We start from the raw sequence: 53185 nt of genomic DNA, 5'->3' as shown, positions 1-53185 counted from the left end.
GCAGCATGATCGTGCCGTGCATGGTGAACAGCTGGTTGTACTGCTCCTTCGTCTCGATGATCTGCATCCCGGGCTCGAACAGCTCGAGCCGGATGAGCAGCGCCATGACGCCGCCGATGCAGAAGAAGATGAAGGAGGCGATCAGGTACATGTACCCGATGGTCTTGTGGTCGGTGGAGGTGATCCAGTCGACGACGATCCGACCCTTGCTCCTGGGGAGCGGATCCCGGGTCACCGCGGTCGTGGACCGGTTCTCAGCGACGGCTGTCATTGTTCAGCCCCCTCTTCCTGCTCATAGGGATTCTGGTACCACTCGGTGCGGTCGTAATCCGGGCCGAGGATGCCGGTGTTGCCCTGCTCGCGCAGGCTGTCCGTGTATTCGATGAACTCGTTCTCCGGAACGACCTCGACGTTGAAGAGCATCTCTGCGTGGAACTCACCGCAGAGCTCGGCGCACTTGCCCACGTAGGTGCCCTCCTTGAGGGGACGAAGGTGGATCGACGACTCGCGTCCCGGGATCATGTCGCGCTTCTCGAGGAAGGCGGGGACCCAGAAGGAGTGGATGACGTCGCGCGAGCGCATGACGAGTTCGATGTCGGTGTCGGCCGGCAGGTAGAGCGTCGGTGCGTCGTAGCCCGGCTGCTCGGTGCCGTCGAGGTTGACCTGGACGCCGGCGTAGTGGACGTCCTCGGTCACATAGTTGAAGTCCCAGGCCCACTGCTTGCCGACGACCTCGATGACCTGCTCTCCCGGCGTCTCGTCGTCGATGGTCTTCTCGAGGGCGCTGACGTTGTGGAAGAAGAAGCCCACGACGAGGATGATCGGGATGACCGTGTAGAGGATCTCGATCGGCATGTTGTAGGCCAGCTGCACTGGCAGGCCCCGGTCCGACTTCTTGCGCCGGAAGGCGATGACGCACCAGAGGATGAGTCCCCAGGTGACGAGGCCGACGAGCAGGGCGGCGATCCAGCCGCCGTTCCACAGCGCGGTGTAGGCGTCCGTGTGGGAGGTCGCTCCCTTGGACTCCACCGGGAAGAACCCGACCTCCCAGACCTCGCGGGAGCACCCGGCGAGGAGGGCTGTCATGGCAACTGCGCCGACGGCCACGAGCCGTCTGGGCCAGATCCGTCGCTTGCCGCGCACTGGCTGATTCGGAGAATCCACGTGCAGCCTTTCACAACTTCCGTCGATGACCGTCCGCCCTGGTGGGCCCGCCCGCGCGCACTCCTGCGCGCCGTGCTGGCCGCCGCCGGCGGGGCGGATCACCGAATTCTGATTCTGTCTCCACATACCTTACCGCTACGCACGGTAGAAAATCACACTCAACTGCTCAATCGGTGAGAAAAGCCTGCGAATGATTCCGCTCGAGCGCGCTTCGCAGGGCGGACAGGTACTCGAAGGCGCTGATCTCCGACACGCCGAGGCGCGCGAGGTGCGGAGTCCGCCATTGCGTGTCGATGAGCCAGGGGGCGGGATCGTCTGCGCCGTCGAGGATCCCGACGAGGTGCGCGAGTGCCGCCTTCGAGGCGTCGGTGCGGGTGTGGAACATCGATTCCCCGGCGAACACTCCCCCGAGTGCGACCCCGTAGAGGCCGCCGACGAGCTCTTCGTCGGCCCGGACCTCGACCGAATGCGCATACCCCGCCCGGTGGAGCACGAGGTAGAGCTCGATGAACTCCTCGGTGATCCAGGCCCCGGGCCGGGCCGGGTCGGCGCACGCCCGTACGACCGCGGCGAAATCCGTGTCGACCGTCACGGAGAACCTTCGCATGGACCGCCGCAGGCTGGTGGAGACGTGCAGCTCACCGGGCCGCAGCACGCCACGGCGGCGCGGTGCCCACCAGCCGATCGGCCCGGAGCCGCCCTCCCCCAGCCCCATGGGGAACAGTCCGGCTCGATACGCAGAGAGGACCTGGGTGATGCTGCGCAGCTCGCCGACGGCGCGCAGATCACCCAGGTCCATGTCGTCTCCGGACTCCGGCGGAGGCGGTTCGCGGTGCGGATCGGGATCCGCCGCCGCGGCCTCAGTGGAAGGAGTCACCGCAGGCGCACGAACCGCCCGCATTCGGGTTGTCGATCGTGAAGCCCTGCTTCTCGATGGTGTCCGAGAAGTCGATGGTCGAGCCGTTGAGATACGGCACGCTCATCCGGTCGACGATGACTTCGACGCCGCCGAAGTTCCGCACGGCATCGCCGTCGAGGAACCGCTCGTCGAAGTAGAGCTGGTAGATCAGGCCCGAGCAGCCGCCCGGCTGCACCGCCACCCGGAGCCGGAGATCGTCCCGGCCCTCCTGCTGGAGGAGGCTGCGGACCTTGTCCGCGGCCGCGGTGGAGAGATCGATCTCGTGCACCGGGGCTTCGTTCGTGACTGTCATCGGGGACTCCTTCGCAGACATGTGGTTCGGACACAGGCTACATGAACGAACGCCCGTCCCGGGTGCATTATTCCGCCGACTCCGCGCCGTGTGCGAGGCGGTCGAGCAGCAGCGCCTCGGACACGATCGCGGAGGCGAAGTCGGGCAGATAGAGCGATTCGTTCGCGCTGTGCGCCCGGGCGTCGGGATCCTCCACCCCGGTGACGAGGATCGAGGCCGCCGGGAACACCGCGGTGAGATCGGCGATGAAGGGGATCGAGCCCCCGAGCCCCATGCGCACGCACTCGACACCGAAGCCATCGCTGAGCGCCTGCTGGGCGAGCGCGGTGACCGGGTCGTCCGCATCGGCCTGCCACGGGCTGCCGCTCTCCTCGGGGCCGAACTCGATCTGCGCGCCGAACGGGACCGCCTCGGCCAGGTGCTGCTTGACCGCGGCGAGTGCCGATTCCGGCGAGTCGCCCGGCGCGAGCCGGATCGAGAGCTTGGCCCGGAGCGAGGCCTGCAGGGTGTTCGAGGAGTCGTCGACGTGCGGGTTGTCGAGACCGATCACGGTGATCGACGGCTGCGCCCACAGGCGGGAGGCCAGCGAGCCGGAGCCGATGAGCGCAGTGTCCGGCAGCACCCCCGAATCGCGGCGCAGCTCCCCCTCCTCATACTCGACGTCGGCGGTCTCCCGCCGCACGAGGCCGGGCACTGCGACCGCTCCGGCGTCGTCGTGGAGCGTGGCGAGCAGCCGGGTCATGGCGAGCATCGCATCCGGCACGAGGCCGCCGTACATCCCGGAGTGGACGGCGTGATCCAGGGTGCGCACGGTGAACTCGAGTGCGGCCATCCCCCGCAGGCTCGAGGTCAGCGCGGGGACGCCGGCCGCCCAGTTTCCGGAGTCGGCGACGACGATGACGTCCCCGGTGAGCCGTTCCCGGTAGCGCTCGAGGAAATCCCGGAAGCTCGGCGAGCCGGCCTCCTCCTCGCCCTCGACGAACAGCGTCACGCCCACCCCGAGCCGCTCGCCCAGGAGTTCGAGCGCGGTGAGGTGGACCATGATCCCGGCCTTGTCGTCGGCGGCGCCCCGGCCGAACAGCCGGTCCCCCACCCGGGTCGCGGTGAATGGCGGGGTGTCCCACAGCGATTCGTCACCGGTGGGCTGGACGTCGTGGTGGGCGTAGAGCACGACCGTGGGCCGACCGGGGGGCGCCGGGATCGAGGCGACGACCGCAGGGTAGCCCGGGGTGCCGTCGGGGGTATGCGCGGTGAGGATGTCGACGCGGTCGAACCCGGCGGCCCGCGCGAGATCGGCCACCGCCTCGGCACTGGCGCGAACCGGAGCGGGGTCCAGCGTCGGCCAGGCGATCGACGGGATCGCGACGAGCGAGCCGAGCGAGTCGAGCACGCGGGGCATGATCGCCTCGAGCTCGGTGCGGAGGGCGGCGGCGGTGAGGGGTGCGGTGGATGCTGGATTCGAATCGGTCATGCGTCCGATACTATTGAATGCGTGTTTGGACGGAACAAGAACCCCGAGACCCCGAGTGCGAGCGGCTCCTCCGCCGCCGACCCTGCGACGACGCCCGACGGCGGGGCCGGCTCGCCTGCACCCGGGCACCCCGAGGCACCCGCGGCGGTGAATCCGGCAGAGGCGAAGAAGAACCGTCCGACCCCCAAGCGGAGCGCGCAGCAGGCCGCCCGCAAGCAGCCGCTCGTGCCGCAGGACCGCAAGGTGGCCAACCGGCGCGCCCGCGACGAGATGCGCAAGCAGCGCGACCAGGCGCGGATCGGCGTCATGCAGGGGGACGAGAAGTACCTCACCGCGCGTGACCGCGGACCGCAGCGCCGCTACGTCCGCGATTTCGTCGACGCGCGCTGGTCGATCAGCGAGTTCTTCATCCCGCTCGCGCTCATCGTGCTCGTCGTCGGCATGTTCGGCGGCCCGGACTTCCAAGTCATCGCGAACATCATCGTCTACGGCATCCTCGCGCTCGTCATCCTCGACAGCGTGGTCCTCAACTACCGCGTCAAGGCCCGGATGGCCGACAAGTTCGGCGGCCGCGACCGGCTCGAGAAGGGCCTGACGTTCTACCTCGTCATGCGCTCGATCCAGATGCGCCCGCTGCGCATCCCGAAGCCGCAGGTCAAGCGCGGCGAGTTCCCCGCCTGATCGCGCGCAGCAGGCGGCCGGGCCAGAACGGCCCGCCGTAGATCATCCCCGAGTACACCTGCACGAGGTCGGCGCCGGCGGCGAGCCGCGCCCGCACATCGCGGGCGTCGGACACCCCGCCCACGGAGATCACCGCGAGCCGGTCGCCGACGTGCGCCTTGACGAGACGGAGCACGTCGAAGGCCCTGCCGGCGAGCGGCCGGCCCGAGATCCCGCCGGCCTCGGCGAGGGCGAATCTCCGGTCCGACCCGTCGAGCACCGTCCGGTCGATCGTCGTGTTCGTCGTGATGAGCCCGTCCACCCCGGTGCGCAGGGCGAGCTCGGCCACCGCGATGACATCGGCGTCGGCGAGATCGGGAGCGATCTTGACGAGCAGCGGCACGTGGCCCAGGCGCGAACGGGGCGCCGGCACGGCGGACGCGGCGGCCTCCTGGACGGCACGGATGATCGGCTCGAGGGCGGCGGTGGACTGGAGGTCGCGCAGCCCCGGTGTGTTCGGCGAGCTCACATTGATGACCAGGTAGTCCGCGAACGGGGCGAGGATGCGCGCGGACTCGCGGTAGTCCTCGGCCGCCCGCACGGCGTCGACGACCTTGGTCTTGCCGAGGTTGACGCCGATGATCGGCTGCCTTCCCAGGGGCATCCGCGCGACCCGGGTGCGGGCGGTGCGGAGGTTGAAGGACGCGGCGCGCGCACCGTCGTTGTTGAAACCCATCCGATTGAGGATCGCGTCGTGGTCGAGGAGCCGGAACAGACGGGGTCGCGCGTTACCCGGCTGGCTGTGCGCGGTGATCGTCCCGACCTCGATGTGCCCGAAGCCCAGCAGTGCGAGCGCACGGACGCCGGCGGCGTTCTTGTCGAACCCGGCCGCCAGCCCGACCCGATTGGGGAAGGGCAGGCCCAGCACCTCGGCGGGATCGCCGGTGCCGGCGCTGAACAGGGCGCCGAGTGCGGCGCGCACACCGGGGACCCGGTCGAGCGCCCGCAGGCCGCCGAAGCTGATCCGATGAGCGCGCTCGGCGTCCATCGGCACGAACACGGTGCGCAGTATCAATCGGTACACGCCTCCATCCTAACGGCGGGCGACCGGGCCCGGCGCGCCTCGCGCCCCGGCGCTCACCGCGATGCCAGGACGACGGACTACGATCAGTGAGCAGGACAGCAGCCCCGACGAAAGGACATCCATGACCTCCCCCACGATCGACATCACCGCTGACGGCACCGCCCCGGCGAAGGCCCGGGCGGACGTGCTCGTCCTCGGCATGCGGTCCCAGGACGGCACCGCCGCCCTCCCGGCCGGCATCGATCTGCCCAAGGGTGCGCAGTCGGAGCTCGGCGCGGCGGCCGCCGCGGTCGGCTTCTCCGGCGCGGTCGACTCGCACGCGCGCATCCCGGCCCCCAAGGGCGTCGCCGCCCGCTCCGTGCTGCTCGTCGGCCTCGGTGAGTTCGATGAGCTCGACATCGTCGGCGAGGCAGGCGCCGACGAGGCGCATGAAGTCCTCCGCCGGGCGGCCGGCACCGCGGTGCGGGCGCTGTCGAAGGGCGAGTCCGTCGCCCTCGCCCTGCCCGCGGACACCGCTTCCGCCGCCGAGGCGATCGCCACCGGTGCCGGGCTCGGCGCCTACCAGTACACCGAGTACCGCAGCACTCCGGAGGCCAAGCGCCGCCCGACGGCGATCTCCGTGCTCACGACCGACAAGGACGGCTCGCACGGCGTAACCCGGGCCGCTCCGGTGGTCGCCGCGACGAACCGGGCCCGCGATCTCGTCAACCAGCCCCCGCTCGACCTCTATCCGGAGACCTTCGCGGACACCGTCGCCGCGCAGGCGAAGGGACGCAAGGTCAAGGTCACCGTGCTCGACCCCGCGCAGCTCGCCGCGCAGGGCTACGGCGGGCTCACCGGCGTGGGCCAGGGCTCGCCGCGCGGCCCCCGCCTCGTCAAGCTCGAGTACAGCCCCCGCAAAGCCGCCCGTCATCTGGCTCTCGTCGGCAAAGGCATCACCTTCGACTCCGGTGGGCTGTCGCTCAAGCCGGCGGCCTCGATGGAGGACATGAAGTCCGACATGGCCGGTGCCGCGGCCGCGGCCCAGGCGCTGTTCGCGATCGCGGGCCTCGGCCTGCCGGTGCGCGCCACCGCCTGGCTCGCGCTCGCCGAGAACATGCCCAGCGGTGAGGCCCAGCGCCCCAGTGACGTGATCCGGATCTACGGCGGGAAGACCGTGGAGGTGACGAACACCGACGCCGAGGGGCGCCTCGTCCTCGCCGATGCACTCGTCGCCGCCCAGGAGGAGGATCCCGACCTCGTCATCGACATCGCCACGCTCACCGGCGCGCAGATCGTCGCTCTCGGCACCCGGGTGTCCGGCGTCATGGGCACCAACGGTGCGCGCAACCGGGTGGTGCTCGCCGCCGGTGCGACCGGCGAGCAGATGTGGCCGATGCCCTTCCCCGAGGAGATCCGCCGCCAGTTCGATTCGACGGTCGCCGATCTCAAGAACTCCGGCAAGCGCCACGGCGGCATGCTCGCCGCCGGCATCTTCCTCGCGGAGTTCGTCGCCCCCGGTGTGCAGTGGGCGCACCTCGACATCGCCGGACCGTCGTACAACACGGAATCCCCGTGGGGCTACACCCCGGCAGGCGGCACCGGGGTCCCGGTGCGCACCCTCGTCGAGGTCGCCGCGCAGCTCTCCGGACGCTGAGCGCAGGTCCGGCCCCGCGCGTGCACCCGAGTCCGGCTCGCCCTCTGGCGGGCGGGCCTCCGGGCTTCGGGCGTGAGGCGGCTTACAGCAATTCCGGCACCTCTCATCACGACATTTCCGTCGATTAGTGGAAAGATGAATGGAAACGTGCCGTCACCCTCGGCACACCCCTTCAGTACTGCAAGGAGCGATCCGTGAGCGATCCGGACAACACGTACGATCTCGTCGTCCTCGGCGGTGGCACCGGAGGATACGCCGCCGCCCTGCGCGCCGCCCAACTCGACATGAAGGTCGCGCTCATCGAGCGCGACAAGGTCGGCGGCACGTGCCTGCACCGGGGCTGCGTCCCCACGAAGGCCCTCCTCCACGCGGCCGAGGTCGCCGACTCCGCGCGCGAGGCCGGCGGCTTCGGCATCGAGGTCGAGTTCCAGGGCGTCGACATGCCCAAGGTCCTCGACTTCAAGCAGGGCATCATCGACCGGAACTACAAGGGCCTGCAGGGCCTCATCAAGGCCCGCGGCATCGACTACATCGCCGGCGAGGGCAAGCTCGTCTCCGAGGACACCGTCGAGGTCACCAACGACGAGGGGACCATGGAGGTCACCGGCACCCACATGGTGCTCGCCACCGGGTCGACCTCGAAGACCATCGGCATCGACATCCGTGATCGCGTGATGACGAGCGAGCAGGCGCTGACGTACGACGAGGTGCCGGAATCGGCCGTCGTGCTCGGCGGCGGCGTGATCGGCGTCGAGTTCGCCAGCGTCTGGGCCTCGTTCGGCTCGCAGGTGACCATCGTCGAAGGCCTGCCCCACCTCGTCGCGAACGAGGACGAGTCGATCTCCAAGGCCCTGGAGAAGGCGTTCAAGAAGCGCAAGATCGGCTTCCAGGTGGGCGTGAAGTTCGACAGCGTCGAGCAGGACGACTCCGGGGTCCACGTGAAGCTCGAGGACGGCTCCGTCATCGACGCCCAGGTGCTCCTCGTCGCCGTCGGCCGCGGTCCGGTGACCGAGGGATTCGGTTTCGAGGACCAGGGCATCACGCTCGATCGCGGATTCGTCATCGTCGATGAGCGCCAGCGCACCGGGGTCGGGAACATCTACGCCGTGGGCGACATCGTGCCCGGGCTGCAGCTGGCCCACCGCTCTTTCGCGCAGGGCATCTTCGTCGCCGAGGAGATCGCCGGGCTGTCCCCGGCCCCGATCATCGAGTCCGGGATCCCGCGGGTGACCTACAGCGAGCCGGAGATCTTCTCCGTCGGCCTGACCGAGAAGAAGGCCGCCGAGGAGTACGGCGAGGACAGCATCGAGAAGGTCGAGTACCCGCTCGGTGGCAACGCCAAGTCGGCGATCCTCAAGACCAACGGGTTCATCAAGGTCGTGCGCGAGAAGGATGGCCCGGTGCTCGGCATCCACGGCATCGGCGCGCGCCTGAGCGAGCAGGCCGGCGAGGCGCAGCTCATCGTCAACTGGGAGGCGTTCCCCGAAGAGGTCGCCCAGCTCATCCACGCGCACCCCACGCAGAACGACGCGATCGGCGAAGCGCACCTGGCGCTCGCCGGCAAGCCTCTCCACTTCCACAACTGATCCCGAGGGAGACACACCATTATGTCCAACTCCGTGCAGATGCCGGCTCTCGGCGAGTCGGTCACTGAAGGCACCGTCACCCGCTGGCTCAAGGAAGTCGGTGACGAGATCGAGGTCGACGAACCCCTGCTCGAGGTGTCGACCGACAAGGTCGACACCGAGATCCCCAGCCCCTACGCGGGCGTGCTCGAGCAGATCCTCGCCGACGAGGACGATGTCGTCGAGGTCGGCGGTGACCTCGCGGTCATCGGCGACGGCTCCGACGACTCCGACTCCGCCGACGCGGACGAGTCCGAGGATTCCGCCGATGCCGAGGCGGATTCCGATGCTGAAGATTCCTCCGACGACGCCCCGGCCGACGACGAGTCCGCAGCCGACGAGGATGAGGACGACGCCGTTGACGAGGACGACGACTCTGCTGATGACTCAGCGGACGAGGATTCCGCCCCGAAGTCGGATTCGTCCGGCTCCGGCGAGGCCACCGAGGTCACCATGCCGGCGCTCGGCGAGTCGGTGACCGAGGGCACCGTCACCCGCTGGCTCAAGGAGGTCGGCGACGAGATCGAGGTCGACGAGCCGCTGCTCGAGGTCTCCACCGACAAGGTCGACACCGAGGTCCCCTCGCCTGTCGCCGGCGTCGTGCAGAAGCTCCTCGCCGAGGAGGACGACACCGTCGAGGTCGGCGAGCCGCTCGCGCTCATCGGCTCCGGAGCTCCCACCGAGGACAGCTCGGATGGCGAGTCCGGCGCGGACGACACCGCCGACGACTCTTCGGACGACTCCTCCGACGACGAGGTCGCCGATGCCGAGGACCAGGCCGACGCCGAACCCGAGGACAAGGCGGACGAGGCCGCGGAGACCGACGCCGAGGGCGAGAAGGCCGCGGAGAAGGTCGATGCGGAGACCGATGTGGACCCCGAGCCGGACACGGATTCCGGGCAGGAGTCCACGAAGTCCGGGCCCGCCGAGAAGTCCGCGGAATCCGCTCCTGCGGAGAAGTCCGCGGCCGGCGCCGGGCGCGACATCTCCGCCACGGTGAGCGCCGAGAACGCCGCCTACGTCACCCCGCTGGTCCGCAAGCTCGCGAAGGCCAAGGGCGTGGACCTGTCGACGGTGTCCGGCACCGGAGTGGGCGGCCGGATCCGCAAGCAGGACGTGCTCTCCGCGGCGCAGAACGCCGCGGCCTCGCAGGCGGCGGCCCCCGTCGCCGGCGGTGCGGGCGAGCAGCGCGAGGCGTACACGCACGAGATCCCGGAGGAGGCGCAGAAGCTCCGCGGCACCACCGAGAAGGCCTCGCGCATCCGCCAGACGATCGCGTCGCGCATGCACGAGTCCCTGCAGACGACCGCGCAGCTCACACAGGTCATCGAGGTCGACATGACCCGGGTGGCCAAGCTGCGGGCCGCGCACAAGGACGCCTTCGCGCAGAAGCACGGGGTGAAGCTCAGCTTCCTGCCGTTCTTCGCCAAGGCGATCGTCGAGGCTCTGCAGGTCCACCCGAAGGTCAACGCGGTGTACGACGTCGAGGCCAAGGAGATCACGTACTTCGATCACGAGAACCTCGCGGTCGCCGTCGACACCGAGCGCGGTCTGCTCGTCCCGGTGATCAAGGACGCCGGCGAGCTCAGCATCGCCGGCCTCGCGAAGGCCGTCGACGACCTCGCCGCACGGACCCGTGAGAAGAAGATCGGGCCCGATGAGCTCACCGGCGGCACCTTCACGGTGACGAACATCGGCAGCGTCGGAGCGCTCTTCGACACCCCGATCATCAACACCCCGCAGGTCGGGATCATCGGCACCGGTGTCATCACCAAGCGTCCGGTCGTCGTCAAGACGGCCGACGGGGAGGACAGCATCGCGATCCGCGACATGGTCTACCTGCCGCTGACCTACAACCACCAGCTCGTCGACGGTGCGGATGCGGGACGCTTCCTGCAGACCATCAAGGCGCGCCTGGAGGACGGCAACTTCGAGGCGGACCTCGACCTCTGATCCACGGGTCTCCTCGCTGCAGGGGCGGGATGAGCACTGTGCTCATCCCGCCCCTGCGGCGTGTCCGTCCGTGATCCGGTAGACGCGCCAGCCGTCCGCGCCGTAGCGCAGCTCCACCCGGATGCTCACCCGGCCGTGGTCCTCGGCTGTGCCGTCGGGCGCGCTGGTCGTCGTGTGCATGCGCACCGCGAGCCATGCCGAATCCCCGTCGGCCTCGGGCTCCCCGAGCAGCTCGAGCATGATGGTCACCCTCGTACCGCTGTTCTCCTCGACGGGCGCACGGGCGTCCGCCCGGGCCGCCGGCGAACCGGGCACCGTGAGGGTGGACAGGGCTTCGGCGTCACCGGCTTCATAGGCTGCGGCCCGGGCCTCGGTGAGGACCCGGAACGCCGTGAACGGGTCGTCCCGGTCGAACAGCTCCGGAGCGGCCGTCGTCGCGGGCCCGGGCGGGGCGGAGGCCGCCGGCGGAGAGGACTCCGGCGTCGCTGCCTCCGCACCGGCGCTGCCGGACGGTCCGGATGCGGTCGGCCCGGGCACAGCGCTCGGCCCCGCGGTCGTCCGCTGCTCGGTCTGGAGAGCGGGCAGGAGAACGAGGACCCCGATGACGACGGCGAGCATCGCACCGACCGCCGCGAGCGGGCGCAGTCCGAGCCGACCCAACCGGGCCGCGACCCGCGCGAGGCGCTCCCCCGGGGCGAGGGCACCGAAGTGCCCCGGCCACCGGCGAGGCCTCCCGCTCCTCCGGTTCCCCGCCGTGCTCCGGTGCCGAGCCCTCCTCCGACGTGTGCTCCCGTCTCGCCCCGCATTCCCGTCTCGACCCGTTGCTCCGCGCCGACCGGCCGCCCGACGGAGTCGACCCACCCCGGACGGGGCCGGTGCCTGCACGGTCCCCGCACTGCCGACTCCCCCGCTTCCCGCGGCGCTGCGCGCTCTCCTTGCGCTCCCGGCACCTCCGCGGGTCGGCTCCGCGGTCCCGGTGTCCTCAGCGGCTCCGGGGTCATCAGCGACGCCGCCGTCTGCGGGACCGGTGCGGCCGCGTGCGCCCCGTCCGTTCGCCGCAGCCGCGAGCCGCTCCGCGTACCCGGCATCGATCCGGATCTGAGCGGTCACCGCATCGGCGACCGGAACTGCGGCCTCCGCGGGGAGGAACGGGAACGGCTCAGCGTCGCCGGCGGCGGCGAGTCGAGCGGAGAGCGATCTCGGCAGCCCGTGGATGTCGAGGTCGAGCTCCGCGGCGGCTTCGAGCAGTTCGATGACGATGACCGCGAGCGGCTCCGCCGGCGCGTGGCGCAGCGATCGCACCGGGATCGCTGCCTCGGTCCAGGTCCGTCCGGTCAGGCACAGGTACCCGATCTCCCCGAGCTCGACCTGCGGCTCCACCGCACCGGCCGCCGCCGTGTGGCACGGGACGGTCCGGATCGCCCCCTCGGCATCGAGGGCGAACACGTGCCGGTGCAGGCGGGTCCGGCCCGGCGGCGCTGCAGGGGTCTCCGCCAGGGCGGTCAAGCACTCCTGCAGGACACCGATCGTCTGTGCGCTCGACAATCCCCCACACGAGCGCAGGACATCGACGAGCAGCCCGCCGGCGAACCGCGGGACCCGGACCCCGGTGGCCTCGTCGCCGCCCGGCCCGAGGACCGTGATGTGCCGGATCCCGGTGGCGCCCCCTCGTGCTTCCTGCAGAATCGCCTCGGCTGCCGCCGGTTCGCCTGGGAGGAACCACGCGGTGTCCTCCCCCGCACGGATCCGGGCGATCCCCGGTGCCACCTCGGCCTCGACGTGCCATTGCCGGTCCACGCTCGGCTCCTTCGCTCGCGGTGATGGTGGAGCACCGGTCCGGCGCCCGTCGGAATCACTCTGTTGATCTCGCTCAGTGTCGTTTGATGTCCTGTGCGGTCGTTCGCATCATTTCACCAGGTGTCGACGCGGAGCACAAGAGCGTTGCCGGCCCTGTGGACGACGGCGTCCCACGGCGCCGCGCGGGAGAGGGTAAACTTGCTGAGCGAGGAATCATCCGCCATCGATCGAGCGAGAGAATGTCAACAGACTCAGAGAAGCGCCGCGGGCTGTTCAAGCGCAGGCCCAAGGATCCCAACAAGACCGGCCGCCTGGCCCAGATGAAGCAGGTCGTGCAGCTCGCCCGACGCCACAACCCGGCGTCCGTGTGGCTCATGGCTGCGGCGATCGTCGGCTGCATCGGCCTCGGCGTCATCGCCGGGTTCGTGTTCGGTGCGATGTGGCTGTGGGTGATCTTCGGTCTGCTCCTCGGCGTGTTCCTCGCCCTGTTCATGCTCGGTCGCTTCGCGGAGACCGCCGCGTTCGAGGAGATGCGCGGCCAGCCGGGTTCGATCGGCGCGGTCCTCAACACCGCCCGGCGCGGCTGGCTCATGGACGAGCAGCCGATCGCTGTCGACCCGCGGACCCGGGACCTCGTCTACCGCTCGACCGGCAAGGGCGGAGTGATCCTGTTCAGCGAGGGCCCGAAGAACCGCTCGGCCAAGATGCTCGCCAAGGAGAAGAAGCGCCACGAGCGCGTGCTGCCCAATGTGCCGATCCATACCTTCCAGGGCGGCGAGGGCGATGAGCAGATCCCGATGAGCCGCATCGTCAAGACCGTCCACCAGGTGCCGCGGCCGCTCAACAAGGCCGAGGTGCTCGCCGTGCGCAAGCGGCTCACCGCACTCGGCTCGATGACCACGCGCCCGCCGATCCCCAAGGGCATCGACCCGATGCGGGCCCGGCCGGACCGCAAGGCGCTGCGCGGCCGCTGAGGCCGGGCCGCAGGCGCCCACCCGCGCAACGGAGGCCGGGGTACGACGGGGACGTCGGCCCCGGCCTCCGGCGTGGATGACCTCCGGCGCGAATGCTGCAGGTGAGGGTGGGCCGCGGGGCCACGGATCAGCACCCGGATCGATCGCACCGGCCGCCGGTGGTCCCCGGCGCCACGGCTCAGCGGCGGACGATCACCGTGCGCGCCGCGACGTCGTGGAAGCCGCGGTTGTCGACGTTGCTGATGAGTGCGGGGACGACGGGCAGCAGCAGCGCGGTCCGGATGAGACCGGCGAGCAGTCCCGGTGCGCGGCCGGCGAGATTCATCACGCGCACGCCGAACGCCCAGTGCCCCACCGTCATGCCGAGGGTGGAGACGAGGACGAGGTTCTCGACCGCGAAGATCGAGAGGATCGCCAGCGGGTGCGCGTCGAAGAGGAACGCGGCGATCGCGTAGCACATCGCCCAGTCGAGGAGGACTCCGAGGAGGCGTCGGCCGAGCGGCGCGATGGAGCCGGGGCCCGCTTCCGGCAGGCCGAGATTCTTCCCCGGCCAGTAGTCGGCGGGTGCGCTGAACTGGGGGCCGTCGAGCCAGGAGCCGAGGTCGTCGCGATCGATCACGCCTACCAGGGTACCGGCCCGCGGCGTGTAACACGCCCGAAACACGGGCGATACCGCGGATTCACGCCGCCCACTAGACTGAGGGTATGACGTCGCGGCAATCCTGCCGCAGCGTCCTCCCAGCCCGACACCAGGAGTGAGCTTGTTCTCCACATCTTCCGAACTCGTGTCCTATCTCAGGGACAACGACGTCCAGTTCGTCGACATCCGGTTCTGCGATCTCCCCGGAGTGGTCCAGCACTTCAACCTCCCGGCCTCCGCCTACGGCGAGGACGAGATCAACGACGGCCTGCTGTTCGACGGTTCGTCGATCACCGGATTCCAGGGGATCCACGAGTCGGACATGAAGCTCCTCGCCGACGTCTCCTCGGCCTTCATCGATCCGTACCGCGATGCGAAGACCCTCGTAGTCAACCACTCCATCGTCGACCCGTTCACCGATGAGCCGTACTCGCGCGATCCGCGCCAGGTCGCCGCCAAGGCCGAGGCCTACCTCAAGAGCACCGGCATCGCCGACACCGTCAACGTCGGCGCCGAAGCGGAGTTCTACCTCTTCGACAGCATCCAGTACCAGAACGACCCGGGTCACGGCTTCTTCAAGATCGACTCCGAGGAGGCGGCCTGGAACACCGGTCGCGAGGAGCTCGGGGGCAACCTCGGCTACAAGACCCCCTACAAGGGCGGCTACTTCCCGGTGTCCCCCTCCGACCACTTCGCCGATGTGCGCGACGCCATCTCGCTCACCCTGCAGGAGCTCGGCTTCGAGGTCGAGCGCGCCCACCATGAGGTCGGCACCGCGGGCCAGCAGGAGATCAACTACAAGTTCGACTCCCTCAAGAAGGCCGGCGACCAGCTGCTCGACTTCAAGTACGTCGTGAAGAACACCGCCTGGGAGTTCGGCAAGTCGGCGACCTTCATGCCGAAGCCCCTGTTCGGCGACAACGGCTCGGGCATGCACTGCCACCAGTCGCTGTGGAAGGACGGCGAGCCGCTGTTCTACGACGAGAACGGCTACGCGGGTCTGTCCGACCTCGCCCGCTGGTACATCGGCGGTCTGATCGAGCACGCCGGTGCGGTCCTCGCGTTCACCAACCCGACGATCAACTCCTACCGCCGCCTGGTCCCCGGGTACGAGGCGCCCGTCAACCTCGTGTACTCGGCCCGCAACCGCTCGGCCGCGATCCGCATCCCGGTCACCGGCTCCTCGCCCAAGGCCAAGCGCCTCGAGTTCCGCGTGCCGGACCCGTCGTGCAACCCGTACCTCGCCTTCTCCGCCCAGCTCATGGCCGGACTCGACGGGATCAAGAACCGGATCGAGCCGCCGGAGCCGATCGACAAGGACCTCTACGAGCTTCCGCCGGAGGAGCTCGGCGACATCAAGCTCGTGCCGAACTCGCTCGACGAGGCGCTCGACGAGCTCGAGGCCGATCACGACTTCCTCACCGCCGGGGACGTCTTCACCGATGACCTCATCGAGACCTGGATCCGGATCAAGCGCGAGGAGGAGATCGAGGTCGCCCGCCTCCGTCCGACCCCGACCGAGTTCGAGCTCTACTACTCGATCTGATCGACCGGAACGGTCACCGGCACCCTGCCGATGACCGTCCGCACCGAGGGGGAGCATCCGTGCGGATGCTCCCCCTCGGTGCGTCCTAGACTGGGGCCATGACCCACTACGACCTCCTCATCATCGGCACCGGCTCCGGGAACTCGATCGTCGACGAGCGCTTCGACTGCCTCCGGGTGGCGATCGCAGAGGCCGGCCTGTTCGGCGGCACCTGCCTCAACGTCGGCTGCATCCCAACGAAGATGTTCGTCCACACCGCCGACCTCGCCGCGGCCGCCGCGGACTCCTCGGCCTTCGGGATCCGCACCTCCTTCGGCGGTGCCGACTGGCCGGCGATCCGCGACCGCGTCTTCGGCCGGATCGACCCGATCGAGGCCGGCGGCCGGGAGTACCGGACCAACCGGCAGCCGAACGTCACCGTCTACCCCGAACACGTCCGGTTCACCGGCCCGAAGTCCTTCACCACGGCGTCCGGCACGGAGTTCACCGCCGACCGGGTGGTCCTCGCCGCCGGCTCCCGCGCGCAGATCCCCGCCCTGCCGGGCATCGACACCGACCGCGTCGACACCCCCGGCTATCCCGTCATGACGAACGACACCGTCATGCGGATGAGCGCGCTGCCGGAGACCATGACGATCGTCGGCGGCGGGTTCATCGCCGCCGAGTTCGCCCACGTGTTCTCGGCCCTCGGTGTCGACGTCACCGTGCTCGTGCGCGGCGAGGGGCTGCTCACCGCCGCCGATGCCACCGTCACCGAGCGCTTCACCCGCGCCTTCTCCGCCCACCACCGGGTGCACCTCGGGACGCAGATCCGGCAGGCCGAGGTGTCCGCGGACGGCGTCCGGCTCCAGCTCGAGGCCTCCGGCCGGGTTCCCGACTCCCCCGTCCCGGACGACCTCACCACCGACGTCGTGCTGCTCGCCACCGGCCGGGTGCCGAACATCGACGGCCTCGGCCTCGATGCGGCCGGCATCGACGTCGTCGCCGGACGCGTGGCCGTCGACGACCACCAGCGCGTGCTCTCCGACGGTGCTCCCCTGCCCGGGGTGTTCGCGCTCGGCGACATCAGCTCGCCGCACCTCCTCAAGCACGTCGCGAATCACGAGGCGCGGATCGTGCAGGCGAACCTCCTCGCCGACATCGCCGCGGGCGCCCCGGGCGCTGCACCGGACTCCGCGCTCGAGACGACGAACCACCGCGCGGTGCCCGCCGCGGTGTTCTCCCGCCCGCAGGTCGCCTCCGTGGGCGCGACCGAGGATGCCGTCCGGGCCTCGGGTGCGGAGTACACGGTGAAGATCCAGGAGTACGCCGACGTCGCCTACGGCTGGGCGCTCGAGGACACCACCGGGTTCGTCAAGATCATCGCCGACCGCAGCACCCGACTGATCCTCGGCGCGCACCTCATGGGCGATGAGGCGTCGATGATCGTGCAGCCGCTCATCCAGGCGATGGCCTTCGGCCTGCCGGCGGACCGGATGGCCCGGGAGCAGTACTGGATCCACCCCGCCCTGACGGAGGCGGTGGAGAACGCCCTGCTCGGCCTCGAGTTCACCGACTGACGGGCTCAGTCGTCGTCATCATCGTCATCGTCGTCGTCATCGTCGTCGTCCCAGTCGTCATCGTCCCAGTCGTCGTCATCGTCATCCCCTCCGCCGCCGGGCGCGCGCGGGGGCGGAGCGACCTCCTGCGGGGCGGATCCGCCTCCGCCGCCGCTGCTCGATCCCCCGCCGGAGCCGCCGCTGCCGGAACCTCCGCCCCCGGACCTCTCGCGCTCGGGTGCGGGCTGCCTGCGCTCGACCTGGAACTCCGGCCGCTCGGCCTCGCCCGCCGGGGGTGCCGCGGATTCCGAGGGGTCGAGACCGGCCTCCCCCTCCGCGCCCTCGGCGGCCTCGGTCTCCCCTGCACCGGCGTCCTGCGAGTTGCCGACGATCGGTTCGCTCTGGGAATCCGTCGGGGACATCGAATCCGTCACCCACAGCCCGATCCCGGCCATGAGGGCGAGCATCAGGGCGCCGATGGTGATCAGGGTGCGCACGGGTTCCGCCTTCCTCCTACGAATGTCTCCATGGTCCCGGCCGGGGATGAGCCGCGGATGAGTCGCGTATGAGAAATCTCTCATCCGCCCCGGTGCGGCCCGGGGCCGGTGTCCGGGTCACGCGGGCTCCTCAGCCGACCGGCGGATCCTGAAGCATCCGGTAGCCCAGGCCGCGCACCGTCTCGATCGATTCCGCGCCGAACTTCTGGCGCAGGTACCGCACGTAGACCTCGACGACGTTCGACCGGCCGTCGGAGTCGAGCCCCCACACCCGCTCGAGGATCTGGTCGCGCGAGAGCACCGTGCCGGCATGGGTGACGAAGAGCTCCGCGAGCATGAACTCCCGGGCCGACAGGTCCACCCGCCGATCCCCGACCATCGCGGTGCGGGCGTGCGCATCGAGCTCGATCGCCCCGGCACGCAGGGGGAGCGCCTCCGCCGCCGGCGCCGCCTCCGCCCGGTGCTGCTGGTGGTCGCGCAGGCGGAGCTCCACCCGTGCGACGAGCTCGGAGACCTGGAACGGCTTCGCCAGGTAGTCGTCGGCTCCCCCGGTGAGACCGTGCACGGTGTCCTCGCTCGAGGTCCGTGCGGTGCACATGATGACCGGCGTGGTGTTCTTCGACTCCCGCAGCGCGGCGAGGATCGCGAAGCCGTCGATCGTCGGCAGCCCGACGTCGAGCACGATGAGATCGTACGCCCCGTGGAGCGCGGACTGGAGGGCGAACATGCCGTCGGCGGCGACGTCGGAGGTGTGCCCGGCCTTCGTCAGGCCCTTGGCGATGAAGCGGGCGATGTTCGCCTCGTCCTCGGCGATCAGGATGTGTGCCATGGTGCCGGCTCCGTTCTCCAGGGGGTGCGGGGGATGACGATGGTGAATGCGGCGCCGTGTCCGGGCCGGGACTCGAGGTCGACCCAGCCGCCGTGCGCGTGGGCGATCGCGGCGACGATCGCGAGCCCGAGGCCGGAGCCCTCGGTGCCGCCGCTGCCGGATCCGCGGCGGAACCGGTCGAAGATGTGCGGCTGCTCCTCGTCCGGGATGCCGGGGCCGTCGTCGGCCACGCGGAACAGCACCGCCGGCCCGGCCTCGGGGTGGGTGGCCGGGGACGAGGTGGCCGCAGCCGAGATCACCACGCTCGATTCCGGCGGGGTGTGGTTCACCGCGTTGCGGCACAGCTGGAGCAGGGCCTGCGCGATCCGCTGCCGGTCGATGACCATCTCCTGATCGACGGAGGTGGCGACGGTGAATCGCTGCGGGCCCAGGCTCGAGGCCTTCGCGGCGACCTCGCTGACGATCGACGCCGCAGACTCCGGGCCGATCCGGATGAAGTCGGCGTGCCCGGCTGCGGCGAGGAGCGAGAGGTCGGCGACGATGCGGCTCATCCGGTCGACCTCGTCGAGCACGAGGTCACGGGTCTCGACGACGTCGGCCGGATCGGTCTCGTCGACGACCTCGAGGTTGCCGCGGATGATCGTCAGCGGCGTCTTGAGCTCGTGCCCGGCATCGGAGAGGAAGCGGCGCTGCTCCTCCACCCCGTCCTGGACCCGGTCGAGCATGGAGTTGAAGCTCGCGCCGAGCCGGTCGATCTCGTCGCCGGTGCCGGTCACCGCGACGCGCGCGCTGAGATCGTTCGCGTCGGCCCTCCCGGCGACCTCGTTGATCTCGTGTACCGGACGCAGCATCCGCGCCATCACCCCGGCGCCGAGCACCCCGACGAGGACGAGCGTGAACAGACTGACCCCGGCGTGGATCCAGGCACCCTGTGCGACCTCGTCGTAGAACCGTCCGAGGTCGTAGGCGATGATGAAGTAGCCCTGCGACTCGTCGCCGGGCACGGTGACCGGGACGATCGCCACCCGCATGAGCTCGGACTCGTAGGACACGTCGGTGGTGACGGTCCGGTCAGGGGTCCTGCGGCTCTCGATCTCTGCCAGCAGCGCCGGATGGGTGATGTCGACGGTGCGCTCCCCGGCCGGCACGTACACGATCTCGCCGTCGATCATCGCGGCGAAGGATTCGTGCGCGCCCGGCACGTCGGCGGTCATCGCGGCGTAGAGCAGCTCGGTGAGCGATTCGAAGGGCTCGCCCTCGGCGTCGCCGGCCGCGGAGAGGGTGCGGAGGTCGGCGATCTCGTCGTCGAGCTCGTTGTTCGCCCGGTCGGAGGCGCTCTTGGCCTGGAACGCGAAGCTCAGGCCGCCGGCGATGAGCAGGCCGGCGAAGATCGTGGAGAGCACGACGAGGAGGGTGCGGCCCCGGAACGAGCTCGCCGATTCCCGCAGCCGCGCCCGCATCGTCAGCGCAGCAGGGACTCGTACACCTGCACGGTCTCGCGGCCGATCTGCTCCCAGGAGAAGGTGTCGACGGCACGCTGCCGGCCCCGCCTGCCCATCTCGCGGGCGCGGTCGGGGTCGGAGACCATGCGGGTGAGGCCCTCGGCGAGGTCCCGGACGAACGCCTCGGGATCCTTCGGGGTGCCGGTCCCGTCGTCGAGCTGATCGATGGGCACGATGATCCCGGTGTCGCCGTCGAGCACGACCTCGGGGATCCCTCCGGTCGCGGTGCCGACGACCGGCGCGCCGCAGGCCATCGCCTCGAGGTTGACGATGCCGAGCGGCTCGTAGACGCTCGGGCACACGAAGGTCGTCGCGTGTGTGAGGAGCTGGGTGAGCTTCTCCCGCGGCAGCACGGTGTCGATGAGGACGACGCCGGAGCGGGTCTCCTGCAGCTCGGCGACGAGCCCGGCCACCTCCTGGGCGATCTCCGGGGTGTCCGGTGCGCCTGCGCAGAGCACCACCTGGACGTCCTCGGGCAGCAGGGCGACGGCGCGCAGCAGGTAGGGCAGGCCCTTCTGCCGGGTCACCCGGCCGACGAACACGACGCTCGGACGCCGCGGGTCGATGCCGTACTCGTCGAGCACCGCGGTGTCCTCGTTCGGCTGCCAGGCGCTCGAGTCGATGCCGTTGTAGACGACGCGCACCTTCCCGGGGTCGATCTGCGGGTAGACGCGCAGGATGTCGCGCTTCATGCCCTCGGACACGGCGATGACGCCGGCGGAGTGCTCGTAGGCGGTGCGCTCGGCCCACGAGGAGATCGCGTAGCCGCCGCCGAGCTGCTCGGCCTTCCACGGCCGCAGGGGCTCGAGGGAGTGCGCGGACAGCACGTGCGGGATGTCGTACATGAGGGAGGCGAGGTGGCCGGCCATGTTCGCGTACCAGGTGTGGGAGTGCACGAGGTCGGCCCCGGCGATCCCGGCGATCATCGACAGGTCGACGCCGAGCGTGCGGATCGCGGCATTCTGGTCGGCCAGCGCCGACAGCTCTGGGTAGCCGGTGGCATAAGGGATGTCGCGCCGGTCGCCGAAGGCGTGGACGCGCACGTCGATGAGCATCGCGAGGACGGCGCTGAGCTCGGCGACGTGGACGCCGGCACCGCCGTAGACCTCGGGCGGGAATTCCTTGGACACGATGTCTGTACGCACGCCCCAATCTAATCACGGACCACCTGCGGGCGTGAGCGGCGCCGGAGCGCACGGCGTTCGCTGTGGGGTGCGCTTGCGGGCGAACCGCAGGTCACAGGGAGTGTTGGCGTGGGCGGGGCGAGCGAATAGAGTGAGAAGTGCCCGCTAGACCTCCATCGGAGAAGGACTGCGAATGTCGGATCCCCGCGTACTGTCCATCGTCCTCGCCGGTGGCGAGGGCAAGCGACTGCAGCCGCTGACCTATGACCGCGCCAAGCCCGCAGTCCCGTTCGCCGGCAGCTACCGGCTCATCGACTTCGTCCTGTCGAACCTCGTGAACTCCGGCCTGCGCGAGGTCGTCGTGCTCACGCAGTACAAGTCGCACTCGCTCGACCGGCACATCTCCGAGACCTGGCGGTTCTCCTCCCTGCTCGGCAACTACATCGCCTCCGTGCCCGCCCAGCAGCGGGTGGGCAAGCGCTGGTTCCAGGGCAGCGCCGACGCGATCTTCCAGAGCCTCAACCTGATCTTCGACGCCAAGCCGGACATCGTCGCGGTGCTCGGCGCTGACCACGTGTACCGGATGGACTTCCGGCAGATGATCGACGCCCACCTGGAATCCGGCCTGCCCGCGACCGTCGCCGGCGTCCGGCAGCCGGTGGCCCTGTCCAAGCAGTTCGGGGTCATCGAGACCGTCGAGGACGACCCGAGCCGGATCTCCGCCTTCGTTGAGAAGCCGGCCTCGACCCCCGGCCTGCCCGACTCCCCCGGCGAGTTCCTCGCCTCGATGGGCAACTACGTGTTCGATGCGCAGGCGCTCATCGACGCGGTCGTCTCCGATTCCAAGGACGACTCCTCCTCCCACGACATGGGCGGGGACATCATCCCCTCGTTCGTGTCCCGCGGCGAGGCCGGCGTGTACGACTTCGCGAACAACGTCATCCCCGGGTCCGGGAGCAAGGACCACGGCTACTGGCGGGACGTCGGGACGATCGACTCGTTCTACGACGCCCACATGGACCTCATCGCCCCGGTCCCGTCGTTCGACCTGTACAACATGCGCTGGCCGATCTACACCCGCCACACGGTGCTGCCGCCGGCGAAGTTCGTCCACGACATCGACCACCAGCCCGGTCGCGCCGTCGATTCGATCGTCTCCCCCGGCGTCGTGATCTCCGGCGGCTACGTCGAGGGTTCGGTGATCTCCCAGGGGGTGACCGTCGACTCGCTCGCGGCGGTGTCCGCCTCGGTCGTCATGGACAATGTGCGGATCGACCGCGGCGCGCGGGTGCACCGGGCGATCCTCGACAAGAACTCCGTCGTGCCGCCCGGCGAGACCGTGGGGCTGTTCCCCGAGGTCGACCGGCGACGCGGCTTCACCGTCACCGACAGCGGGCTCACGGTCGTGCCGAAGAACCACACCGTCAACGACGACCCGTTCGACGACGCCCCGCGACTCCATCCCTGAGTGCGGCCCTTCCCCTGAGTGTGGTGCGGCCCCACCCCTGAGTGCGGCTCAGTCGAACTCGTAGAACAGCCGCTCCATGACCTTGCGCGCACGCCGGGTCGCCCCGAGGTACTCCTCCGCGAGCCGCTGCGCGCTGCCCGGCCGGTAGCCCATGAGTCGGGCGGCGGCCTCGAGCTCGGTGTGGTCGGCGGGCAGCGCAGCGGCGGTGCGGCCGCGGAACAGCATCACCGCCGACCGCAGCGCGGTCGCCATCGACCAGGCGGTCTCGAGCGTCCGCGCATCGTCCTCCCCCGCGAGCCCGGCCTCCACCGCGGCGTGGAGCGCCCCGAGCGTCGAGGTGGTCCGCAGGCCGGGATGATCCGCCGCATGGCGGAGCTGCAGGAGCTGCACCGTCCATTCGACGTCGGACAGCCCGCCGCGGCCGAGCTTGATGTGCCGCTTGGGGTCCGCCCCGCGCGGCAGCCGCTCGCTCTCCATCCGGGCCTTGAGCCGGCGCATCTGCCGCAGCGATGACACCGGGACCTCGCCGGGATAGCGCAGGGGGTCGATGAGCGCGTCGAACGCCTCGCGCAGCTCTCCCGAACCGGCGATCGGGCGGGCGCGCAGGAGCGCCTGCGCCTCCCAGGGCTCCGACCACTTGGCATAGTAGCGGCGGTACGACTCGAGTCCGCGGACGAGCGGGCCGGACTTGCCCTCGGGCCGGAGGTCGGCGTCGATGTCGATCTCGAGGCTCGCGGATCCGGTGGCGCCGAGCGCGGAGGTGAGCGCCAGCGCCACCTTCTTCACGTGCGCCGTCAGACGCCCCGAGGCCTCGGAGTCGAGGTCGTCCACCAGCGGACGGTGGACGAACATCACGTCGGCATCGGAGAAGTAGCCGATCTCCGCCCCGCCGAGCCGGCCCATCGCGATCACCGCGAACTCGTAGTCGGGGACATCGGCCTCGGCGTCGAGCCCGGCGCGCACGGCGGACAGCGCGGCGTCGATCGTGATCTCCATGAGCTGGGAGAGGATGCCGGGGATCGCGGGGAGCTCGACGGCGTCGAGCACGTCGCCCAGCGCCGTGCGGAGCACCTCGCGGCTGTAGAGCGCACGGATCGGCTCGACCGCCTCGGCGCCGTGCCGCTCGAGGAGACCGGCGGCCTCCTGGCGCAGCGAGTCCACGCTGCGCGGCTGCAGGCGTTCCTGGTCGTCGAGCCAGGCGGCGGCCGCGGGATTGTGGAGCAGGAGGCCGGTGGCGAACTCCGACAGGGAGAGCACCTGTGCCATGGACCGCGCGGCGACCCCGGAGTCGCGGAGCAGCTTGAGGTACCAGTTCGACCCGGACAGGGACTCCGAGAGCCGCCGGAACGCGAGCAGGCCGGCATCGGGGTCGACGCCCTCGGAGAACCAGTCGAGGAGCGCGGGCAGCACCTGGCGGTGCACGACGGCGGCGCGGCTCACCCCGGAGGTCAGGGCGGCGATGTGGCCCATCGCGGCCTTCGTGCCCCGGTACCCGAACGCGGCCAGGCGGGCCCGAGCGGCCTCGGCGGACATCGCGGTGAGCGCGTCCTGCCCCGCGGCGGCCTCGAGGATCGGGCGGTAGAAGATCTGTTCGTGCAGGCCGCGCACCCGCTTGCTGTGGGCGGTGCGGTCGTCGGCCAGACGCCCCTCCGAGCGGTCGCCGAGCGCGTACACGCTGCGCGCGAGCGTGCGCAGCTTCGACTCCTGGTCGGGCAGCAGGGCGGTGCGCTGCATGCGGGGGATCTGCAGCCGGTGCTCGACGACCCGCATGAAGCGGTAGGCCTCGGCGAGATCGGCGGCATCGGCGGAGGCGATGTACCCGGTCTCGCCGAGCGCGGCGAGCACCCGCAGGGTGGTGGGGACGCGGATCCGGTCGTCGGCGAGACCGTGGACGAGCTGGAGGAGCTGGGCGGAGAACTCGACATCGCGCAGCCCGCCGGGGCCGAGCTTGATCTGCCGCTCGGTCTCCTTCTTGGGGATGAGGTCGACGACCCGCACCCGCATCGCGCGGACCTGTTCGATGAACCCATCGCGGCCGGAGGCGGTCCACACGTAGGGGTTGAGGGTGTCGTACCAGGCGGCGCCGAGTGAGGCGTCGCCGGCGATCGGGCGGGCCTTGAGCAGGGCCTGGAACTCCCAGTTGTGGGCGACCTCGGCGTAGTAGTGGTCGAACTCCTCGAGCTTGCGCACGAGCGGTCCGGCCTTGCCCTCCGGGCGGAGCGCGGCGTCGAGTTCCCACAGCGCGGGCTCGGCCGCGGAGCCGCTGATGATCTCGACGAGCCGCAGCGCCAGGCGGGTCGCGGCCCGGGCTGCGGTGTCGTCGGGGGCCTCGCCGCGCGCGGCGTAGCAGAACACGACGTCGACGTCGCTGACGTAGTTGAGCTCGCGCGCCCCGCACTTGCCCATCCCGATGACGGCGAGCGAGGCGGTGTCGGCGTCCTCGGTCTCCGCGCGGGCGATCGTCAGACCGGCGTCGATCACCCCGGCGGCGAGGTCGCTCAGCAGCGCGGTGACGGATTCGACGATCGATGTCGGCTCGAGGGCGGCGAGGTCGTCGACGGTGACCTGGACGAGCAGGTCGCGGTAGCGGCGGCGCAGCGCGGCCACGGCCTCCTCCCCCGTCATCGTCGCGGTCGGGAGCTCGGCATCCGGATCAGCGCCGACGGCGGTGAACAGCGTCCGCCGCAGCGCGTCCGGTGCGGCGTCCTCGGAGCCGACGATGAGGTGGGTGTCCTCGCCGTTGAGCACGAACACCGAGTCCGGCCAGCGCACGAGGTGATCGATGCTCGCCTCCGAGGCGCCGGCGAGCAGGATGAGACGGGACAGGAAGGCCGGGGACCCGGCGAGGGCGGCACGCAGCCGATCCCCCTCCCCCTCGCGGGCCACCGCCTCGACGACCCGGAGGACGCCGAGCGCGGCGGCGTCGGGATCCGCCGCCGCACTGAGCAGGCCGGCGACGGCGGGGCCGGCGAGCACCTCGGCCCCGAGGAGCTCGTCCGCCTCGCCCATGAACCGCTGGGCCCGGGCGGACGTCCCCGCCCCGCCCGAGCGCGCCGGGTCGCCGCGTCGCGTGCGCATCAGGGTGCGGTGAAGTGCCGGCCGAGCTCGTACTCGGTGACCTGCGCACGGTAGTCGTTCCACTCCTCGCGCTTGTTGCGGAGGAAGAAGTCGAACACCTCCTCGCCCAGGGTCTCGGCGACGAGTTCGCTGTCCTCCATCCGTGCCAGCGCCTCGTCGAGGCTCGCCGGCAGCGCCTCGATGCCCATGGCGCGGCGCTCGTTGTCGCTGAGCGTCCACACGTTGTCCTCCGCCTCCTCGGGGAGCTCGTAGCCCTCCTCGATCCCCTTGAGCCCGGCGGCGAGCATGACGGAGTAGGCGAGGTACGGGTTGGCGGAGGAGTCGGTGCCGCGATACTCGATGCGCGCCGACGAGGACTTCCCGGACTTGTACTGCGGCACCCGGATCAGCGCAGAGCGGTTCCGGTGGCCCCAGCAGATGTAGCTCGGCGCCTCGTGGCCGGTCCAGATCCGCTTGTAGGAGTTGACGTACTGGTTGGTCACGGCACTGATCTCCGCGGCGTGGCGGAGCAGGCCGGCGACGAACCGGCGGCCGGTCTGCGAGAGGTGGTACTCCCCTGCCGGCTCGTAGAAGGCGTTGCTCTCCCCCTCGAACAGCGACATGTGCGTGTGCATGCCGTTGCCGGGCCGGTCGGCGAGCGGCTTGGGCATGAAGGATGCGTAGACGCCCTGCTGCAGCGCCACCTCCTTGACGAGGGCCCGGAAGGTCATGACGTTGTCGGCCATGGTGAGGCCGTCGGCATAGCGCAGATCGATCTCGTTCTGGCCGGGGCCGGCCTCGTGGTGGGAGAACTCGACGGAGATCCCCATCGCCTCGAGCGTCTGCACGGCGGTCCGGCGGAAGTCGTTGGCGGTCCCGCCGTTGACGTGGTCGAAGTAGCCGGCGGTGTCGACGGGCACCGGCGGACGGCCGCCGAGCTCCCCGGATTCGAAGAGGTAGAACTCGATCTCAGGGTGGACGTAGAAGGTGAAGCCGCGCTCACCCGCCCGATCCATGGTCCGGCGCAGCACGTTGCGGGCATCGGATGCCGCGGGATGGCCGTCGGGCGAGTAGATGTCGCAGAACATGCGGCCGGTGGGCTCCGACTCCCCGCGCCACGGCAGGAGCGAGAAGGTCGAGGGGTCGGGGCGCAGGACCATGTCGGACTCGAACACCCGGGAGAAGCCCTCGACGGAGCTGCCGTCGAACCCGATGCCCTCGCCGAATGCGCCCTCGAGCTCCGCCGGGACGATGGCGACGGACTTGAGCTGGCCGAGCACGTCGGAGAACCACAGCCGGATGAACCGGACGTCGCGGTCCTCGACGGTGCGGAGCACGAACTCCTGCTGGCGGTTCATGGATCCCATCAGGACTTCCAGTCCCGGTCCTCGGACTCCCAGTCCGCGGTGTTCTCCGCGGCCCGGGACAGCGCGTTCTGCGCCTCTTCGGCGGTGTCGTAGGGGCCCATCCGGTTCTCCCACGCGCTCGCGCGCCCCTTCTCCACCTGGTTCGTCTTGGTGTTGTACCAGAACTTCTCTGCACCGGCATCGGTGTTCGCGTCCGACATCTCGGGTCTCCTTCGGCTGCGGGGGTGCGGTGGGGCGGCTGCGCCCCCGGTCCGCACGCGGTTGGCGGGTTCCGCTCCCACCTTACCGCCGTGCCGGGCCGCGTCCCCGTCCCACCATCTAAAGGTTTGCTCGGCCGACCTTTAGGGGCGTACAGTGTGGTGACCCGATACCCCGGCGGCGTACGCCGCCACCCCCGAGGGAGAGAATCGATGAAGATCGCCGTCCCGACAGAGATCAAGAACAACGAGAACCGCGTGGCCATCACCCCCGCAGGCGTCCACACGCTCGTCGAGGGCGGCAACACCGTCGTCGTCCAGGCCGGCGCCGGCATCGGCTCCTCGATCAGCGACGAGGAGTACCGGGAGGCCGGCGCGGAGATCATCGAGGATCCCGCCGAGGTCTGGCAGGCCGGTGAGATGGTGCTCAAGGTCAAGGAGCCCATCGCCGAGGAGTACGGCCACCTGCGCGAGGACCTCATCCTCTTCACCTACCTCCACCTCGCCGCCGACGAGCCGCTCACCACTGCTCTGCGCGAGGCCGGCACCACGGCGATCGCCTATGAGACGGTGCAGCCCGAGGGCGGCGGTCTGCCGCTGCTCGCCCCGATGTCGGAGATCGCCGGCCGGCTGTCGACCCAGGTCGGAGCCCACACGCTCCTCAAGGCCAACGGCGGTCGCGGCATCCTGCTCGCCGGCGTGCCCGGGGTCCGCCGCGGCCGCGTCACCGTGATCGGCGCCGGAGTCGCCGGCACGAACGCCGCCCGCATCGCCATGGGGATGGGCGCCGAGGTCGAGATCATCGACATCAACGCCCAGCGGCTGCGTCACCTCGACGAGATCTACGGTGCGAGCCTGCAGACCACGGTGTCGAACCCCTACGAGATCGCCCGTGCCCTCGAGACCTCCGACCTCGTCATCGGCTCCGTGCTCATCCCCGGGAAGCGCGCCCCCAAGCTCGTCACCGATGAGATGGTGCAGGGCATGCGGCGCGGTTCCGTGCTCGTCGACATCGCGATCGACCAGGGCGGCTGCTTCGAGAACTCGAAGCCCACGACCCACGACGATCCGACGTTCCCGGTGCACGACTCGGTCTACTACTGCGTGGCGAACATGCCCGGCGCGGTGCCGAACACCGCGACCAAGGCCCTGACGAACGCGGTCATGCCCTACGCCGCCCGGATCGCGAGGTCCGGCTGGCGCGAGGCGCTGGTGGCCGACCCGGCGCTCGCCCGCGGCCTCAACGTCCAGGCCGGGAAGGTGACGAACGAGAACGTCGCCGAGGCGTTCGGTCTCGAGCACATCACGCCGGCCGAGGCGATCGACGCCTGAGCACGGCCCTCTGGCTGCGCCCAGCGGCGGCCCGGAGAGCTTCGGCTCCCGGGCCGCCGGCGTGCGCGGGCGTCCCCTGTGAGCAGCCGAGAGCGGGCGGGCCGCCGGCGTGCTCGCGCGGGAGCGGGCCGTCAGCCGGCCATCATCGTCGTCGCCCGGAAGTGCTCCTCGCACAGCCGGCCGGCGGCAGGGCCGTCGCCGTCGCGGATCGCCTCGACGATCGCCGAGTGGTCGGCGCAGGCGCGGGCGAAGAGCTCCGGCGAGAACGGATCGTGGCGGAAGCCGGTGTTGATCCGCCGGTCGAGATCGGTGACGATCCGCACGATCTCCGGGTTGTGCCCGGCGAGGGCCACGGCGTGGTGGAAGCGGGCGTCGGCGAGCCGGGCCCCGGCGGCATCGGCCTGGGCGGCGTAGGCATCGGCGAGCCCGGCGATCTCCTCGGCCTCGGCCGCGGTGCGCCGCTGCGCGGCGAGCAGCGCGGCCCGGTTCTGGACCACGGCGCGCGCATCGAGCAGGTCGATGCGGGTGCGGTGGAACTCCTGCAGGCGGTCCTCGATCCCGGCCAGTGCCCGGGAGTCCCATTCGGCGACGAAGGTGCCGCCGCCCCGCCCGCGCCGGCGCACGATGAAGCCGCCACGCTCGAGCCGGTCGAGGGCCGCGCGGACGGAGGACCGTGACACCTGCATCGCCGCGGCGAGCTCACGCTCCGGCGGCAGCGCCGAACCCACCGGGAGGGCGCCGACGGCGATCGAGGACATGATGTGGTCGGCGATCTGCTGGGGCGCGCTCGTCATCACGACGACGTCCCCCAGACCGTCGCCCAGACCGGACAGCGGTGTGCTCATGCGACCTCCTCGGGAACCTCCATCCTAGTCCCGCACCGCGGACTGCGGACCGGGCCGGACGCCGATTAGACTGGCCGCATCATGACATCACACGCGCCGCTGGGCACCCTCACACCAGGAACCGTCTCCCCCGTCCGCAGCGTCCCCGCCGACATCCCGCGTCCGGAGTACGTGGGCCGTGCGGTGCCGGACGAGGGACGCGGCGGGGACCACTACACGCCGGAGGAGATCGAGCGCATCCGGGCGGCCGGCCGGATCGCCGGCAACGCGCTCGCCGAAGCCGGTCGCGCCATCGTCCCCGGCGTCACCACCGACGAGCTCGACCGGATCGCCCACGAGTACCTCTGCGACCACGGCGCCTACCCGTCCTGCCTCGACTACCGCGGCTTCCCCAAGTCGATCTGCACCTCGATCAACGAGGTGATCTGCCACGGCATCCCGGATTCCACCGTCCTGCAGGACGGGGACATCATCAATCTCGACATCACCGCGTACAAGGACGGGATGCACGGGGACACGAACTACACCTTCTGCGTCGGCGAGGTCGACGAGGAGTCCCGGCTGCTCGTCGAGCGCACGTACGAGGCCACGATGCGCGGGATCAAGGCGGTGAAGCCGGGACGCGAGATCAACGTCATCGGCCGCGTCATCGAGAAGTACGCCGGACGGTTCGGATACGGAGTCGTGCGCGACTACACCGGGCACGGGGTGGGCCGCGAGTTCCACTCCGGCCTCATCGTCCCCCACTACGACGCCGCGCCGGCCCACAACGAGGTCATGGAGCCGGGCATGGTGTTCACCATCGAGCCGATGCTCAATCTCGGCACCGAGAAGTGGGAGTCCTGGGACGACGACTGGACCATCGTCACCGCCGACCGGAAGCGCTCCGCACAGTTCGAGCACACCCTCGTCGTCACCGAATCCGGTGCCGACATCCTCACCCTGCCCGACGAGTCCACCGGGATCTTCCACGGCCCGGCGGCCTGACGCCGCCCCACGAGCCCGACCCGTTCCCCGAAAGGCGGATCATGACCGACTTCCTCCACTCCGACACCCCCTACGGCATCGGCATCGACATCGGCGGCACCGGGATCAAGGTCGGCCTCGTGTCCCTCGTCGACGGCACCCTGCCGTTCAAGCGCGTGCGCGTGCTCACCCCCAAGCCCGCCACCCCGGAGGCGGTCGTGGGTGCGGTGGCCGATGCCGTCGACCAGGTGGTCGACAAGGCCGTGCGCAGGAAGGTCGTGCCCGACGCCGCGGCGCTCGCCCGGCTGCCGCTCGGCGTCGCCTTCCCCGGCGTCGTCAAGGAGGGCACGGTGCTGTTCTGCCCGAACCTCGACCAGAGCTGGATCGGCGAGCACCTGCCCGAGGCGATCACCCGGGCCACCGGCCGCAGCTGCTTCGTCATGAACGACGCCGATGCCGCCGGATTGGCTGAGATGACCTTCGGCGCCGGGCGGGGCCACCGCAAGCAGACGGTGATCATGACGACGCTCGGCACGGGGATCGGCACCGCGCTGTTCCACGACGCGGTGCTCGTGCCGTTCACCGAGCTCGGTCACCTCGAGATGAACGGGGCGGATGCGGAGACGCAGGCGGCGGAATCCGTCAAGGTCCGCGAGGGGCTCGAGTACGCCGAGTGGGCGCAGCGTCTGCAGCAGTACTACTCGATGCTCGAGATGCTCTTCACCCCGGACCTGTTCATCGTCGGCGGTGGGATCTCGAAGAGCCACGAGCAGTTCCTGCCGCTGCTTCGGCTGCGCGCGGAGATCGTGCCGGCCGAGCTCCGCAACGACGCCGGCACGGTGGGTGCGGCGTATCTCGCGGCCAACGGGGGTCGGGCGAAGGTGCGCAAGCACAAGGGGTGAGGACAGGCCGCCTGTACGCCGGGTATAGGACACCGACCCCGCTGACCAGCGATAACGCTCTAATCCGCCGCCGCAGTCCGCAAATAGTCCGCCGAATACCCAAGAACCTCCGCTAGCACTGCTCCCCCGGCCGCTCGAGTCTTGTCCTCGGCAGACGGCCAGATGTGCGAGTAGGTGTCCAAGGTGATCGACGGCGAAGAGTGCCCGAGCGCGCGCTGCACCGTCACGACGTCGCACCCCTGCGCGATCAGGCCGGAGGCGTAGAAGTGCCGGAGGTCATGCAGGGTGAACTCGTCGAGACCGGCACGCGACCGGGCCGTTCTGAACCGTTGCGCAGCGGACTTCCGCGTGAACTGGCGGGGGCCGTTCGAGAACACCCAAGCCGCGCCTGTCTCGTCGTGCCAGGCACCGAAGTTCCGCAGGTGCTCCGCCAGGATCGTCGTCAGGCCCTCCGCGACGTACACGACCCGCTCGGAGCCGTCCTTGGGCGCGACAACCTGGACGTCGCTGTTCGACTCCCCCTGGATCTGACGCTCGACGGTGATCGTGCGCCGCAGGAAGTCGACATCGGGGACCTGTAGGCCGGCCACCTCCCCCAGCCGGAGGCCGGCGAACGCGGCCACGGCGATGAACGCTCGGAAGTACGTGTCCGCCGCTTCCATCAGCTGACGCACTTCTGACGGCGTGGGGATGCGCATTGACGCCTCGGCGCGCCGCTTCCGTGGCAGCTGGGCGCCCTCAGCAGGATTCCGGGCGATCACGCGCTCCTTGACCGCGGCGATGAAACACATGCTGACGAACTTGTACCGCGTCTCGATGGTCGCCGGAGACAGGCCAGTCGGCTTCTTCTCCGTCGCGACTGTCATCGACTTCACCCAGCCCTGCACCTCGGCGTGCGTGATCTTCTTGAGCTCCCGGTCGAGGAACGGTGTCGATTCGAGCGCGTACTGCGCCTGCACCGATGTGCGCTGAGTCCACACCTTCGTGCTCGACCAATACTCGTACCACGACCGCAGGGTGACCCTGCCGGCCTGGGGGTCGACGTAGTCACCGCGCACTATCGAGGCGGTGACCGTGTTCAGCCAGCCCTGCGCGTCGATCTTCCGGTCGAAGTGGCGAGCGTGCTCCTTGCCGTCGTGGTCGCGGTATCGGGCGCGCCACCTGCCGTTAGGACGCTTCTGGATCGAGGACACCGTATACCTCCATCATCGCCGTGACGAACGGACCCTTCTCGTGTTCGAGTTCGGCGATTGGGTCTTCTCGCTTCAGGCGCTTGTCATCCCGAAGCCGATCAATCTCGATCTTCTCTGCCCGATCTGCCTTTACGTCTTCGACAATCTCATCCGGTGTAGTAGTGACGAGCCCCTCGATCACCCTCTCAAACGGAGGCAACGTCTTGCCGAACGGGTAGGAGTCCGCTTTCAGCGCAAGGGTCAGCTGCAGCTCGTAAAGCTCTTCCATCCCCTCCTTGATCGACTGGATCTTGTTCTGCACCGCGTATGAGAGCTCCACGATGTCATTTGCCGGCGGGGACTGTAGCAGGTCGATCACGAAGGTCTCGAGCACCTTCGCCAGAATGAGCAGTTCGCCAACACTTACCGTCCGCTCCCCCTTCTCTGTGCGTGAGACCGTCATCTGGTTGTAGTTCGTCGCACCCGCAGCGACCATGCGGCGCGCGAGTTCCGACTGTGACCACGACCTCTGCTCTCGCAGTCGCTTCACATTCTCCGCGACCCACCTGTCGCCTTCTCGATCAAGCCCTTCGTCAACCATGGACACATACTCCCACACAGGTGTTGCAAATCTCAACGAGTTACCTATACTAGCTTTGTCGTTTGAATTCACCACACAAGTGAGGAGGAGGGCAATGGCCGACAAGTTGCTCTACATCGAAGAGGTAGCGGAGATGCTGAGGAAGTCGCCCGCTTCCCTGCGGTATCAGATCCACAAGGGCGAGAACATCCCGCCGTCTGCAAAGGTGTTCGGCCGGCGCATGTTCCGGGAGTCCGACGTCGTCAAGTGGCTCGACGAACAGTTCGAGAAGGAGACGGCATGAGCATCGCCTACAAGTGCGACTGCGGGTGGCTGGTCACAGACGGAGGCCCCGACGACGTCTGGGACGACACGAACCAGCTCATCGACGACCACGTCGAGAACTGCCGCATGAATGAGAACGACGGCCCCGCCAACCGCCAAGAAGCCGGGACCGCCGAAGATCCGAACCCCTATCAGAAGGAACAGATCGTGAAGAACGATACCGCCAAGTCTACCCACCCGGACACTCTGTGGCACCCCGTCTGGTGCGACCCGAAGCACTGCTCAGCGGACAACAACGCACCTCGGGATCTTGCGCACCAATCCGTGCCCATGAAGTCCGGGCGCGGATGGGAACAACTCACCGGAGAATGGAAGGCCGCCGCCCAGCTCATGCGCCTCGACTGGGAAGGCGACGGCGACAAGCGCACCTTCGCCGTCATCCGCTTCAACGACTCCGAAGATCTGGCGCTCCACGAAAGCGACCTCACCCAGCTCATCGGATTCCTCGAGGCTGTCCGCATCCGACTGTGGGAGGCAACGGCATGAGCGACTACATCATCGTCGACGACAACGGCATCCCCGACTCGGTCATCAACAGCCTCGAGATCACCGACGCCGGCTTCACCCTCGCCTGCCGCCTCGGAGCCGCCCGCGGGGACCAGACAGCGATCACCGACGCCGTGGCCGAGGTGCTGCACGAGTGGGACGACAGCGCACGATTCGTGTTCGTCTCCGCGCTCACGCAGCTCGCCCGCGACCTGGTGCCGATGGTCGCCAGCCTCGCCAAGGCATCGACCGGGGTGGACTGGCACGCCCACTGCGAGGCCATGCTCTCCGATGACTACGACCCCTCGAAGGTGGACGGTGGTGGTGCCGGATGACGTGGGCCAAGTACGGCACCGAGTTCTTCGACCAGCTCGTCGACGCGAGCTTCCCCGATGACCTCGACGACGCCTGCCAGCTCACCCACACCCAGGCCCTCCACTACCTCTACTCCGTCGAGGCGATGGACATGACCTTCCCGAAGAACGCACTGCCGAGATTCGCCACGAGCCGGAAGGCTGAGGCTGCCGCCCGGATCCTCTCCGACCGCGGCATCTGGGAGGACCGAGGCAGCCGGTACAAGGTGCTCCACCATGAGGACATCTTCCGGCAGTCGCTCGGCTACCAGCTCAAGGAGCGGGTGCGATCGAAGGAGGCGATGCGGAAGCGGCGCGGCAAGGGACCGGATGGCAACCCTCCCCCGGGTGTTACGCAGGATGTTACGCGTCACGTTATGCGAACACAGTCAGACAGTCATTCAGCCAATACGAAGAAGGATTTACCCGACTTCGATTCTGAAACTGGTGAAGTCCTCGACGATCCTCCGAAGCTCCATGCGGTCGATGACATCGGCTACGACCCGGATGCGTATGAGGACTACCTGTCCGAGGTCGAGCGCGTGCCGAAGAACCATGACGAGCTGGTCGCGACGAGTCCGTTCGCTCGGAAGGGAGCGTTGGGATGAGTGATGGTCGGTCGCGTCGCCGGCTGGTCGTGGTCCCGGGCCGCGAGCACCCCACCCACCACGAGAGCTACAAGTCCGGTGCCACTGTCCGCCTGGGCGACCATTACGCCTACCTCAGCAAGGCCGATTGCTACCGCCTCGCGGACCAGCTCGTCGACCTCGCCGAACGATTCGAAGACGGAGACCGATGAGCCGGCTGTTCAAACCCTGCATCACATGCGGCCTCCCAGGACCCGACCGCTACTGCCCCGAGCACACACCAGCCAGGAGGATGCCCAAGGAGTCCCCCCGGAAACGCGGGTACGACTCCACCTGGGACCGGCTGAGCATCCGCGCCCGCAAAGCCCAGCCCTTCTGCCTCGACTGCGGACGCACCGACGACCTCACCACCGACCACTCCGCCGAAGCCTGGGAACGCTACGAGCAGGGGAAGGTGATCCGCCTCGAGGACGTCGCCGTTCGCTGCCGGTCCTGCAACTCGATGAAGGGAGACCCCCGCAACACGCGACCTGTGGAAAACGCTGTGGACAGAGGGGATGAGGGGTTGACAAAACCCCAAAGGACCCCCGGGGCAAGGCATACTTTCAGTTATACCCCCAGGGGGTATTCGAGTGGTGAGGGGGGTGTGTCGTGAGGGCGGGTCCGAAGGGGTCGATCACTGCGGAGCCTCTGGATTTCAGGGGGTGGCCGCGGGATCGGGCGAAGCGTCGCCTGCGGTTCATTCGGGAGTTCCTGGTGGTGCCGAAGGGTCATGGTGCTGGGAAGCCGGTGCGCCTGCGGGAGTTCCAGAAGGAGATCATCGCGGGTGCGTTCGCGAAGGGTGTGCGCACGGCGCTGGTGTCTCTGCCCCGCGCTAATGGGAAGACGGCGTTGGCGGCGATGCTCGCAGTGGCGGAGCTGTTCTGCGGTGCGGAGTCTGCGGAAGTGCTCGTCGTCGCCTCGGATCAGCGGCAGGCGAACATCACTCTGCGGATGGCGAAGCGGATGATCGAGCTGAACCCGGAGCTGGCGGAGCGCGCTCACATCTACCAGGACCGGATCGTCGTCCCGGAGCGGGATTCGATTCTGCTGCCCCTGCCTGCCGATCCTGGCGCTCTGCATGGCCATGATCCGTCGCTGCTCGTCGTCGATGAGTTGCACGTGGTGACCGAGGCGGTGTGGGAGGCCGTGTCGTCGATGACGGGTAAGCGGGACGAGTCTCTGACGTTGGCGATCTCGACGCCGGCGACGTCGCAGGACTCGATCATGTGGCGGCTCGTGGAGCATGGGCGGGCTGGTGATGATCCGGCGTTCTGGTTCCGGGAGTACGCGGCACCGCCGGGGTGCGCGACGGATGACCGGGAGGCGTGGAAGATCGCGAACCCGGCCCTGTCGTGTCGGGATCCGTTCCTCGCGGAGGACGGGTTGGCATCCGCCAGGCGGACGCTCAGGGAACCGGTGTTCCGGCAGCTGAGGTTGGGCCAATGGGTGACCGGAGTGGATTCGTGGATGCCTCATGGCGCGTGGGACCAGGTGGCCGACCCCACCAGGACGGTCCGAGCTGGGGAACGGGTGGTGCTCGCATTCGACGGTTCCGCCTCCGGTGACTCCACGGCGCTCATGGGCTGCACGGTCGATGGCCGGCACCTGTTCGTCGTCGGCCTGTGGGAGAACCCTGGGGATCCACGCTGGCGTGTGCCCCGCGCCGAGGTCGCCCGGACTATCGCGTCGGCGTTCGAGAAGTTCGACGTCCTCGAGTTGGCCGCGGACCCGTGGGGGTGGAGATCCGAGCTCGAGGCGTGGGCGGAGCAGTTCGGTGAACGGCACGTCATCGAGTGGAACACCGCGAACGCCCGGGTCATGGCCCCGGCCACCGATCGCATGTATCAAGCGGTCGTGGATCATGCGCTGTCCCACGACGGGAACGCGGACCTGGCGAAGCACATTGCGCACTGCGTGGCCGAGCGCACCACGTTGGGCGATCTGGTGAAGAAAGACAAGAAGAACAGCCCCCGGAAGATCGACGCGGCGGTCGCTTCGATCGTCGCCTTGGACCGGGCGGCCTGGCACTCAACGAACACGAAGAAGCGTCGCGTGGCGGCGTTCAGATGATTGGAGAACACATGTTGGACATCGTGAAGAAGCTGTCGGAGAAGATCGACGAATCCCAGCACGACCTCAAGACCCTCGACGACTACTGGAACGGCGAGCAGCCGGCCGCGTTCCTCTCCCCCGAAGCACGCACCGCCCTGGGGAATCGGCTGCGCGGCCTCGCCGTGAACTTCCCCCGCCTCGCAGTCACGTCGCTCACGGAGCGGTTGCAGGTGACCGGGTTTCTCGCTGACGGGGCGGACAACGCCGATGAGGGCCTGTGGCGGATCTGGCGGCGCAACGGGATGCAGGACGCCTCAGTGCAGGCCCACACGGACGCACTCGTCTACGGTCGGTCGTTCGTCATGGTGTGGGCCGGTCAGGACGGTGCCCCGCGCATCAGCGTGGAATCACCCCGCAACACCGCTGTGATCCACGACCCGGCCACCCGACAGGTCATCGCCGGTCTCAAGCGGTGGGCCGTGGCCGGCACAGGGCATGCCGTCCTCTACCTCCCGGACCGGATCGTGAAGTACACGTCGAAGGCGAACATCACCGACAGCGTGTTCCCCACGACCGCATGGTCCCACGCGGAGACGATCCCGAACCCGCTGGGGGTGCCGCCGATCGTGCCGCTGGTGAACCGTGGCCGGCTCCACCAGCTCGACGGGGTATCGGAGATGAGCGACATCCTCGACCTCGCCGACGCGCTGAACAAGCTCACCAGCGACATGATGGTCACCAGTGAGTTCTTCGCTCGACCCCGCCGCTGGGTGACCGGCCTTGAACTCGTCGAGGATGACGACGGCAACGTTGTCAACCCGTTCTCCGATGAGGCGGGCAAGCTGTGGCAGTCCGAAGCCCCGGAAACGAAGTTCGGCCAGTTCGACCCCGCCCAGCTCGACGGGTACACCGACGCGGCCGCGCTGCTCACCCAGCAGATCGGCGCGCTGTCCGGCCTGCCCCCGCACTACCTCGGCCTCAACGGGGACCAGCCGCCGTCCGCCGATTCGATCCGGTCCGCGGAATCGTCCCTGGCGTCACGCTGCTACACCTTGCAGCGCACGTTCGGCATGGCGTGGTCCGACGTCATCAAACTCGTTGTCGCCGTCCGGGACGGGTCGGATCCCCTGGCCCTGGACTACGACACGATCTGGTCCTCCCCCGAGACCCGCACCCCGGCCCAGGCCGCGGACGCCGCGGTGAAGCTCTCGCAGATCGGGGTGCCGCTGCCGGTGATCCTCGCGGATACCCTCGGCATGTCTCCGCAGCAGGTGGAGCGGGTCCGGGATGCCGGTCGCGCTCAGGCTCTCGATAACGCCGGCGTGGATCTGGAAGGACTGTTGCAGTGACCTACCAGGACACCCTCGATCGGCTCTCCGAGGACACCCAGCAGCGGGTCCTCAAGGTCCTCGCCGCCTACCTCGCCGGGGATCTCGCGGACATCGAGTTCGAGGCGCTGGTGGTGGCGATCATCCTCACCGCCCAGGACCGCGGCGCGGCTGTAGCAGACCTGTCGCTCTCGACTCAGGTGACAGCCGGCACCGGTCGGGCTGTGGCCTCGCAGGGCCGACGCAACCCGAACACCGCCCAGCAGGTCCGGCAGGCGGTGAAGACCACGATGGAGCGCGCACAGTCCCCGGAGGATCTGGAAATGCGTCTGGTGCGGATGGCCGATAACGAACCCCGGTACGTCGCCCGCGACACCTATCAGCGAAGCCTGCGAGCATCCTCCCGCATCGAGGGGTGGACCCGCGGCCTCGATTCCGACCCGTGCGAACTCTGCGTGTGGTGGTGGCGGGGCGGCCGGGTATGGCCGAAGGACTACCCCTTGCAGCATCACAAGGGATGCAACTGCACTCAGGTGCCCGTGATGACGAAGTACCAGCCCGAGGTTCCGCACTCGCGGATCCTCTCCCGATGAAAGGAAAGAACATGCCCGAGAACTCGACCGAGAACATCGAGCCGCAGGGCGATGAGGTTACTCACGATAACCCCATCGACGAGGGTCCTGCGTCGAACGCACACCCCGAGGAAACTCAGGAAACTGTGGAAAACGAATCCGAGGCGACAGCAGAAAACACGTTCCCTCGGGAGTACGTGGAGAAGCTGCGCGCCGAGAACGCCGAGAACCGCGTCAAGGCGAAGAAGGCCGACGACTACGCCCAGCGCCTCCACACGGCCCTCACCGCCGCTACAGGCCGCCTCGCAGACCCGAGTGACCTGCCGTTCGAGGAATCCCACCTCGAGGACCCCGAGGCCCTGGAAACGGCGATCACGGACCTGTTGACGAAGAAACCGCACCTTGCCTCGCGCCGGCCCTCGGGAGACATTGGTCTCGGAGTCCACGGCGACAGCCCGGACACCACAAACCTCGCCGGACTACTGAAAGCGAACGCATCATGACCGAGTTCTCACGCCGCATGACCGAGTTCAGCGGACTGTTCCGCTCCCACACCTACCAGGTCGAGGACTTCCTCTCCCTCGACGACGTGATCGAGCAGAACCTCACCACCCTCGCCGCCGAAGGATACGAGCTGCACGCCGGCCCGATCATCACCCAGGCGCAGGACGGGAAGATCTGGTTCACCAACGTGTTCCGCAGACTGCGCGAGAACCAGAACGCGAGCACCACGATGCACGGCTTCAATTAATACCCCTAGGGGGTATACAATCGAGGGAGTGGCCCAGGCGGTCACTCCCTCGTTTGCTTGCCAGGCGCAAGACGAAGAACACATCACCACTTTCGTCTTAGGAGACCGTCATGGCAGTATCCACCACCACCGCAAACGAGCTGACGCAGGAGCAGGTTCAGAAGATCCTCGTCCAGCCGCTCGAAGCCAAGTCCCTGTTCCTCGCCTCCGGCCCCCGCATCTTCGACACCAACGGGTCCCAGGTCCGCGTCCCCAAGATGGGCGGCCCCACCACCCCGGCATGGCACGGCGAGAACGAGCAGATCACCGAACAGGACCCCGAGTTCGACGAGATCACTCTGCTCCCCTCGACGATGAAGTCCGTCAAGGTCCTCACCCGCTACTCCAACGAGATGGCCCGCCAGTCGATCGTCAGCCTCGACGCCGCGCTCAAGGACCGGCTCGTCACCGATGTGGCCTCCACCCTCGACGCCGCGTTCTTCGGCAGCACCGGCGACGGCATCACCACCCCCAAGGGAATGCTCGCCTGGGAAGGTGTGCAGACTCTCGATGCCGCCGCCGCTGACATCGGACTCGACGCTCTCGTCGATGCCTGGGGAATGGCTCTGGCCGCGAACGTCGATATGGCCCGCCTGCGCTGGTTCATGCGCCCGGAGGCGTTCACCGCCCTGCGGAAGATCAAGCAGGGCACCGGCTCAAACCAGTATGTCCTCACCCCGGACGCCACGCAGGACGGCGTGTTCCGCCTGTTCGGATCTCCCGTCGTCATCACCCCGCGCCTCCCCCTCGATGGTGAGTCGCAGCAGTCGGTGGTCCTCGCGGACATGACGCAGGTGGCCGTGGCCCGCGACCAGGCCCCCACGGTGAAGATCCTCGATCAGACCTTCGGGGACTTCGATCAGCAGGCCATCCGCGTCACCGCCCGCTATGACGTCGCCCCGCTCAACCCCGAGGCCGTCGTCCGTATCGAGAACGTGGCCTGATGACTCTCGAGGCCATTGACGTGGCGCGGTTCCTCGGCCAGGGCGATGACGACGAAATCATCGCCCTGGCCGGGGTGCACCTGCCCGTGGTGACCGCGTTCGTCCGCGGCTACACCCGAGGCCGCGGCTTCACCAGCGGAGAACCGAACGAGGACCTGGCCCACGTCATCATCACTGCGACCGCCCGACTCACGATCAACCCGGAGCAGAACCGGCGCGTGTCCGTTGATGACTACTCGCAGACGTACACCACCCTCGACGGCTTCACGCTCCCCGAGCTCGCGATCCTGCACCTGTACCGACGGAGGTCCGCCTGATGCTCCCCCAGGCCGTCAGATCGTCCCAGCGGGCCGCAGAACGCCTCATGGTGGACTCGTGCACGATCGAGCGCGTCACCGGCGTGAAGGTGGATCCACTCACTGGGATGGACGTTCCCACCGTGGAATCCATCTACGCCGGCAAGTGCAAGGTGCAGCTCACCCGCGCCCAGGGAAGCACCGTCGATGCCTCCGGCTACCTCGCCACGATCCAGGACTACGAGCTGCACATTCCCGTTTCCGCACCGACCCCGCACCCCGGGGACGTGGTGACGCTGACGGCCGCGCCCGGAGATCCCGAACGTGGGGGCCGGCAGTACCGGATCACCGCAGTGTTCGAGAAGACGATGCAGTCCGCGCAGCGCCTCACGATGGAGCGTGACACCTAGACCGGCGTCAACCACTCCGGGATGCACTGGGTAAGTGGCTCCCCCGGGACGGATGGTGACGAGCAGGCCACCCTTTCTGGGCCAGCCAAGACTCACCAGCGCCAGAGGCCCCCGGCATGGTGCCTGCCAGCCGGGGGCCTCACTCTGCCCGCGAGGACCATAATTCCGGTACACTTAGACCATGAGCAGGGGTCTGGGGAGAGTCGAGCGGGGTGTCCTCGAGCACCGCGCAGGGTGCCCGTCCGCGACGACCCGGCAAACTGCCGAGCACGTCTACGGCGCACCGGCCACAGAATCCCAGATGCGGGCCGTTCGCCGCTCGGTGGCGCGACTGGTAGAGAAGGGTCTGTTAGGCGGCCCGTCTGAGCCTGTTTCTGAGCCGCCTGAGCATGGTCTGATCCGTGCGGAGATCGACCGGCTCGCCGCGACGGGTGAGGAGTTCGACGCGGACACGGTGCGCCGCCGCTTTGCCGGCGATGACGAGGACAGTCGCACTGTCCGCAGAGCCCTCTACTACCGTCCTCGGTTGATCGGTGCGCTCATCGGTGGGGCTGCTCGCCGGGGTGTGATCTCGCGGGTGGGCATGGTGCGCAGCGGGCGCAGCTCGAGGAAGTCGGGCCGGGGGATGCTGTGGACTGGGTGAACCGTCAGTCCGCACACAGTCCGCAAGAAGTCCGCAAACGGGCCGCATCCGACAACAACCGGCCACCAAGCCGAGGCCACGAGGACCGCGAGAAATCAACGATCTCAGCAAATCCCACGAAGGGGTGAGGACAGGCCGCCTGTACGCCGGGTTCTGTCCACGGGCCGGTTGCCCGGACACCGTTCGACGGTCATCTGTCTAGGGCCGCCGTCACCGACGGCCTCGAGCGATCCACCCGACAGCTCGGGCGAGCAGCCCTCGGACGCTGTCTGTCTGATCTTGCTCCCAGCGGGGTTTACCCAGCGATTCCGGTCACCCGGAACCCTGGTGGTCTCTTACACCACCGTTTCACCCTTACCGGCCTGCACCAGGCAGGCAGGCGGTCTGCTCTCTGTTGCACGTGCCCGCGGGTCGCCCCGGGTGGGTGTTACCCACCGCTGTGCTCTGCGGAGCCCGGACGTTCCTCGTCAGCGTTCCCGCTGCCGCGACCGTCCGGCGACCTGTCCTCGATCACCCAGTGTAGTCGCAGGCCGCCCGAGCCCGGGCCACGCCGTCCTCGCTGAGCATAACCCCGGGTCAGGGGGCGGTTGGGCGGCCTCTAGGATGGTGGACCGTGATCATCCTCCTCCCACCCTCCGAGGGCAAGACGCCCGCCGCGACCGGACCGCGCCTCGACCTCGACGCGCTCAGCCTGCCGGAGCTCACCGGCGCCCGCGCCGAGGTGCTCGATGCACTCGCCGAGGTGTCCGCCGCCCCGGATGCGCTCGACCGGCTGGGCGTCGGGGCGGGCATCGCCGAGGACGTCGCCCGCAACACGCGGCTCACCGAGATCCCCTGCGCGCCGGCGCTCGACACCTACTCCGGAGTCCTCTACTCGGCGCTCGGCCGGCTCACCCCGACGGCGCGTGCCCGACTCGAGCACGTCTGGGTGTCCTCGGCGCTGTTCGGGATCGTCGCCGCACTCGACCCGATCCCCGCCTACCGCCTGTCGATGAAGACCCGGCTCTCCGGCCAGGTGCTCTCCACCTGGTGGCGCACCCGCCTCACGCCGGTGCTGGATGACGAGTTCGCCGGGCAGCTCGTCCTCGACTGCCGCTCGACGGAGTACCGGAAGTCGTGGCCGGGCCCGCCGGAGCGCACCGCCGTCGTCGACGTGTACACCGAGTCCCGGGGCCGGCGCACCGTGGTCTCGCACAACGCCAAGCACACGCGCGGAGAGCTCGTCGGCCGCCTGCTGCGCTCCCGGGCCGCGCTGCCGGAGGACTTCCGCGGCCTCGTCACGGCGGCGAAGCGGTACCACGCGGTCGAGTTCACTCCCCCGCAGGGCCGGCAGCCGGCCCGGCTCGACATCATCCTGCCCGGCTGAGGCGCCGGAGCGGGGCGGGCCTCCGGACGACGGCGGGTTCCGGGTGCAGTCCGGTGCGGATACCAGCGAGTAACCGCACTGAAGTGGCTGTTGAGTGCCAGAACCGCACTGAGGTGGCTCCGGAACCGGCGCTTCGCACCGCGGCCGTCCAGCTGGTCCGTGCCGTCAGCCCAGCGGCGTGACGAGGAGCGTCTCGCAGGAATCGCATTCGACGACCGTGCCGGGCTCGGAACCGGAGAGCGCATCGCGGGCGACGCCGCTGAGCTCGTCGCCGCAGGCGCCGCAGGTGCCGTGAGCGAGCACTGTGGCACCGATCTGGCCCGCGGTCTCCTTCGCGCTCAGCCGCTGCCGGATGTCGGCCGGGAGCTTCTCCGCCGTGCCGGCGCGCTCGGCTTCGAGCTCCGCGGCCTCGGCGGCGAGCTCCTCGGCGCGTGCCTTGCGCTCGGCCTGGAGGTCCTTGCCGCGGGCGGCGATCGCCGCGCCCTCCTGCCGCAGGTCCCGGATCTCCGCGTCCTGCTCCTCGACCGTGCCGAGCGAGGTGAGCTGGTCCTCCTCGACCGTCTCCCGCGCGGTCTTCGCGGTCTCGATGTCGCCCTGGAGCGCCACGAGGTCGCGGGAGGTCAGCCCCTCACCCGAGGCCAGGCGGGACTCCATCCGCTCGATCGTCGCCCCGCGGGCGGCGACGTCGGTCTCGAGCGCGGTGGCGCGCTCGGACTCCGCGGTGCGGGTCGCCTCGAGGGCGGCGATGCGCTCGGCGTTGGCCTTGTGCTCGGCGGCGAGCCCGCGGAGCTGTTCGAGGAGCTCGGCCTGCTTCGCGGCGTGGACGTTCTTCCGCAGGCGGGCGGACAGATCGATCCAGTCGAGGAGGGCGCGGTGTTCGGTGTCGGTGAGCGGCATTCTCAGTCCTCGGTCGGAGCGGACGGGTCGGCGGCCCCGGGCCCGAGCGGTGCGGGACGGGTGGCGCCCGGTTCATCGAGCGGCTGGTCGATGCGCAGCGTCCACGGGTCGGTGCGGGTGCGCGACACGGTGATGTCGAGGGCGCATCCGGCGTCCTCGGCCGCGGTCGCGAGCTGGTCGGCGGCCCGATCGAGCCACAGCGCCTCTGCCGCCCAGTGGGAGATGTCGATGAGGTGCGGGGTGTCGTCGGTCCGGTGTGCGGTGTCCCGGGCCTCGCTGGCCGGGTGGTGGCGCAGGTCGGAGGTGATGTAGACCTCGGCGCCGGAGGCGCGCACAGCGTCGAACAGCGAGTCGCCTGCGCCGCCGAGCACCGCGACCCGTGTCACCTCGGCCGCAGGGTCTCCGGCGATCCGCACTCCGGTCACGGTCGGATCGAGCACCTCTGCGAGTCGGCGGGCGAGGTCCTCCACGGTCTGCACCGCAGACAGGGTGCCGACCCTGCCGATGCCCACCCCGGCGGGCGCCTCGGCGGTGGGGGCCAGCGGAGCCGTATCGGTGAGGCCGAGGGATTCGGCGAGCACGTCGGAGACCCCGCCGAGCGCGGAGTCCGCGTTCGTGTGCGCGTTGAACTGGGCGACGCCAGCGCGGATCAGGGCATGGACCGCACCGCCCTTGAGGGTGCCGGCATTGACGGAGGTGACCCCGCGCAGCAGCAGCGGGTGGTGGGTGATGAGCATGTCGTACCCGCCGTCGACCGCCTCGGCGACGACGGCGTCGACGGGATCGAGAGCGAGCAGGATGCTGCGCACGGGAGCATCCGGGTCGCCCACGGCGAGCCCCACGGTGTCCCAGCTCTCGGCGTAGGCCGCCGGCCACAGCTGCTCGCACAGGTGGATGATCGTTCTCACGGTCGCGGTGCTCATGGTGCCACCGTAGTACACGCCCACCCGCCGCCGAGGCGGTGTGCCGGTGCGCGGTGCCGTTCGGAGAGCGGACAGCCCTGGGAAGGTGGCGCGGCGCACATTAGGGTGGTGCCATGAACTCGATCCCAGCGCTGCGATCCAGCACCATCGCCGACCTCCTCCGCCGCACCGCCCGCCGCACCCCCGAACGGACCGCCCTCGTCTTCGCGGACCGCACGTGGACCTACGCCGAGCTCGACACCGCGGTGACCGCGCTCGCCCGGCACCTGCTCGCCCAGGGGCTCGAGCACGGTGACCGGGTGGCCGCGTACGGCAGGAACTCCGACCTCTACGCCCTCGTCTTTTTCGCCACCGTGCGCGCCGGCCTCATCCACGTGCCGGTGAACTACCAGCTCAAGACCGACGAGCTCGAGTACATCCTCGACAACTCCGGGGCTCGCCTGGTGATCTCGGACGCCGCGATGGCCGCCGATGTCGACGCCACCGAGGCCGGTCGCGCAGCGCTGCGAGCGGACTTCGAGGACCTCCTCGACACCGTCCAGGCTTCGGACGTCGCTCCGGAGGCGATGGGCGAGTTCGACGTCACCGACACCGACGTCGCCCAGCTGCTCTACACCTCGGGCACGACCTCGCTGCCCAAGGGAGCGGTGATGACGCACCGCGCGCTCATGCACCAGTACATGAGCTGCCTCGACGTCCTCGACTTCGATGCCTCCGACCGGCAGGTCCATGCGCTGCCGCTCTACCATTCGGCGCAGATGCACGTGTTCCTCGTCCCCGCGCTCATCAAGGGCGCGCTCAACATCATCGTGCCCGCCCCTGTGCCCGGCGAGCTGCTCGAGCTCATCGAGGCCGAGCGGATCAACACCTTCTTCGCCGCGCCGACCGTTTGGGTCGCGCTCGTCAACCACCCGGACTTCGCCACCCGGGACCTCACGAGCCTGCGCAAGGCATACTACGGGGCGTCGATCATGCCCGGGCCCGTGCTCCACAAGCTCGTCGCCCACCTCCCCGAGCTCGGCTTCTACAACTGCTTCGGGCAGTCCGAGATGGGCCCGCTCGCCACGGTGCTGAGGCCCGAGGAGCACCAGGATCGGCTGGGCTCGGCCGGACGCCCGGTGCTGTTCGCCGAGACCCGCGTCGTCGACCCCTCCGGCGTGGACGTGGGACCGGGCGAGCACGGCGAGATCCTCTACCGCTCCCCGCAGCTGTGCGAGGGCTACTGGAACAAGCCCGAGGCCACGGAGGAGGCGTTCCGCGACGGCTGGTTCCACTCCGGTGACCTCGTGATCCAGGACGCCGAGGGGTACGTCGAGGTCATCGACCGGGTCAAGGACGTCATCAACACCGGCGGGGTGCTCGTCGCGAGCCGGCAGGTCGAGGACGCGATCTTCGAACTCGACTCCGTCGCCGAGGTCGCCGTCATCGGGATGCCCGACGAGAAGTGGATCGAGGCGATCACCGCCTATGTCGTGCCCAAGGACGACTCCCTCACCGAGGCGCAGGTCATCGAGCACGTCAAGGGCCGGCTCGCCGGCTTCAAGGTGCCCAAGGCGGTCCACTTCGTCTCCGAGCTGCCGAAGAACTCCGCGGGCAAGATCCTCAAGCGCACGCTGCGCACCGGCTGAGCCCGGACCGGCCGAGCCCGCGCCGGGTTGCCCGGGCTCGGGTTCCAGCGCCTCGGCGGGGGTTCAGCGGAAGTCGCCGATCTCGATCGATTCGACCGGCTGGGTCTCGAAGGCGGCCATGAAGCGCCACGTGTCCGGGCGGGAGCCGTCGACGTCGGTGAGCCCGTAGTGCCCGGCGAGCTCGAAGGAGCTCGTCGATCGCGTGTTCCACCGGGCGCGCTCGGGGTCCGCGGCCAGGGCTGCGATCCCCCGGGCCAGCAGCGCCGGGGTCTCCGAGATCCCGAACTCGTAGGGCGGCACGACGTCGGTGCGCCCGCGGTTCGCTGCGGCGGCGGCCGCCCAGGTGTCCTCGGTGACGCCGAAGTGGTCGAGCATCATCTCCGATCGCAGCCAGCCCGGCGTCACCGACACCGCGGTGCAGCCGTGGGGCCGGAGCTCGTGGCCCTCGGCGAACGCCAGCCGGTCCACGGCGGTCTTGGTGAGGTCGAGGAACACCGTGGAGCGGAAGTGCTCGGCGTTGTACTCCCGCGTGCCGTCGGTGACCTCGACGACGAGACCGCCGGAATTCCGGATGAGCAGGCCGAGCGCGCAGCGGCTGGTGATGAGGTGGGTGAGGTACCCGGTCTCGAACAGCCGCATCCCGCGGTCGAATTCGTACTCCCACAGCGGGGTGTCGAACTCGACGTAGGCCTCTCCCCCGATGTCGTTGACGAGGATGTCGAGGCGCCCGTGCATCTCCTCGATCCGCTCGACGAGCGCGGTCACCTGCGCGATGTCCCGGTGGTCGACGACCGCGGGGTGGGCGGTGCCGCCGGCGGCGCGGATGAGCTCCGCCGTCTCCTCGACGGTCTCCGGCCGGTCGTAGTCCGACGGCGCGGCGGGCGTGGAGCGGCCGGTGCAGTGGACCTCGGCGCCGGCGGCGGCGAGCTCCCGGGCGATCGCGCGGCCGGCGCCGCGGGTGGCCCCGGTGACGAGCGCGATCCGCCCGCTGAGCGGCTGTGGGTCGGTGGGTGCGGTGGTGTCGGGAGCGGGTGCGCGGGTCGCTTCGGGTCCGGTGGCCTCGGGAGCGGCGGTCTCGGGAGCGGGTGTGCGGGGTTCCTGGGGTGTGCTCGTCTCGTCCATGGATCCAGCGTCCCACTCATTCCCGACAGACCGTGTCGTGAATGGTCTAGGCTTCGCGCATGCGCTCGACCCGGCTGCTGTCGCTCATCATGGATCTCTCGCGCCTGCGCACCACGAGCGTGGGGGTGCTCGCCGAGCGCCACGGGGTGTCCGAGCGGACCGTGCAGCGCGACCTCGCCGAGCTGCAGGCGATGGGGGTGCCGGTGTGGACGCGCACCGGTCCGGCCGGCGGGGTCGGGATCGTCGAGGGCTGGTCGTCCCCGATCACCGGGATGCCGCAGCAGGAGATCACCGCGCTGCTCCTCGGGGAGGCCGCGGCGCGCGAGCTCGGCCTCGCCGGGGAGCACCGGGCGGCGCGTCTCCGGCTGCGCGGGGAGTTCGGCGCGCCGGAGGCGGACGGGCACGACGCCGACGGCATCGAGCAGCGGGTGCTCGTCGACGCCGCGGCGTGGTTCACCGAGACCGAGGAGCCGCCGGCGCTCGCCGCGGTGTCCCGGGCCGTGTGGACCGGGCGGCGCCTGCGGATCCGCTACCGGCGCGGGACCGCTGCCGTGTCGCGCCTCGTCGACCCCCTGGGCCTCGTCCTCAAGACCGACCGCTGGTACCTCGTCGCCGCGCACCGCAGGGCGTTGCGCACCTACCGGGTGTCCCGGATCGCCGCCGCCCGGGTGGTCGAGGCGCCCGCGCGGCGGCCGGCCGGGTTCTCCCTGGCCGAGCACTGGGCGCAGGCCCGGACGGCCTTCGAACGCGGGCTGACAGGCATCACCGTCCGGGTCGCGGTGGACCGGTCCGCGCTGCCCGCCCTGCGGCACGCCGTCCCGGGTGCGGGCGCCTCGGCGGCGGTCGATGCAGCGGAGCCCGATGCGGCGGAGCACGGTGCGGTGCACGGTGATACCGGCGCGCCTGCGGCGCGGATCGTCGTCGAGCTGCCGATGGAGACGGAGGCGATCGCCGTCTCCCAGCTGCTCCAGGTCCCCGCCGTCGAGGTGCTCTCCCCCGCCCCGGTCCGCGAGGAGGTGGCCCGGCGGGGTCGCGCACTGTGGGAGGCCAACACCCGGGGCGCCGTGCCGGATGGGGAGCCGGATGCACGGCGGGCGGGATCGCCGGGTGCACGGCCGGGTGGGCGGCGCGAGCCCGGGACTCCGTAGGATGTCCCTGGTCCGGTCACCGGCCCAGGTCCCGTCACACCACATCAGGAGACACCGATGTCAGACTCCTCTCCGCGGTCCCGCACCCCGTTCTGGACGCTCCACGGCGACGGCCGGCGGATCGGACCCGGTGAGGTCGTCCTCCCGCAGGAGCGGCTGTCGTGGCCGCGCACCGTGGGGATCGGCGCCCAGCACGTCGTCGCGATGTTCGGTGCGACCTTCCTCGTCCCGCTGCTCAGCGGGTTCCCGCCGGCGACCACCCTGTTCTTCACCGCTATCGGCACGATCCTCTTCCTCCTCGTCACCGCCGGGAAGATGCCGTCCTACCTCGGCTCCTCGTTCGCGCTGCTCGCACCCCTGGCGGCGGTGACGGGATTCGACCCGGAGTCCGGCACCGCGGTGGATCCGGCGAAGATGGCGCTCGCGCAGGGCGGCATCGTGTCCGTCGGCATCCTGCTCGCCGTCATCGGGCTCGTCGTCCACCTCGTCGGGACACGCTGGATCGAGGTGACGATGCCGCCGGTCGTCACCGGCACGATCGTCGCGCTCATCGGCTTCAACCTCGCGCCGGCGGCGTGGAACTGGGTGCAGATGGCGCCGCTCACCGCGGTCATCACGATCGCCGCGATCCTCCTCACCACGGTGCTGTTCAAGGGGATCATCGGGCGCCTGTCGATCCTCGTCGGGGTGCTCGTCGGGTACCTCGCCGCCGCCCTCCAGGGCGAGGTCGACTTCGCCGCAATCGGCCAGGCCGGCTGGGTCGGCCTGCCGGACTTCCATGCGCCGGCCTTCGACTTCGCGCTCCTCGGCCTGTTCCTCCCCGTGGTGCTCGTGCTCGTCGCGGAGAACATCGGGCACGTGAAGTCGGTGTCGGCGATGACGGGTCAGGACCTCGACCCGATCACCGGGCGCGCCCTGCTCGCCGACGGTCTCGCGACGACGCTTGCGGGCTCCGGGGGCGGTTCGGGCACGACGACGTATGCGGAGAACATCGGCGTCATGGCCGCGACGCGCGTCTACTCGACGGCCGCCTACGTCGTCGCCGCGCTCATGGCGCTGTGCCTGAGCATGCTCCCGAAGTTCGGCGAGGCGATCGCGACGATCCCGCCGGGCGTGCTCGGGGGTGCGGCGACCGTGCTCTACGGCATGATCGGGCTGCTCGGCATCCGGATCTGGGTGCAGAACCGCGTCGACTTCTCCGACCCGGTCAACCTCAACACCGCCGCTGTCGCCCTCATCGTCGCGATCGCGAACTTCACGATCATGGCCGGCGACCTCACCTTCGAGGGGATCGCGCTCGGCAGCGCGTGCGCGATCGGCATCTACCACCTCATGCGCGCGCTCTCCCGCTGGCGGGGCACGAGCGTCGAGGCGGCGAGCCCCGCCTCGGTCCCGGGCGGCACGGAGCTCGAGGACGAGCGCCGGTAGGACGGGCGGGCGACGGTAGGAGGGCGAGCGGCGGGCGGCGGGCAGTGCCCGGCTGCGGCTCCGCTCCGTCGTAGGGTGGCGGGCATGGATTCCCTGCCGCTGCCCCTGCGCACCCCGCGACTCACGCTGCGCCCGCACCGCCTCGACGACTCTGCGGCGCTGCTCGCCTACTACTCCCGGCCCGAGGTCGCGGTGCACCTGCTCGAGGAGCCGTGGACGCCGGAGTACGCGGCCGAGCAGTCGCGGTCGCTCACCCAGCGCACCGGGTTGGAGACCGCGGCGCGGGCGCTCGCGCTCGTCATCGAGCACGAGGGGCGGGTCATCGGCGACATCGCCCTGTGGCTCACCGACGAGGAGCTCCCGGTGGCGGAGATCGGCTGGGTGCTCGACCCGACTCGTGGTGGGCGGGGTTTCGCCGCCGAGGCAGCCGGGGCGCTGCTCCGGGCCGGGTTCGAGACCTACGGCCTGCACCGGGTGGCCGCGCAGATGGATGCTCGGAACACCGCCTCGGCGCGGTTGGCCGAGCGGATCGGAATGACCCGCGAGGCGCACCTGCGCCAGAACTGGTGGAGCAAGGGCGAGTGGACGGACACCGTGGTCTACGGCGCCCTGTCCACCGATGCGCTGCCGGGATGACCGAGCTGGTGGTGGCGGGCGCCGGCGGGGTCGGACGACGGCGGCACCCGGTGCCGCCGGGCGGCCGTGTCGTCGCCCTGCAGTGCTGTCGGCGGTGTGGCATACTGATTCCGCTGTCAGCGCGGGCTCGTCCGGGATCGGTTCCATCGGTTCCCGGAGGCGCGCAGGGCAGCGATCGGGGCCTATAGCTCAGTTGGCTAGAGCATCTCGTTTACACCGAGAGGGTCGGGGGTTCGAGTCCCTCTGGGCCCACCCGACGCACAAGGCTCGAACCCTTGCCAACAGAATCGTTGGTGGTGGTTCGGGTCTTGTCTGCGTTCTCGGCCCAGGTGAGGGCGTTGGCGTTGATCTCGGGGTCCAGGAGCATCTCGAAGGGCCGGTTGTTCTCGACGCGCAGTTCGTCGTCTTCGTCGATGTAGACCTTGGTGAAGAACGCCTGGTTGCATAGGCGCCTGTTGGCGTCGTCGCACCGGGTGTAGATGTCAGTGCAGTTGGTCAGCAGGTTCAGGGCGTCATCGAGATGGGCACGGGCTTCGGCGTACTCGCCGTGGTGGGCGCCGATGCGCCGGTTGACTTGGTCGAGTTCGCCCAGGATGCGGTCTTGTTCGCGTTTGAGCAGAGCAAGCGGGATCGCGTCGGCGTAGTGGGCTTGCAGGAGCCGTTCCTGCTCGTGTTGAAGGTGGTCGCGGTTGGCGGTGAGCTGGGCCAGTTCGTCGACCTCTGCGGACATGAGCCGGTCGAACTCGTGGTGCAGCATCCCGGCGAGTGCTTCGTGCTGAGCGGGGGTGATCTGGATGCGCTGGTAGTAGTCCTCGATGAGTTTCTCGACATCGGCGATCATGCATCGCCCCGGGAATACTGGAGACAGTGAAGCCACGGAAAGGACCTTCCTGTCATGCCGAACCAACGTAAGTACCCTCTCGAGCTACGGGAGCGCGCGACTCGCATGGTGCTCGACGCTCTCGAGTCCGATTTCGATTCGAAACGCGGTCTGTACCGCCGCATCGGTGACCAGCTCGGTGTGAACTCCGAGACTCTGCGTTCCTGGGTCAAGCAGTCACAGATCGATGCCGGCGATCGGCCCGGCACGACCACTGTTGAGTCGATGCGAATCAGCGAGTTGGAACGAGAGGTTCGGGAACTCCGTCGAGCAAACCAGATCCTGAAGTCCGCTTCAGCTTTTTCGCAGCGGAGCTCGACCGCCCATCACGGTGATCTGCTCGTACATCGACGAGTACAAGGAAGAGTTCGGAGTCGAGCCGATCTGCACCACGCTGCGCAATGCTGGCGTGCAGATCGCTCCGAGCACTTACTACGCCCGAACCCACCGACAGCCGTCTGCACGCCACCGACGAGACGAGGTCCTGAAGGAGGAGATCAGTCGCGTGCACGCGGAGAACTATGACGCGTTCGGCGCGAGGAAGATGCATATCGTCCTCAACCGGCAGCCCGCCAGGCCCGACCGCGGGCATGTCGCCCGGTGCACGATCGAACGTCTCATGCGTGATCTGGGGCTGCGCGGGATCAGGCGGGAGAAGACCCCGCACACGACTCGTTCAGCGCCGAGGGAGCTCTGCCCTACCGATCTCGTCGATCGGCATTTCGAAGCGTGTGCCCCGAACCACTTGTGGGTAGCGGACATCACGTATGTGCGCACCTTCTCCGGCTGAGTATACGTCGCGTTCGTCACCGATGTATTCAACCGCGAGATCGTGGGTTGGCAGGTATCGAGGTCATTGCACACAACACTCGCTCTGGATGCTCTGCAGATGGGCATCTACCAGCGTAAACGTGCAGGTGATGACCTGTCCGGGCTGATCCACCACAGTGATCGCGGAGTTCAGTATCGTGCGATTCGCTACGGCGAGGCTCTCGCTGAGCAGGATGCTGTGGCGTCAGTCGGGTCAAAAGGCGACTCATATGACTGTCAGTCTGTTTCTGCCGGGTTCCGCGAGAATCGGGTAGTCCCGGCCGGCGCGGTTTGACCCTTGCTTATGATTGGCCCGCATGGTGCCTTTGCGTTGATCTGTCGACCGTCCGGCCGGGGCTGTA

54 protein-coding genes, 1 tRNA gene, 1 other RNA gene, 1 pseudogene and 1 other annotated feature are annotated in these 53185 nt (G+C 69.4%); of the genes and pseudogenes, 35 read left to right on the top strand and 22 right to left on the bottom strand.

Going from position 1 to position 53185, the window contains the following annotated elements; translation table 11 throughout:
- The 5 genes from MTQ12_RS13775 to MTQ12_RS13755 form a co-directional block, all read right to left on the bottom strand.
- On the bottom strand, positions 1–271 hold a 271-nt coding region (locus MTQ12_RS13775), incomplete at its 3' end, for a cbb3-type cytochrome c oxidase subunit I (RefSeq protein ID WP_247619074.1).
- Positions 268–1086: a cytochrome c oxidase subunit II gene (coxB, locus tag MTQ12_RS13770; protein WP_247619073.1), complete on the bottom strand. Its 819-nt coding sequence runs from the start codon at positions 1084–1086 to the stop codon at positions 268–270. The genes MTQ12_RS13775 and coxB, both read right to left, overlap by 4 nt.
- A gap of 244 nt (positions 1087–1330) precedes the next feature.
- Complete coding sequence (gene aat, locus MTQ12_RS13765; RefSeq protein WP_217494856.1) at positions 1331–1963, bottom strand: leucyl/phenylalanyl-tRNA--protein transferase; 633 nt, start codon at positions 1961–1963, stop codon at positions 1331–1333.
- 61 nt (positions 1964–2024) lie between these two features.
- Positions 2025–2375: an iron-sulfur cluster assembly accessory protein gene (locus tag MTQ12_RS13760; RefSeq protein ID WP_175406957.1), complete on the bottom strand. Its 351-nt coding sequence runs from the start codon at positions 2373–2375 to the stop codon at positions 2025–2027.
- 67 nt (positions 2376–2442) lie between these two features.
- Positions 2443–3846, bottom strand: a complete 1404-nt coding sequence (locus tag MTQ12_RS13755; RefSeq protein ID WP_247619072.1) for a dipeptidase — start codon at positions 3844–3846, stop codon at positions 2443–2445.
- A gap of 21 nt (positions 3847–3867) precedes the next feature.
- Between MTQ12_RS13755 and MTQ12_RS13750 the strand changes: the two genes are divergently transcribed.
- Positions 3868–4527 (top strand): DUF3043 domain-containing protein, encoded by a 660-nt coding sequence (locus tag MTQ12_RS13750; protein WP_247619071.1) that lies wholly within the window; start codon positions 3868–3870, stop codon positions 4525–4527.
- On the opposite strand, the gene MTQ12_RS13745 is transcribed toward MTQ12_RS13750, so the two are convergent.
- Positions 4502–5590 carry a quinone-dependent dihydroorotate dehydrogenase gene (locus MTQ12_RS13745; RefSeq protein ID WP_137319640.1) on the bottom strand — a complete coding sequence of 363 codons (1089 nt, stop codon included), beginning with the start codon at positions 5588–5590 and terminating at the stop codon, positions 4502–4504. The two genes, MTQ12_RS13750 and MTQ12_RS13745, sit on opposite strands and share 26 nt — an antisense overlap.
- A gap of 121 nt (positions 5591–5711) precedes the next feature.
- Here MTQ12_RS13745 and MTQ12_RS13740 point away from each other — a divergent pair, with 121 nt between their 5' ends.
- From MTQ12_RS13740 to sucB, 3 genes are all read left to right on the top strand, one after another.
- Entirely contained in the window at positions 5712–7226 is a 1515-nt protein-coding gene (locus tag MTQ12_RS13740; protein ID WP_247619070.1) for a leucyl aminopeptidase, read from the top strand.
- Positions 7227–7420: 194 nt separating this feature from the next.
- Entirely contained in the window at positions 7421–8812 is a 1392-nt protein-coding gene (gene lpdA / locus MTQ12_RS13735) for a dihydrolipoyl dehydrogenase (protein WP_247619069.1), read from the top strand.
- Positions 8813–8833: 21 nt separating this feature from the next.
- Entirely contained in the window at positions 8834–10804 is a 1971-nt protein-coding gene (gene sucB / locus MTQ12_RS13730; RefSeq protein ID WP_247619068.1) for a 2-oxoglutarate dehydrogenase, E2 component, dihydrolipoamide succinyltransferase, read from the top strand.
- Positions 10805–10846: 42 nt separating this feature from the next.
- Here sucB and MTQ12_RS13725 read toward each other — a convergent pair whose 3' ends face one another.
- On the bottom strand, positions 10847–12601 hold the full coding sequence (locus MTQ12_RS13725) for a hypothetical protein (RefSeq protein WP_247619067.1): 1755 nt from the start codon (positions 12599–12601) through the stop codon (positions 10847–10849).
- A 239-nt stretch (positions 12602–12840) separates the two neighbouring features.
- Between MTQ12_RS13725 and MTQ12_RS13720 the strand changes: the two genes are divergently transcribed.
- A complete protein-coding gene (locus tag MTQ12_RS13720) occupies positions 12841–13575 on the top strand; it encodes a DUF4191 domain-containing protein (RefSeq protein ID WP_137319635.1) in 735 nt (244 codons plus the stop codon).
- A 178-nt stretch (positions 13576–13753) separates the two neighbouring features.
- On the opposite strand, the gene MTQ12_RS13715 is transcribed toward MTQ12_RS13720, so the two are convergent.
- Complete coding sequence (locus MTQ12_RS13715) at positions 13754–14194, bottom strand: RDD family protein (protein ID WP_247619066.1); 441 nt, start codon at positions 14192–14194, stop codon at positions 13754–13756.
- Between the two features lie 142 nt (positions 14195–14336).
- Between MTQ12_RS13715 and glnA the strand changes: the two genes are divergently transcribed.
- Together glnA and MTQ12_RS13705 are read left to right on the top strand one after the other, a co-directional pair.
- Entirely contained in the window at positions 14337–15761 is a 1425-nt protein-coding gene (gene glnA / locus MTQ12_RS13710; protein WP_247619065.1) for a type I glutamate--ammonia ligase, read from the top strand.
- Positions 15762–15859: 98 nt separating this feature from the next.
- Positions 15860–17320: a mycothione reductase gene (locus tag MTQ12_RS13705; RefSeq protein ID WP_247619064.1), complete on the top strand. Its 1461-nt coding sequence runs from the start codon at positions 15860–15862 to the stop codon at positions 17318–17320.
- Between the two features lie 5 nt (positions 17321–17325).
- Here the strand turns inward: MTQ12_RS13705 and MTQ12_RS13700 are convergent, their stop codons facing one another.
- The 4 genes from MTQ12_RS13700 to glgA form a co-directional block, all read right to left on the bottom strand.
- A complete protein-coding gene (locus MTQ12_RS13700; RefSeq protein WP_247619063.1) occupies positions 17326–17796 on the bottom strand; it encodes a hypothetical protein in 471 nt (156 codons plus the stop codon).
- Positions 17797–17926: 130 nt separating this feature from the next.
- A complete protein-coding gene (locus MTQ12_RS13695; RefSeq protein ID WP_247619062.1) occupies positions 17927–18625 on the bottom strand; it encodes a response regulator transcription factor in 699 nt (232 codons plus the stop codon).
- Positions 18610–20028, bottom strand: a complete 1419-nt coding sequence (locus tag MTQ12_RS15290) for an ATP-binding protein (RefSeq protein WP_247619061.1) — start codon at positions 20026–20028, stop codon at positions 18610–18612. Before MTQ12_RS15290 ends, MTQ12_RS13695 begins: the two co-directional genes overlap by 16 nt.
- A 59-nt stretch (positions 20029–20087) precedes the next feature.
- Positions 20088–21272 (bottom strand): glycogen synthase, encoded by a 1185-nt coding sequence (gene glgA / locus MTQ12_RS13685; RefSeq protein WP_247619060.1) that lies wholly within the window; start codon positions 21270–21272, stop codon positions 20088–20090.
- A 172-nt stretch (positions 21273–21444) separates the two neighbouring features.
- Here glgA and glgC point away from each other — a divergent pair, with 172 nt between their 5' ends.
- The gene (gene glgC / locus MTQ12_RS13680) at positions 21445–22719 is read left to right on the top strand and encodes a glucose-1-phosphate adenylyltransferase (protein ID WP_247619059.1); all 1275 of its coding nucleotides are present in this window, start codon (positions 21445–21447) and stop codon (positions 22717–22719) included.
- Positions 22720–22767: 48 nt separating this feature from the next.
- Here the strand turns inward: glgC and MTQ12_RS13675 are convergent, their stop codons facing one another.
- Genes MTQ12_RS13675 through MTQ12_RS13665 form a run of 3 tightly spaced genes read right to left on the bottom strand, consistent with a single transcriptional unit; the run spans position 22768 to position 27343 of the window.
- Positions 22768–25797, bottom strand: a complete 3030-nt coding sequence (locus MTQ12_RS13675) for a bifunctional [glutamine synthetase] adenylyltransferase/[glutamine synthetase]-adenylyl-L-tyrosine phosphorylase (RefSeq protein WP_247619058.1) — start codon at positions 25795–25797, stop codon at positions 22768–22770.
- The gene (locus MTQ12_RS13670) at positions 25797–27134 is read right to left on the bottom strand and encodes a glutamine synthetase family protein (protein WP_247619076.1); all 1338 of its coding nucleotides are present in this window, start codon (positions 27132–27134) and stop codon (positions 25797–25799) included. Before MTQ12_RS13670 ends, MTQ12_RS13675 begins: the two co-directional genes overlap by 1 nt.
- 8 nt (positions 27135–27142) lie before the next feature.
- Positions 27143–27343, bottom strand: a complete 201-nt coding sequence (locus MTQ12_RS13665; RefSeq protein WP_137319625.1) for a hypothetical protein — start codon at positions 27341–27343, stop codon at positions 27143–27145.
- A gap of 210 nt (positions 27344–27553) precedes the next feature.
- Here MTQ12_RS13665 and ald point away from each other — a divergent pair, with 210 nt between their 5' ends.
- A complete protein-coding gene (gene ald, locus MTQ12_RS13660) occupies positions 27554–28672 on the top strand; it encodes an alanine dehydrogenase (protein ID WP_247619057.1) in 1119 nt (372 codons plus the stop codon).
- 131 nt (positions 28673–28803) lie between these two features.
- Here ald and MTQ12_RS13655 read toward each other — a convergent pair whose 3' ends face one another.
- Positions 28804–29517: an FCD domain-containing protein gene (locus MTQ12_RS13655; RefSeq protein ID WP_247619056.1), complete on the bottom strand. Its 714-nt coding sequence runs from the start codon at positions 29515–29517 to the stop codon at positions 28804–28806.
- Between the two features lie 81 nt (positions 29518–29598).
- Between MTQ12_RS13655 and map the strand changes: the two genes are divergently transcribed.
- Entirely contained in the window at positions 29599–30504 is a 906-nt protein-coding gene (map, locus tag MTQ12_RS13650; protein WP_137319622.1) for a type I methionyl aminopeptidase, read from the top strand.
- A 41-nt stretch (positions 30505–30545) separates the two neighbouring features.
- A complete protein-coding gene (ppgK, locus tag MTQ12_RS13645; RefSeq protein ID WP_247619055.1) occupies positions 30546–31385 on the top strand; it encodes a polyphosphate--glucose phosphotransferase in 840 nt (279 codons plus the stop codon).
- Positions 31386–31444: 59 nt separating this feature from the next.
- Here ppgK and MTQ12_RS15285 read toward each other — a convergent pair whose 3' ends face one another.
- Entirely contained in the window at positions 31445–32578 is a 1134-nt protein-coding gene (locus MTQ12_RS15285) for a site-specific integrase (RefSeq protein ID WP_247619054.1), read from the bottom strand.
- Positions 32553–33158, bottom strand: coding sequence for a helix-turn-helix transcriptional regulator (locus MTQ12_RS13635; RefSeq protein WP_247619053.1), 606 nt, complete (start codon positions 33156–33158; stop codon positions 32553–32555). The genes MTQ12_RS15285 and MTQ12_RS13635 overlap by 26 nt, the downstream gene beginning before the upstream one ends.
- Here MTQ12_RS13635 and MTQ12_RS13630 point away from each other — a divergent pair.
- From MTQ12_RS13630 to MTQ12_RS13560, 15 genes are all read left to right on the top strand, one after another.
- Positions 33157–33441, top strand: a complete 285-nt coding sequence (locus tag MTQ12_RS13630; RefSeq protein ID WP_247619052.1) for a helix-turn-helix domain-containing protein — start codon at positions 33157–33159, stop codon at positions 33439–33441. The two genes, MTQ12_RS13635 and MTQ12_RS13630, sit on opposite strands and share 2 nt — an antisense overlap.
- Positions 33438–33968, top strand: a complete 531-nt coding sequence (locus MTQ12_RS13625) for a hypothetical protein (RefSeq protein WP_247619051.1) — start codon at positions 33438–33440, stop codon at positions 33966–33968. Before MTQ12_RS13630 ends, MTQ12_RS13625 begins: the two co-directional genes overlap by 4 nt.
- Complete coding sequence (locus tag MTQ12_RS13620; protein ID WP_247619050.1) at positions 33965–34303, top strand: hypothetical protein; 339 nt, start codon at positions 33965–33967, stop codon at positions 34301–34303. Before MTQ12_RS13625 ends, MTQ12_RS13620 begins: the two co-directional genes overlap by 4 nt.
- Entirely contained in the window at positions 34300–34929 is a 630-nt protein-coding gene (locus MTQ12_RS13615) for a hypothetical protein (protein ID WP_247619049.1), read from the top strand. Before MTQ12_RS13620 ends, MTQ12_RS13615 begins: the two co-directional genes overlap by 4 nt.
- Positions 34926–35120, top strand: a complete 195-nt coding sequence (locus MTQ12_RS13610) for a hypothetical protein (RefSeq protein ID WP_247619048.1) — start codon at positions 34926–34928, stop codon at positions 35118–35120. Before MTQ12_RS13615 ends, MTQ12_RS13610 begins: the two co-directional genes overlap by 4 nt.
- On the top strand, positions 35117–35563 hold the full coding sequence (locus tag MTQ12_RS13605; protein WP_247619047.1) for a hypothetical protein: 447 nt from the start codon (positions 35117–35119) through the stop codon (positions 35561–35563). Before MTQ12_RS13610 ends, MTQ12_RS13605 begins: the two co-directional genes overlap by 4 nt.
- A 134-nt stretch (positions 35564–35697) precedes the next feature.
- A complete protein-coding gene (locus MTQ12_RS13600; protein ID WP_247619046.1) occupies positions 35698–37020 on the top strand; it encodes a terminase large subunit in 1323 nt (440 codons plus the stop codon).
- An 11-nt stretch (positions 37021–37031) separates the two neighbouring features.
- The gene (locus tag MTQ12_RS13595; protein WP_247619045.1) at positions 37032–38351 is read left to right on the top strand and encodes a phage portal protein; all 1320 of its coding nucleotides are present in this window, start codon (positions 37032–37034) and stop codon (positions 38349–38351) included.
- Positions 38348–38923 carry a hypothetical protein gene (locus tag MTQ12_RS13590; RefSeq protein ID WP_247619044.1) on the top strand — a complete coding sequence of 192 codons (576 nt, stop codon included), beginning with the start codon at positions 38348–38350 and terminating at the stop codon, positions 38921–38923. Before MTQ12_RS13595 ends, MTQ12_RS13590 begins: the two co-directional genes overlap by 4 nt.
- Positions 38924–38934: 11 nt before the next feature.
- Positions 38935–39405, top strand: a complete 471-nt coding sequence (locus MTQ12_RS13585) for a hypothetical protein (protein ID WP_247619043.1) — start codon at positions 38935–38937, stop codon at positions 39403–39405.
- 17 nt (positions 39406–39422) lie between these two features.
- Positions 39423–39653, top strand: coding sequence for a hypothetical protein (locus MTQ12_RS13580; RefSeq protein WP_247619042.1), 231 nt, complete (start codon positions 39423–39425; stop codon positions 39651–39653).
- A 110-nt stretch (positions 39654–39763) separates the two neighbouring features.
- Positions 39764–40636, top strand: coding sequence for a phage major capsid protein (locus tag MTQ12_RS13575; RefSeq protein ID WP_247619041.1), 873 nt, complete (start codon positions 39764–39766; stop codon positions 40634–40636).
- Entirely contained in the window at positions 40636–40953 is a 318-nt protein-coding gene (locus tag MTQ12_RS13570) for a hypothetical protein (RefSeq protein ID WP_247619040.1), read from the top strand. The genes MTQ12_RS13575 and MTQ12_RS13570 overlap by 1 nt, the downstream gene beginning before the upstream one ends.
- Positions 40953–41342, top strand: a complete 390-nt coding sequence (locus MTQ12_RS13565) for a DUF6093 family protein (protein WP_282599400.1) — start codon at positions 40953–40955, stop codon at positions 41340–41342. The genes MTQ12_RS13570 and MTQ12_RS13565 overlap by 1 nt, the downstream gene beginning before the upstream one ends.
- 181 nt (positions 41343–41523) lie before the next feature.
- Positions 41524–41985: a hypothetical protein gene (locus MTQ12_RS13560; RefSeq protein ID WP_247619039.1), complete on the top strand. Its 462-nt coding sequence runs from the start codon at positions 41524–41526 to the stop codon at positions 41983–41985.
- A 126-nt stretch (positions 41986–42111) separates the two neighbouring features.
- On the opposite strand, the gene rnpB is transcribed toward MTQ12_RS13560, so the two are convergent.
- Positions 42112–42489: RNase P RNA component class A (rnpB, locus tag MTQ12_RS13555), an RNA gene on the bottom strand.
- Positions 42490–42598: 109 nt separating this feature from the next.
- On the opposite strand from rnpB, the gene MTQ12_RS13550 reads away from it, so the two are divergent.
- The gene (locus MTQ12_RS13550; RefSeq protein ID WP_247619038.1) at positions 42599–43351 is read left to right on the top strand and encodes a peroxide stress protein YaaA; all 753 of its coding nucleotides are present in this window, start codon (positions 42599–42601) and stop codon (positions 43349–43351) included.
- A 165-nt stretch (positions 43352–43516) separates the two neighbouring features.
- Here the strand turns inward: MTQ12_RS13550 and MTQ12_RS13545 are convergent, their stop codons facing one another.
- Positions 43517–44248, bottom strand: a complete 732-nt coding sequence (locus tag MTQ12_RS13545; RefSeq protein ID WP_247619037.1) for a hypothetical protein — start codon at positions 44246–44248, stop codon at positions 43517–43519.
- Positions 44249–44250: 2 nt separating this feature from the next.
- Entirely contained in the window at positions 44251–45171 is a 921-nt protein-coding gene (locus MTQ12_RS13540) for a Nif3-like dinuclear metal center hexameric protein (protein WP_247619036.1), read from the bottom strand.
- A 113-nt stretch (positions 45172–45284) separates the two neighbouring features.
- On the opposite strand from MTQ12_RS13540, the gene MTQ12_RS13535 reads away from it, so the two are divergent.
- Entirely contained in the window at positions 45285–46799 is a 1515-nt protein-coding gene (locus MTQ12_RS13535) for a fatty acyl-CoA synthetase (protein WP_247619035.1), read from the top strand.
- 63 nt (positions 46800–46862) lie between these two features.
- On the opposite strand, the gene MTQ12_RS13530 is transcribed toward MTQ12_RS13535, so the two are convergent.
- Positions 46863–47921: an SDR family oxidoreductase gene (locus MTQ12_RS13530; protein ID WP_247619034.1), complete on the bottom strand. Its 1059-nt coding sequence runs from the start codon at positions 47919–47921 to the stop codon at positions 46863–46865.
- Between the two features lie 59 nt (positions 47922–47980).
- Between MTQ12_RS13530 and MTQ12_RS13525 the strand changes: the two genes are divergently transcribed.
- The 7 genes and pseudogenes from MTQ12_RS13525 to MTQ12_RS13495 all read left to right on the top strand — a co-directional run.
- Positions 47981–49069 carry a WYL domain-containing protein gene (locus tag MTQ12_RS13525; RefSeq protein WP_247619033.1) on the top strand — a complete coding sequence of 363 codons (1089 nt, stop codon included), beginning with the start codon at positions 47981–47983 and terminating at the stop codon, positions 49067–49069.
- 57 nt (positions 49070–49126) lie between these two features.
- The gene (locus tag MTQ12_RS13520) at positions 49127–50497 is read left to right on the top strand and encodes a solute carrier family 23 protein (RefSeq protein ID WP_247619032.1); all 1371 of its coding nucleotides are present in this window, start codon (positions 49127–49129) and stop codon (positions 50495–50497) included.
- 84 nt (positions 50498–50581) lie between these two features.
- The gene (locus MTQ12_RS13515; protein ID WP_247619031.1) at positions 50582–51133 is read left to right on the top strand and encodes a GNAT family protein; all 552 of its coding nucleotides are present in this window, start codon (positions 50582–50584) and stop codon (positions 51131–51133) included.
- Between the two features lie 178 nt (positions 51134–51311).
- Positions 51312–51385: transfer RNA gene (locus tag MTQ12_RS13510), tRNA-Val, on the top strand.
- A gap of 268 nt (positions 51386–51653) precedes the next feature.
- Entirely contained in the window at positions 51654–52004 is a 351-nt protein-coding gene (locus tag MTQ12_RS13505; protein ID WP_247619030.1) for a hypothetical protein, read from the top strand.
- A gap of 305 nt (positions 52005–52309) precedes the next feature.
- Positions 52310–52437, top strand: a sequence feature (AL1L pseudoknot).
- The gene (locus tag MTQ12_RS13500; protein ID WP_247619029.1) at positions 52345–52803 is read left to right on the top strand and encodes an IS3 family transposase; all 459 of its coding nucleotides are present in this window, start codon (positions 52345–52347) and stop codon (positions 52801–52803) included. Its footprint overlaps the feature before it by 93 nt.
- 12 nt (positions 52804–52815) lie before the next feature.
- Positions 52816–53118: pseudogene (locus tag MTQ12_RS13495) on the top strand (DDE-type integrase/transposase/recombinase); the annotation flags it as partial.
- Positions 53119–53185: the final 67 nt, after the last annotated feature.

It is taken from the genome of Brevibacterium sp. R8603A2 (assembly GCF_023072605.1).
Lineage (GTDB): Bacteria > Actinomycetota > Actinomycetes > Actinomycetales > Brevibacteriaceae > Brevibacterium > Brevibacterium pityocampae.
This window is presented reverse-complemented; position numbering and strand designations above follow the sequence as displayed.

Coding starts and splice junctions, on each gene's coding strand:
- coxB (WP_247619073.1), bottom strand. CDS start 1,086: ATGACAGCCCTCCTCGCCGGGTGCTCCCGCGAGGTCTGGGAGGTCGGG.
- aat (WP_217494856.1), bottom strand. CDS start 1,963: ATGGACCTGGGTGATCTGCGCGCCGTCGGCGAGCTGCGCAGCATCACC.
- MTQ12_RS13760 (WP_175406957.1), bottom strand. CDS start 2,375: ATGACAGTCACGAACGAAGCCCCGGTGCACGAGATCGATCTCTCCACC.
- MTQ12_RS13755 (WP_247619072.1), bottom strand. CDS start 3,846: ATGACCGATTCGAATCCAGCATCCACCGCACCCCTCACCGCCGCCGCC.
- MTQ12_RS13740 (WP_247619070.1), top strand. CDS start 5,712: ATGACCTCCCCCACGATCGACATCACCGCTGACGGCACCGCCCCGGCG.
- sucB (WP_247619068.1), top strand. CDS start 8,834: ATGTCCAACTCCGTGCAGATGCCGGCTCTCGGCGAGTCGGTCACTGAA.
- MTQ12_RS13720 (WP_137319635.1), top strand. CDS start 12,841: ATGTCAACAGACTCAGAGAAGCGCCGCGGGCTGTTCAAGCGCAGGCCC.
- MTQ12_RS13705 (WP_247619064.1), top strand. CDS start 15,860: ATGACCCACTACGACCTCCTCATCATCGGCACCGGCTCCGGGAACTCG.
- MTQ12_RS13695 (WP_247619062.1), bottom strand. CDS start 18,625: ATGGCACACATCCTGATCGCCGAGGACGAGGCGAACATCGCCCGCTTC.
- glgC (WP_247619059.1), top strand. CDS start 21,445: ATGTCGGATCCCCGCGTACTGTCCATCGTCCTCGCCGGTGGCGAGGGC.
- MTQ12_RS13675 (WP_247619058.1), bottom strand. CDS start 25,797: ATGCGCACGCGACGCGGCGACCCGGCGCGCTCGGGCGGGGCGGGGACG.
- MTQ12_RS13670 (WP_247619076.1), bottom strand. CDS start 27,134: ATGAACCGCCAGCAGGAGTTCGTGCTCCGCACCGTCGAGGACCGCGAC.
- MTQ12_RS13665 (WP_137319625.1), bottom strand. CDS start 27,343: ATGTCGGACGCGAACACCGATGCCGGTGCAGAGAAGTTCTGGTACAAC.
- ald (WP_247619057.1), top strand. CDS start 27,554: ATGAAGATCGCCGTCCCGACAGAGATCAAGAACAACGAGAACCGCGTG.
- MTQ12_RS13655 (WP_247619056.1), bottom strand. CDS start 29,517: ATGAGCACACCGCTGTCCGGTCTGGGCGACGGTCTGGGGGACGTCGTC.
- map (WP_137319622.1), top strand. CDS start 29,599: ATGACATCACACGCGCCGCTGGGCACCCTCACACCAGGAACCGTCTCC.
- ppgK (WP_247619055.1), top strand. CDS start 30,546: ATGACCGACTTCCTCCACTCCGACACCCCCTACGGCATCGGCATCGAC.
- MTQ12_RS13630 (WP_247619052.1), top strand. CDS start 33,157: ATGGACACATACTCCCACACAGGTGTTGCAAATCTCAACGAGTTACCT.
- MTQ12_RS13635 (WP_247619053.1), bottom strand. CDS start 33,158: ATGGTTGACGAAGGGCTTGATCGAGAAGGCGACAGGTGGGTCGCGGAG.
- MTQ12_RS13625 (WP_247619051.1), top strand. CDS start 33,438: ATGAGCATCGCCTACAAGTGCGACTGCGGGTGGCTGGTCACAGACGGA.
- MTQ12_RS13620 (WP_247619050.1), top strand. CDS start 33,965: ATGAGCGACTACATCATCGTCGACGACAACGGCATCCCCGACTCGGTC.
- MTQ12_RS13615 (WP_247619049.1), top strand. CDS start 34,300: ATGACGTGGGCCAAGTACGGCACCGAGTTCTTCGACCAGCTCGTCGAC.
- MTQ12_RS13610 (WP_247619048.1), top strand. CDS start 34,926: ATGAGTGATGGTCGGTCGCGTCGCCGGCTGGTCGTGGTCCCGGGCCGC.
- MTQ12_RS13605 (WP_247619047.1), top strand. CDS start 35,117: ATGAGCCGGCTGTTCAAACCCTGCATCACATGCGGCCTCCCAGGACCC.
- MTQ12_RS13595 (WP_247619045.1), top strand. CDS start 37,032: ATGTTGGACATCGTGAAGAAGCTGTCGGAGAAGATCGACGAATCCCAG.
- MTQ12_RS13585 (WP_247619043.1), top strand. CDS start 38,935: ATGCCCGAGAACTCGACCGAGAACATCGAGCCGCAGGGCGATGAGGTT.
- MTQ12_RS13580 (WP_247619042.1), top strand. CDS start 39,423: ATGACCGAGTTCAGCGGACTGTTCCGCTCCCACACCTACCAGGTCGAG.
- MTQ12_RS13575 (WP_247619041.1), top strand. CDS start 39,764: ATGGCAGTATCCACCACCACCGCAAACGAGCTGACGCAGGAGCAGGTT.
- MTQ12_RS13570 (WP_247619040.1), top strand. CDS start 40,636: ATGACTCTCGAGGCCATTGACGTGGCGCGGTTCCTCGGCCAGGGCGAT.
- MTQ12_RS13565 (WP_282599400.1), top strand. CDS start 40,953: ATGCTCCCCCAGGCCGTCAGATCGTCCCAGCGGGCCGCAGAACGCCTC.
- MTQ12_RS13560 (WP_247619039.1), top strand. CDS start 41,524: ATGAGCAGGGGTCTGGGGAGAGTCGAGCGGGGTGTCCTCGAGCACCGC.
- MTQ12_RS13545 (WP_247619037.1), bottom strand. CDS start 44,248: ATGCCGCTCACCGACACCGAACACCGCGCCCTCCTCGACTGGATCGAT.
- MTQ12_RS13540 (WP_247619036.1), bottom strand. CDS start 45,171: ATGAGCACCGCGACCGTGAGAACGATCATCCACCTGTGCGAGCAGCTG.
- MTQ12_RS13535 (WP_247619035.1), top strand. CDS start 45,285: ATGAACTCGATCCCAGCGCTGCGATCCAGCACCATCGCCGACCTCCTC.
- MTQ12_RS13530 (WP_247619034.1), bottom strand. CDS start 47,921: ATGGACGAGACGAGCACACCCCAGGAACCCCGCACACCCGCTCCCGAG.
- MTQ12_RS13525 (WP_247619033.1), top strand. CDS start 47,981: ATGCGCTCGACCCGGCTGCTGTCGCTCATCATGGATCTCTCGCGCCTG.
- MTQ12_RS13520 (WP_247619032.1), top strand. CDS start 49,127: ATGTCAGACTCCTCTCCGCGGTCCCGCACCCCGTTCTGGACGCTCCAC.
- MTQ12_RS13515 (WP_247619031.1), top strand. CDS start 50,582: ATGGATTCCCTGCCGCTGCCCCTGCGCACCCCGCGACTCACGCTGCGC.
- MTQ12_RS13505 (WP_247619030.1), top strand. CDS start 51,654: ATGGGCACGGGCTTCGGCGTACTCGCCGTGGTGGGCGCCGATGCGCCG.